General features: G+C 61.4%; 49 protein-coding genes and 2 pseudogenes (2 of these 51 cut by a window edge). 33 read left to right on the top strand and 18 right to left on the bottom strand.

What is annotated here, in order from left to right:
• The 6 genes from E4T66_RS14235 to E4T66_RS14210 all read left to right on the top strand — a co-directional run.
• Positions 1-1,671 carry the 3' portion of an efflux RND transporter permease subunit gene (locus E4T66_RS14235; RefSeq protein ID WP_136849708.1) on the top strand. The gene continues 774 nt to the left of window position 1, outside the view, so 1,671 of the gene's 2,445 nt are visible here — the last part of the coding sequence; the start codon falls outside the window, past its left edge; the stop codon is at positions 1,669-1,671.
• A 71-nt stretch (positions 1,672-1,742) separates the two neighbouring features.
• Complete coding sequence (locus E4T66_RS14230; RefSeq protein ID WP_136849707.1) at positions 1,743-3,137, top strand: DUF1329 domain-containing protein; 1,395 nt, start codon at positions 1,743-1,745, stop codon at positions 3,135-3,137.
• Between the two features lie 9 nt (positions 3,138-3,146).
• Positions 3,147-4,157: a WD40/YVTN/BNR-like repeat-containing protein gene (locus E4T66_RS14225; protein WP_169577633.1), complete on the top strand. Its 1,011-nt coding sequence runs from the start codon at positions 3,147-3,149 to the stop codon at positions 4,155-4,157.
• Positions 4,158-4,223: 66 nt separating this feature from the next.
• Complete coding sequence (locus E4T66_RS14220; RefSeq protein ID WP_136849705.1) at positions 4,224-4,682, top strand: hypothetical protein; 459 nt, start codon at positions 4,224-4,226, stop codon at positions 4,680-4,682.
• Positions 4,682-4,996, top strand: a complete 315-nt coding sequence (locus E4T66_RS14215) for a hypothetical protein (RefSeq protein WP_136849704.1) — start codon at positions 4,682-4,684, stop codon at positions 4,994-4,996. The genes E4T66_RS14220 and E4T66_RS14215 overlap by 1 nt, the downstream gene beginning before the upstream one ends.
• Positions 4,997-5,446: 450 nt before the next feature.
• Entirely contained in the window at positions 5,447-6,682 is a 1,236-nt protein-coding gene (locus tag E4T66_RS14210) for a hypothetical protein (protein ID WP_136849703.1), read from the top strand.
• 53 nt (positions 6,683-6,735) lie between these two features.
• On the opposite strand, the gene E4T66_RS14205 is transcribed toward E4T66_RS14210, so the two are convergent.
• A complete protein-coding gene (locus E4T66_RS14205; RefSeq protein WP_136849702.1) occupies positions 6,736-8,355 on the bottom strand; it encodes an AMP-binding protein in 1,620 nt (539 codons plus the stop codon).
• Positions 8,356-8,635: 280 nt separating this feature from the next.
• On the opposite strand from E4T66_RS14205, the gene E4T66_RS14200 reads away from it, so the two are divergent.
• The 12 genes from E4T66_RS14200 to E4T66_RS14145 all read left to right on the top strand — a co-directional run bounded on the left by E4T66_RS14200 (position 8,636) and on the right by E4T66_RS14145 (position 22,994).
• Positions 8,636-9,670, top strand: coding sequence for an alpha/beta fold hydrolase (locus E4T66_RS14200; protein WP_136849701.1), 1,035 nt, complete (start codon positions 8,636-8,638; stop codon positions 9,668-9,670).
• A gap of 5 nt (positions 9,671-9,675) precedes the next feature.
• On the top strand, positions 9,676-11,055 hold the full coding sequence (locus E4T66_RS14195) for a DUF1329 domain-containing protein (protein ID WP_136849700.1): 1,380 nt from the start codon (positions 9,676-9,678) through the stop codon (positions 11,053-11,055).
• An 8-nt stretch (positions 11,056-11,063) separates the two neighbouring features.
• Positions 11,064-13,466 (top strand): efflux RND transporter permease subunit, encoded by a 2,403-nt coding sequence (locus E4T66_RS14190; protein WP_248679709.1) that lies wholly within the window; start codon positions 11,064-11,066, stop codon positions 13,464-13,466.
• Between the two features lie 127 nt (positions 13,467-13,593).
• Positions 13,594-15,621: a DUF1302 family protein gene (locus E4T66_RS14185; protein WP_136849699.1), complete on the top strand. Its 2,028-nt coding sequence runs from the start codon at positions 13,594-13,596 to the stop codon at positions 15,619-15,621.
• Between the two features lie 14 nt (positions 15,622-15,635).
• Positions 15,636-17,441: a Vgb family protein gene (locus E4T66_RS14180; RefSeq protein ID WP_136849698.1), complete on the top strand. Its 1,806-nt coding sequence runs from the start codon at positions 15,636-15,638 to the stop codon at positions 17,439-17,441.
• A 61-nt stretch (positions 17,442-17,502) separates the two neighbouring features.
• On the top strand, positions 17,503-17,883 hold the full coding sequence (locus E4T66_RS14175) for a c-type cytochrome (protein WP_136849697.1): 381 nt from the start codon (positions 17,503-17,505) through the stop codon (positions 17,881-17,883).
• Positions 17,884-19,129: 1,246 nt separating this feature from the next.
• A complete protein-coding gene (locus E4T66_RS14170; protein ID WP_136849696.1) occupies positions 19,130-19,960 on the top strand; it encodes a crotonase/enoyl-CoA hydratase family protein in 831 nt (276 codons plus the stop codon).
• A gap of 197 nt (positions 19,961-20,157) precedes the next feature.
• Positions 20,158-20,802 (top strand): DUF4126 domain-containing protein, encoded by a 645-nt coding sequence (locus E4T66_RS14165; protein WP_136849695.1) that lies wholly within the window; start codon positions 20,158-20,160, stop codon positions 20,800-20,802.
• A 278-nt stretch (positions 20,803-21,080) separates the two neighbouring features.
• Positions 21,081-21,707 (top strand): TetR/AcrR family transcriptional regulator, encoded by a 627-nt coding sequence (locus tag E4T66_RS14160; protein WP_136849694.1) that lies wholly within the window; start codon positions 21,081-21,083, stop codon positions 21,705-21,707.
• 116 nt (positions 21,708-21,823) lie between these two features.
• Positions 21,824-22,003 (top strand): hypothetical protein, encoded by a 180-nt coding sequence (locus tag E4T66_RS14155; protein WP_136849693.1) that lies wholly within the window; start codon positions 21,824-21,826, stop codon positions 22,001-22,003.
• 31 nt (positions 22,004-22,034) lie between these two features.
• Entirely contained in the window at positions 22,035-22,208 is a 174-nt protein-coding gene (locus E4T66_RS14150; RefSeq protein ID WP_136849692.1) for a rubredoxin, read from the top strand.
• Positions 22,209-22,211: 3 nt separating this feature from the next.
• A complete protein-coding gene (locus tag E4T66_RS14145; RefSeq protein WP_136849691.1) occupies positions 22,212-22,994 on the top strand; it encodes an SDR family oxidoreductase in 783 nt (260 codons plus the stop codon).
• 149 nt (positions 22,995-23,143) lie between these two features.
• Here E4T66_RS14145 and E4T66_RS14140 read toward each other — a convergent pair whose 3' ends face one another.
• Together E4T66_RS14140 and E4T66_RS14135 are read right to left on the bottom strand one after the other, a co-directional pair.
• Positions 23,144-23,818: a nitroreductase gene (locus E4T66_RS14140; RefSeq protein ID WP_136849690.1), complete on the bottom strand. Its 675-nt coding sequence runs from the start codon at positions 23,816-23,818 to the stop codon at positions 23,144-23,146.
• Between the two features lie 79 nt (positions 23,819-23,897).
• Complete coding sequence (locus E4T66_RS14135) at positions 23,898-24,653, bottom strand: hypothetical protein (RefSeq protein ID WP_136849689.1); 756 nt, start codon at positions 24,651-24,653, stop codon at positions 23,898-23,900.
• Between the two features lie 131 nt (positions 24,654-24,784).
• Between E4T66_RS14135 and E4T66_RS14130 the strand changes: the two genes are divergently transcribed.
• From E4T66_RS14130 to E4T66_RS14115, 4 genes are read left to right on the top strand one after another with little or no spacing between them, the layout of a single operon-like run.
• On the top strand, positions 24,785-26,965 hold the full coding sequence (locus E4T66_RS14130; RefSeq protein WP_136849688.1) for a glycoside hydrolase family 31 protein: 2,181 nt from the start codon (positions 24,785-24,787) through the stop codon (positions 26,963-26,965).
• On the top strand, positions 26,965-28,308 hold the full coding sequence (locus E4T66_RS14125) for a hypothetical protein (protein WP_211242931.1): 1,344 nt from the start codon (positions 26,965-26,967) through the stop codon (positions 28,306-28,308). The genes E4T66_RS14130 and E4T66_RS14125 overlap by 1 nt, the downstream gene beginning before the upstream one ends.
• Before the next feature lie 56 nt (positions 28,309-28,364).
• Positions 28,365-29,351, top strand: a complete 987-nt coding sequence (locus tag E4T66_RS14120; protein ID WP_169577631.1) for a glycerophosphodiester phosphodiesterase — start codon at positions 28,365-28,367, stop codon at positions 29,349-29,351.
• A complete protein-coding gene (locus tag E4T66_RS14115; protein WP_136849685.1) occupies positions 29,342-30,292 on the top strand; it encodes a hypothetical protein in 951 nt (316 codons plus the stop codon). The genes E4T66_RS14120 and E4T66_RS14115 overlap by 10 nt, the downstream gene beginning before the upstream one ends.
• Positions 30,293-30,305: 13 nt before the next feature.
• Here the strand turns inward: E4T66_RS14115 and E4T66_RS14110 are convergent, their stop codons facing one another.
• Together E4T66_RS14110 and E4T66_RS14105 are read right to left on the bottom strand one after the other, a co-directional pair.
• Positions 30,306-30,956 carry a LysE family translocator gene (locus tag E4T66_RS14110; RefSeq protein WP_211242930.1) on the bottom strand — a complete coding sequence of 217 codons (651 nt, stop codon included), beginning with the start codon at positions 30,954-30,956 and terminating at the stop codon, positions 30,306-30,308.
• Positions 30,953-31,267: a hypothetical protein gene (locus tag E4T66_RS14105; RefSeq protein ID WP_136849683.1), complete on the bottom strand. Its 315-nt coding sequence runs from the start codon at positions 31,265-31,267 to the stop codon at positions 30,953-30,955. The genes E4T66_RS14110 and E4T66_RS14105 overlap by 4 nt, the downstream gene beginning before the upstream one ends.
• Positions 31,268-31,357: 90 nt before the next feature.
• On the opposite strand from E4T66_RS14105, the gene E4T66_RS14100 reads away from it, so the two are divergent.
• Positions 31,358-32,134: a ferredoxin--NADP reductase gene (locus E4T66_RS14100; RefSeq protein ID WP_136849682.1), complete on the top strand. Its 777-nt coding sequence runs from the start codon at positions 31,358-31,360 to the stop codon at positions 32,132-32,134.
• Positions 32,135-32,154: 20 nt separating this feature from the next.
• Here the strand turns inward: E4T66_RS14100 and E4T66_RS14095 are convergent, their stop codons facing one another.
• Positions 32,155-32,301, bottom strand: coding sequence for a DUF3096 domain-containing protein (locus E4T66_RS14095; RefSeq protein ID WP_136849681.1), 147 nt, complete (start codon positions 32,299-32,301; stop codon positions 32,155-32,157).
• Between the two features lie 138 nt (positions 32,302-32,439).
• On the opposite strand from E4T66_RS14095, the gene ypfJ reads away from it, so the two are divergent.
• A complete protein-coding gene (ypfJ, locus tag E4T66_RS14090) occupies positions 32,440-33,294 on the top strand; it encodes a KPN_02809 family neutral zinc metallopeptidase (RefSeq protein ID WP_136849680.1) in 855 nt (284 codons plus the stop codon).
• Positions 33,295-33,306: 12 nt separating this feature from the next.
• Here the strand turns inward: ypfJ and E4T66_RS14085 are convergent, their stop codons facing one another.
• The 7 genes from E4T66_RS14085 to cyoA are packed head-to-tail and all read right to left on the bottom strand — an operon-like array spanning position 33,307 to position 40,130.
• Positions 33,307-33,849, bottom strand: coding sequence for a response regulator transcription factor (locus E4T66_RS14085; protein WP_136849679.1), 543 nt, complete (start codon positions 33,847-33,849; stop codon positions 33,307-33,309).
• Positions 33,833-35,173: an ATP-binding protein gene (locus tag E4T66_RS14080; RefSeq protein WP_211242929.1), complete on the bottom strand. Its 1,341-nt coding sequence runs from the start codon at positions 35,171-35,173 to the stop codon at positions 33,833-33,835. The genes E4T66_RS14085 and E4T66_RS14080 overlap by 17 nt, the downstream gene beginning before the upstream one ends.
• A gap of 23 nt (positions 35,174-35,196) precedes the next feature.
• On the bottom strand, positions 35,197-35,937 hold the full coding sequence (locus tag E4T66_RS14075) for an SURF1 family protein (protein WP_136849678.1): 741 nt from the start codon (positions 35,935-35,937) through the stop codon (positions 35,197-35,199).
• A gap of 12 nt (positions 35,938-35,949) precedes the next feature.
• Entirely contained in the window at positions 35,950-36,372 is a 423-nt protein-coding gene (gene cyoD / locus E4T66_RS14070) for a cytochrome o ubiquinol oxidase subunit IV (RefSeq protein ID WP_136849677.1), read from the bottom strand.
• Entirely contained in the window at positions 36,369-36,992 is a 624-nt protein-coding gene (cyoC, locus tag E4T66_RS14065) for a cytochrome o ubiquinol oxidase subunit III (protein ID WP_136849737.1), read from the bottom strand. Before cyoC ends, cyoD begins: the two co-directional genes overlap by 4 nt.
• A 20-nt stretch (positions 36,993-37,012) precedes the next feature.
• Positions 37,013-39,019, bottom strand: a complete 2,007-nt coding sequence (gene cyoB / locus E4T66_RS14060) for a cytochrome o ubiquinol oxidase subunit I (protein ID WP_136849676.1) — start codon at positions 39,017-39,019, stop codon at positions 37,013-37,015.
• A 25-nt stretch (positions 39,020-39,044) separates the two neighbouring features.
• The gene (cyoA, locus tag E4T66_RS14055) at positions 39,045-40,130 is read right to left on the bottom strand and encodes a ubiquinol oxidase subunit II (protein WP_136849675.1); all 1,086 of its coding nucleotides are present in this window, start codon (positions 40,128-40,130) and stop codon (positions 39,045-39,047) included.
• A gap of 155 nt (positions 40,131-40,285) precedes the next feature.
• On the opposite strand from cyoA, the gene E4T66_RS14050 reads away from it, so the two are divergent.
• Complete coding sequence (locus E4T66_RS14050; RefSeq protein ID WP_136849674.1) at positions 40,286-41,617, top strand: MFS transporter; 1,332 nt, start codon at positions 40,286-40,288, stop codon at positions 41,615-41,617.
• Positions 41,618-41,644: 27 nt separating this feature from the next.
• On the opposite strand, the gene E4T66_RS14045 is transcribed toward E4T66_RS14050, so the two are convergent.
• From E4T66_RS14045 to E4T66_RS14035, 3 genes are all read right to left on the bottom strand, one after another.
• Entirely contained in the window at positions 41,645-43,519 is a 1,875-nt protein-coding gene (locus E4T66_RS14045; RefSeq protein ID WP_136849673.1) for an ABCB family ABC transporter ATP-binding protein/permease, read from the bottom strand.
• 239 nt (positions 43,520-43,758) lie between these two features.
• On the bottom strand, positions 43,759-44,736 hold the full coding sequence (locus E4T66_RS14040; RefSeq protein WP_136849736.1) for an NAD(P)H-quinone oxidoreductase: 978 nt from the start codon (positions 44,734-44,736) through the stop codon (positions 43,759-43,761).
• Between the two features lie 144 nt (positions 44,737-44,880).
• Complete coding sequence (locus tag E4T66_RS14035) at positions 44,881-46,545, bottom strand: Na+/H+ antiporter (RefSeq protein ID WP_136849672.1); 1,665 nt, start codon at positions 46,543-46,545, stop codon at positions 44,881-44,883.
• A 504-nt stretch (positions 46,546-47,049) separates the two neighbouring features.
• On the opposite strand from E4T66_RS14035, the gene E4T66_RS14030 reads away from it, so the two are divergent.
• Together E4T66_RS14030 and E4T66_RS14025 are read left to right on the top strand one after the other, a co-directional pair.
• A complete protein-coding gene (locus tag E4T66_RS14030) occupies positions 47,050-48,906 on the top strand; it encodes a Calx-beta domain-containing protein (RefSeq protein WP_169577630.1) in 1,857 nt (618 codons plus the stop codon).
• 302 nt (positions 48,907-49,208) lie between these two features.
• A pseudogene (locus tag E4T66_RS14025) lies at positions 49,209-50,156 on the top strand (ribonucleotide-diphosphate reductase subunit beta); the annotation flags it as partial.
• 201 nt (positions 50,157-50,357) lie between these two features.
• On the opposite strand, the gene E4T66_RS14020 reads toward E4T66_RS14025, so the two are convergent.
• Positions 50,358-51,056: a hypothetical protein gene (locus E4T66_RS14020; RefSeq protein WP_169577629.1), complete on the bottom strand. Its 699-nt coding sequence runs from the start codon at positions 51,054-51,056 to the stop codon at positions 50,358-50,360.
• Between the two features lie 416 nt (positions 51,057-51,472).
• Here E4T66_RS14020 and E4T66_RS21820 point away from each other — a divergent pair.
• From E4T66_RS21820 to E4T66_RS13995, 5 genes and pseudogenes are all read left to right on the top strand, one after another.
• Positions 51,473-51,789 (top strand): annotated as a pseudogene (locus E4T66_RS21820) (ribonucleotide-diphosphate reductase subunit beta); the annotation flags it as partial.
• 195 nt (positions 51,790-51,984) lie between these two features.
• Positions 51,985-52,452, top strand: a complete 468-nt coding sequence (locus E4T66_RS14010; protein WP_169577628.1) for an outer membrane lipoprotein — start codon at positions 51,985-51,987, stop codon at positions 52,450-52,452.
• Positions 52,453-52,595: 143 nt separating this feature from the next.
• A complete protein-coding gene (locus E4T66_RS14005) occupies positions 52,596-52,778 on the top strand; it encodes a CsbD family protein (RefSeq protein WP_136849667.1) in 183 nt (60 codons plus the stop codon).
• Positions 52,779-52,864: 86 nt separating this feature from the next.
• Positions 52,865-53,428, top strand: coding sequence for a lipid-binding SYLF domain-containing protein (locus E4T66_RS14000; RefSeq protein WP_136849666.1), 564 nt, complete (start codon positions 52,865-52,867; stop codon positions 53,426-53,428).
• A gap of 181 nt (positions 53,429-53,609) precedes the next feature.
• Positions 53,610-56,264, top strand: a complete 2,655-nt coding sequence (locus E4T66_RS13995) for a PAS domain S-box protein (RefSeq protein WP_136849665.1) — start codon at positions 53,610-53,612, stop codon at positions 56,262-56,264.
• A gap of 317 nt (positions 56,265-56,581) precedes the next feature.
• Here the strand turns inward: E4T66_RS13995 and E4T66_RS13990 are convergent, their stop codons facing one another.
• Positions 56,582-57,196, bottom strand: coding sequence for a TetR/AcrR family transcriptional regulator (locus E4T66_RS13990; RefSeq protein ID WP_211242925.1), 615 nt, complete (start codon positions 57,194-57,196; stop codon positions 56,582-56,584).
• A 420-nt stretch (positions 57,197-57,616) separates the two neighbouring features.
• Here E4T66_RS13990 and E4T66_RS13985 point away from each other — a divergent pair, with 420 nt between their 5' ends.
• Positions 57,617-57,671 carry the beginning of an alpha/beta fold hydrolase gene (locus E4T66_RS13985; protein WP_211242924.1) on the top strand. It continues 824 nt past the right edge of the window, so only the first 55 of its 879 coding nucleotides appear in the window; the start codon lies at positions 57,617-57,619; the stop codon falls past the right edge of the window.

Raw genomic sequence — 57,671 nt, 5'->3', positions numbered from 1 at the left:
TGGGGCTTTGGGCTGGTCGGTTGGCTCCGGCTGCCAGTCGAGCCGCTGCTGATGGTCGTGCCGCTGCTGCTTATTGCTCGGTCGTTTTCGCACAGCGTTCAGTTCATTGAGCGCTACTATGAGATCTACGCGCACGTTAAGGATCGCGTAACAGCGGCAAAGCTCACGATGGGTGTGATGTTTGCCCCCAGCGTTCTCGGCATCAGCACTGACGCGGTAGGCATTTTCCTGATTGCACTGGCGCCGATTCCGGCGATGGAACGGTTCGCGTTCTTTGCCGGAATGTGGGCGCTATGGCTGCTGCCGACTGGCGTGTTTCTGATTTCGTTGCTGCTGAGCTGGCTGCCGCCGCCGCGCAACGCGGAGAAACTGACCGCGACGGGGTCGCAAGCCGGCGTTCACGGCCTGATCCGCGGCGTGCTTGGCAGGCTTGCGCGCATCGTTCAGGGACGGCGCGCCTGGATCACTGCGTCGGTTGTTGTTGTTGGCAGTGTGGCCGCTTTCTATCAGGCGGAACAGATCAAGATCGGTAATCCGGTCGAAGGCAGCAACTTGCTGTGGCCGGACTCTGAATACAACACCGCGGTACGTCAGATTAATCAGCACTTTCCCGGAGTGAACACTCTGGAAATTGTGCTCGAATCACGCAATCCGGACGACAACGCCCACCGGACCGCTCAGCAGGCGCATGCAACTCAGACGATGGCCACTCTGCAGGCTCTCATGGAGAGCAGTGCTGCACCGCCAACCGCTACGCGTTCGTACAACGACTACATGATGGGCGCGAACCGCCTTTTCCAGGGCGGAAACACTAAGTGGCTGCCAATTGATCCAACCAATCGCCACTCTCAGGGCGCGTCACGAGCGGCTCTGACGGGCGGCAGCCCGAAAGACTACAGCCAGGTCATCGATTTCAACATTCAGCACAGCACGGTGTCGTTCTGGTATCCAAACAACAAGCAGGAGACAGTCGATGCCGCACTCGCAGCGGCGGAACAGGCTGTTGCCGTTGTCGGCGTCGAACATGACGACTTCGTCGTTCGCATGGGGACGGGGACGATTCCGCTGCAGCAGGCAATGAACCGCGTCGTTGAGCGGCATCATCACATAACGCTGATATGCCTCAACCTGGCGATGTTCCTGCTGTGCGCCTTTGCCTTCAGATCGATCACTGCCGGATTCCTGCTACTGGTACCAGTGAATCTTTCCAACACGATCATGGTCGCGATCATGCATGTGCTGGGTATCGGGCTGGACGTCAACTCCACGTTGGTGACCGTCGTCGGTGTTGGCATCGGTATCGACTACGGCATCTATTTGCTGTCACGAATCTGCGAGGAGTACGACGATGCCTACGGGTGGGGTGCGACTCTGACGAAGGCGCTGACGACGACGGGCAAGGCGATCATGTTCACCGCGTCGATCATGCTGCTCGCGATTCTGCCGTGGTACTTCCTGTCGGGGCTCAAGTTCACTGCCGACATGGGACTGCTTTTGGTCTTTGTCATGTTGATCAACATGGTACTTGCGCTGGTCGTGCTGCCATTGTTGGTCTGGATCGTAAAGCCGAGTTTTGTACGCCGTCGGGATCTGTTGGTCGGTGAAAGCCTCGACCTTTCTCAGTTCGCCCCCCCGCAGGCCGGCTCACGAATGGCACACGCGGCTTTCTGAATGCTGGAACCGCGGGTTTTTCAGAACGGAACACTGCGGTCTTAAAACCAAGATTTGAGAGGAGAGTAGACATGCGCATTCGTAAGTACGATTTCAATTATGGCCGGCGTGAACTGCTGAAGAAGGTCGGACAGGGCGCCGCGTCGGCGGGTGTGCTGTGCAGCATCTGGCCGCTTCTGGCACGCGGCGAGAGCCTCCTCAAGGCTTATCCTGACGAACTGGTCAGTATCGAGGCCAATACCAAGGGAAAGATCAAACCTGGCGACGTCATCAACGCCGACAACGTGGAACACGTCAAGCATCTTCTGACCGAGATTGACTACAAGCAGATCAAGGAAGACGGTCGCAAGATCATCATCAATGACGCGCCAGAGGCTAGGCCTGACTACCTGTTTCCACTTGACTATTATGAAGCCAGTGTTCGCAACGCAGGTCGCGCCGGCTTTGATTCAACTGGCAATCTGATCGATACGAAGACGGGAGGAAAGTGGGTCGGTGGGGCTCCGTTCATGGACCCCAAGGACGCATTGCAGGCATACGCCAACATGACATATAGCTGGGGCCGGCATGACTTTGCCCAGTACGCGATTCGGGACTGGGACATCAATCCCGATGGAAGCGAGGCGTATTCATACGAATTCCTGTGGGTTGAGCTGAACACCACCAATCGCATCAGCAACCCCAAGGTATTCAAGAATTTCGAGAACCTATTGCGCCTGAACACGGTGCTCTTTACGTCCCCTCAGGAACAAGCAGGCAGTTCATTTCTGTCGGAGTGGTACTACGACCAGAGCAAGTTCCCGGAACTGTACGGATACATGCCGCTTTTCCGGCGAGTGCGTCAGTTCCCCACAAATCAGCGGTTCGAACCGCTCGTTCCGGGCATCACGATGTTCCTGTCAGACGCCTGGGGCGCGGGCGATCCGATGTTGACCTGGGGCAACTACAAAATTGTTGATCGGCGTCCGATGCTTGTCGGCGGTAGCGGCAAGAACTTCTTTGAGGGCGTCCAGCCAGACGGAAAGCCGCCCGTGCACGGGGGTCCGAAGGGGCAGAGTTACTGGGATATGTACATGGAGCTGTGCCCAGAAGCGCTGGTGATCGACTCGGAGCCGACCGGGTATCCGCGCGCACCGGTGGGTCGCCGGAGGGTTTATGTCGACGCACGCAACAGCATGCTGATCAATCAGATCACGTATGACCGCCGGGGTGATCTTTGGAAAACGGTCATCGCGACTGCCGGTCCGAAGGACAACGGCACGAAGGCGCACAAAAATAGCCGCGGACAGGTCGAGTGGGGCGTGCAGACATTCATGATCCACGACATTCAGTCGAACCGTTTGAGCCGTTTCTATCTCGCCCCAGAGATCACCGGTGGACACAAGACAGCATTTGAGGCGGACGAAAATGCTGTTTATGACGGGTTCCTGACGAAGCAGGCTCTGACTCGCCTGGGTGCGGTCTGAGGCACGATGATGTTCACGCGTATGAGAAATGCGGAGAGCTTCCGTCCGGTACGTAGGTGCTGCACCGCCGTGGCCATTTTGGTCGCGGCGGTTCACGTCGGCTTTGCTGCAGCAAGTCAGGTCGAGGCTGTGCATACCGGTATTGAACATCAGGCGTACTTTGGAATTGACTTTCGTGGCGAGCGTGGCCTCGCTGTCGGCACCGGCGGGGCGTTGCTCGAGACGGACGACGGAGGTACGAGCTGGCGTTCATTGACGCAGGACGCGACCCGGTTGAGTCTGTTTGATGTGACGATCGGCCCCGAGCGAACCCTGGTTTCGGGGCAGATGGGGACAATACTGGTCGGGCACCTCGACGGGACGTGGCGTGCGGTCAAGGCACCCACCGACATGCGGCTGCTGGCAATAGACCAGAACAGCGGTGGACTGGCGGTTGCTGTTGGCCAGTTTGGTACGATCTTGAGATCCCGCGACGGCGGAGACACCTGGCAGTCGGTTGCGCCGCCGTGGGAGGGCTACACCGAGCACGACTTCGAACCGCAGCTCTACGACGTCGTTGTGGACGAACGTGGACGGGTGACGGTCGTCGGTGAATTCGGCCTCATCCTTCGCTCGGACAATCAGGGCGACGACTGGCGGTTGCTGTGGCGGGCGCAACCACCGGAAGGAGATGTGCCAGCACCTGCGCTGTGGGCATTGACACTCGGTGATGACGGAACGGGCTATGCGGTCGGCCAGGAAGGCGTGATCGTCAAGACCGACGACGATGGACGCACTTGGCGCAAACTGGAGTCAGGCACGGGCGCAAGTCTGCAGGGTGTGCACGTGGAATCTGATGGCCGTGTACTGGCTATCGGCATCCGCGAACTGATCGAGAGCCGCGACAGCGGCACAACGTGGCGGCATATCGACGGCGAAGATATTGCGACAGAGTGGTATCAGGGACTTGCTTCGCCTGCTTCCGGAAGCATGACCTTGGCCGTGGGACATTCCGGTCGCGTTCTGCGCATCCGGCGCTGACGGGAAGGGAGGCATGAAGTCCTGTCGCGGCGTGTTGATCGGACTGCGTGTGTCGGGCGTGTGCCCGTGATCGTCGCGGCGTTGATCGCGCATGGCCTGATCGCTGTAGCGCTACTGGGCGCCATCACGCATCAGGCGTTGGCGGTGTTGCGGCCTGAGCCGCTTTCAGCTCGTGGCACAGCCTTCATTTCGCGCTATGTTGCGGTCGACCCGCGGGTCTTCCGCAACGCCGTCATCGCGATGTATGTAGCCAGCTTTGTCCTTGGCTGTCTGCTCTATCCGGCCTATCGACTTGATGCGCGGATTCCTTTGGAGGAACTGCAATTGGGCTGGGCGGTCGGTCTGTTCGAGCTGAAGGAGCATTTCGGCGGAATCGGGCTTTCGGCGCTGCCGCTCTACCACTACTACTGGTCGACGGCGCGCGCGCCAGGATCGGGAAGGATTGCCATCACGCTGGTGCTGAGCTTCATCATCTGGTTCGACTTCATCTCCGGTCACATCGTCAACAACATTCGGGGCGTGTGATGCCACGCATGTCAGCGGCTTGGTTTACCGTGGTTTTCGGCCTGTCGTACATCGCGATCTTCGCGCTTGATCTGGCGCTATTCCTCTACTACCCGCTGGTTCGGCAATTCAGCTTTGTGCCACTGATCGATGCGTCATCCGGGCCAGCGATGCACTGGTACGGATTGATGGCAAGCGCGGGATGTGCCGGGCTGGCCGCGAGCGTTTGTTTGCGTGACCGCTGGATTCCTGAGGTGCTGCTTCAATGGCTCTGGATTGTGCCAGTGAGCGCGATGTTCGCCAGCGCCTTTCTGCTTCGGCAATTCTTCGCCTGAGCCTGGCATGGCACACCGAAAGTTGACACGCCACAAGTGTAATTGCGGTGCCGGGTGGCTGATCGCTGCAACAGCCTGGGTGGCTGTCGTCGTTACGCCGCAGAGCGCGTGGGCCAGCTGGTATGGATGGGATCCCTCGGTTCCGCGCGAGCATCGTCCCGGCAATATCTACTTCGGGTCAGCTCGCGACGTTGACGGCGGGTACGTGCCTGGAGTGACGATTGTGCTTGTCACACCGGAGGTGGACTTCGTCACTATCACTGGTCCGACTGGGCGGTTCCGGCTGGAGCTGCCACAAGACCTGCGCAGTGAGGAGGTTACCCCGAGGTGCTCGAGGAATGGCTATGCGGTTGGTCGCGTGGTCAAACGCCTGCCGCTGGGTGGCGCACAGACGCCGGTTCAGGTCGATTGCTTGCTGAGCCCGGTTCCTCCGCGTTGACGCACCGGCTCGTGCGCCTCAGTCTGCTTGTCGTTGCAGTCGTGGCCCTGTGCGGGTCTTTGGTGTACGCGGCGGGGTCGAGTCAGGAGCAGTTGCTGGGCGCGATTGCTCATTCGCCTCCGGAATCGCAGCAGCTGAGACGCCGCGGATGGTCACTGATTGCTCCCGTCGCCAAGCTCCCCGATACGGGCGCTGTTTCGGGTTGGTACAACGAGGCAGAGATTTTTGCGCGCGAAGCCGTAGCGGACAACGCCACACGACGGCCATTTCCAGGAAGACCGATCGGTGCGGCTGCCGGGCCGGGCCAGCGGCTGCAGCACATCGCGGATGCGCCCGTCATCACCTTCGTGCACTACAACGGCGACGCTTATGAGCACATCCGGAGGCATCGTCTGTATCGCGACGAACGCCTGGCCGAGCTGGCCCGATCAGGAAGGCCGGATCCGGTGTATGCGGGACTCCGCGAGATTCCGCCGCTGCCGTCTGGGGCCCGCGTGATGATGAGCGCGTGGTGGCCTGTGGCGGCTGGCGGTGGGACGCCGCTGCCGGTATGGGATCCGGAGGATGTGGCCCGGCCTGGCGGCAGCAACGACTACACGAGCTGGCGGCGTGTCGTCGTGGTGGATGGCGGCGATCCTGCGGAGGGAGCGCGCGCGGTGACGTTCGCGGGACGATACTTCGCGACTGCGCGCGGGATCAGTCTGGAGCGTTTTGTCCGTCTCCCCGTGGACAGGGGGCTGGCGGAGGACCTGATGGAGGACTCAGGCGCGCGCAAGGCGGCGTTCCTGGCCCTCGCGCGCCCACTGCAGGCGGGAGACGTCCTGGTTTTGGTCGCATTTCATCTGATGGCGCCGGACGCGGGAGCGGGAACCTGGACCACCGCATGGTGGCATGATCGTCCGGACGATGGGGTGTTCGGCGCGGATCGCCCGCTCGTGGTCTCGGGTGCCTGGCGAAACTACCTGATGGATGTCGCGGTCGATCCCGTCCGGCCGCTGGGGCGTGATGCATCGCCGCACATCTGCTTCAACCCCTGGTTCGAGGCAAAGTTTCCGGATGGCGGTCAGGGAAACGGATTACAGTCCAACTGCGTCAATTGCCACGAACGCGCGAGCTATCCGTTGACTGCCTTTCTGCCGGTGCGCCGCGGCGCAGCCGACCCGGTGAATGATCCCGCCTTCGCTCCCGGTCGGCTACGCACCGGGCGACTCTGGTCGCTGGCCAACCCTCCGGCCGAACTGCGTTGACGCCAAGGCAGCTTCACTCGAATCCGGAAATTTCGCGTGCGCCCAGCTTGTATTCAAGCGGTGGCTGACAGCTCCTCGCTGGCAAGCTCGCGCATGCGGAACTTCTGCACTTTGCCGGTAACGGTGACGGGAAATTCACCCACGAACTTCCAGTGTCGGGGCACCTTGTACCCTGCCAGCCGCTCGCGGCAGAATGCCTCGAGTTCGGCGCTTTCAAGTATCGCGCCGTCTTTCGGGCGCACCCAGGCCATTACTTCCTCGCCATAGCGCTCGGACGGGATGCCGATGACCTGCACGTCTGCGACTTGCGGGTGCTGATACAGACACTCTTCAATCTCTCGCGGGTAGATGTTCTCTCCCCCTCGAATGATCATGTCCTTGATCCTGCCGACGATGGTGACATAGCCGTCGCGATCCATGGTTGCCAAATCGCCGGTGTGCATCCAGCGGCCAGCATCGATCGATTCTGCCGTTGCCTTGGGATTGTTCCAGTATCCACGCATGACGGAGTAGCCGCGTGTGCAGAGCTCGCCAGCCTGACCAATCGGCACAATGCCCCCGTTCTCTGGAGAAATGATCTTGATCTCGAGATGTGGCAGAACCCGACCGACGCTGGCAACGCGCTTGTCGACGGGATCGTCGATCGCGGTCTGCGTCGATACTGGAGAGGTTTCGGTCATGCCGTAGCAGATCGTGACCTCGCTCATGTGCATGCGCTCACGAACCTGTTCCATTACACGTACAGGGCATGTCGCACCGGCCATGACTCCGGTGCGCAACGAACTCAGGTCCAGCTGATCCAGCGCAGGATGACGCAGCATGTCGATGAACATCGTCGGTACGCCGTATAGCGATGTGCAACGTTCTTCGGCGACGGTGCGCAACGTGGCCTCTGCATCGAACGCCTCGCCTGGAATCACCATGGTCGAACCGTGGCTGACACAGTTGAGGTTGCCGATCACCATGCCGAAGCAGTGATAGAAAGGTACCGGGATGCACACGCGGTCGTCGGGCGTGTAGCCCATCGTACGACCGATAAACCAGGCGTTATTGAGGATGTTGTGATGCGTCAGCGTCGCACCCTTTGGCGCGCCGGTTGTTCCGGAGGTGTACTGGATGTTGATGGGGTCGTCGAACTGCAGGGTTGATTCGCGTTCGTACAGCGCCTCAGGCTCGACCTCTGCGCTGCGCCCCAGCAGGCTGTTCCAGTCGTCATCGATCACTACCACGTGGCGCAACTGCGGCAACTCTGTACGGACCTGCGCAAGCGTCTGCCTGTAGTCCGTGGAGCGGAAGCCGTGCGCCATCATTAGAACGCTGACGCCGGACTGATTGAGTGCATAGCTCAACTCGCTGGCACGGTAGGCTGGATTGACATTGACCAGGATGGCGCCAATTCGAGCGGTGGCGAACTGGATCAATACCCACTCGTACCGGTTCGGAGACCACAGCCCGACACGGTCTCCCCGTGCTACGCCGAGTGCCATGAGGGCGCGTGCGAGATTCTCGGTCTGCTCCCAGAGTTCACGGTAGCTTGCCCGGTAGTTCTGCGACCGCACGACAAGTGCTTCGCGGTCAGGCTGTCGCTCGACCGTTCGGCGCAGGTTATCGCCGATGGTCTGGCCCAGCAGCGATTCGTTGCAGGGGCCGCTGGTATAGGACATTTCGGGCATTGTCGTGCTCCTCTCTAATTATCAGTCACGCCATTTCAATGGTGCAGTCATGGTCGCGCACGCAAACACGCAGCCTGTATGCCGTGCCCACCTAGGTTCTGCGCCTGTCGTCGCGGGGAACATCACACGGATCGGGGAATGACGCCACTCATTCAGGCCGGGTCACGGCACATGTGACCGGTGACCACAATGAGGTGGGCGGTTCACTCGACCGGGGGGTGCCTGCATCAGCGAGTTCGCTTCTAGCATGAACCAGCTGACAGACGAGGAGACCGTCCGCATGACACAACGCAAGCACAGACTGTTGCAGGTAAATGGTGCACGCATCCATGCGGTCGAACAGGGCGAGGGTCCTTTGATCGTTCTGGTTCACGGCTTTCCGGAGTCATGGTATTCCTGGCGTGAGCAGATCGACGTACTTGCTGCCGCCGGCTATCGCGTCGTTGCAATTGACCAGCGTGGTTACGGTCGCTCGTCGAAATTCCGCGAGAACAAGGCATACCGGATCAAGACTCTGGCGGCTGACGTGGTCGGAGTCGTGCGCGCACTGGGCGGTGCGCCAGCGGTGGTTATCGGGCATGACTGGGGCGCGCCGGTCGCGTGGACTGCCGCATGGATGTATCCGGAAGTGTTTCGCGGGGTCATGGGATTGAGCGTTCCATTTGCCGGACGCGCTCAGATCGCGCTGCCGGGCAACCCGTTTGGCGAGCAGCGCCCGGACGACTATCACCGAGTTATTGCGGGGCCAGGAAGAACCTTTTATCAGGACTACTTCGGCGCTCAGGACGCCATCATTGATGAAATCGAGAGCGATCTGCGCGGGTGGCTGACCGGACTACTTTTCAGCGTGTCAGGCGATGCGCTGTCGCAGGCCGAAATTCCGGCAGATGCCGATCCCATTTTGGTGCTGCGCAACAGTCCATTGTGCATCCCGGACGGTGCGCGCATGCGCGACGCGTTTGCGATGCCGGATCAGTTGCCAGCATGGCTGAGCGAAGAGGACCTCGATTTCTACGTGGGCGAGTTCGAGCGGTCCGGCTTCGGCGGGCCGCTGGCGTTCTATCACAACGTCGATGCCAATTGGGAAGACCTCGCCGAGCAGGACCGCCTGCCGTTGACGGTGCCGGCCTGCTTCGTCGGCGGCGAGTTCGACGTCGGGACGCAATGGGGGCTTGAGGCAATCGAGCGCGCGGGGGAACGGATGCCAAACCTGGTCAGCAGCCACATCGTCGCCGGGTCCGGACACTGGATTCAGCAGGAACGTCCGGGGGAAATCAATCGGCTGATTCTTGAATTCCTGCGCGCGCTGGGCTGATCGCCATGCACATCCGTCGGTTCGACCGCGGGTACACGCGGCGCAAGTTTCTTGCTGACGCGTCCCGCGGAGTCCTCGCAACTGGCGTACTCGCTCCGCTGTGGGACGTGCTTGCGGCTGAAGGGGAGATGACCTCGGCCTATCCGGATGAACTACTTTCGCTTGATGCGTATACGCAGGGTCGTATCAAGACGGGAGATGAGATCCATGCGGGCAACGTGGAGTTCGTCAAGGATCTGCTCGAACCGATCCGCTACGAGCAGATCCTCAATCAGGGCCGCAGGCTGAAGACGACGCGTACGACCACCGATCTCATGCGGCTTTCGCCGTGGGAATATATCGAGGCCACGCTGAGCAACCGCGGCAAGGCGCGCTTCGACGAGCGAGGAAACGTGGTCACGGCGGATGGTCAGCCCTGGATTGGCGGAAATCCGTTTCCGGATCCCAAGACCGGCTTGGAACTGTTTGCCGCGCAGACGCTGAGCTGGGGACGTCACGACTCATCCTTCTACGCGTTCGAAGTCCAAGATGTCGATGTGTCTGGCAAAGTCAACTTCGACTATGCCGGTGGCTGGGCGGAGCTGCATCCGGTTGCTCGCGTCAGCCTCAGTCCCAAGCCCTACTGGGAAAAGCATAAGGACAAACTCCGATTCCAGTCGGTGTTCTTCCTGGAGCCGCATCAGTATCGGGGCACGTCATTTCTGAATATCTGGCCCTACGATCACAAGACATTTCCGCAACTGTACGGATACATTCCTGAGTTCCGCCGCATACGACAGCATCCGACCGACCAGCGCTTCGAGCCACTGTTGCCGGGAACGACAATGTATCTTTCGGACGCGTGGGCTGCGGGCGATCCTCTGAACACGTGGGGCAACTACCGAATCGTAGGGCGCGGCCCGTTCCTTGCCGCGATCTCTGATGGATGGAACCCGGACGAAGCTGACTGGCGACACGGTACGCATGGCGGACCAAAGGGCGATTCGTTCTGGGATACAACCGTCGAACTCGTGCCGGAAGCCATAGTCGTCGAGGCGGAGCCGACGATGTTTCCTCGCGCGCCGATCTCGAAAAAACGGGTCTGGTTCGACGCCCGCAATCAGGTGGTCATTGGCATGGTGACGTATGACCGTCGGGGTCAGCCGTTTCGCTCGTTTGACGGCGCCTACAGTCTCTATGAGCGCGGCGACAAAAAGGTGATGGACGGCGCGCACCCCTACTGGAGCTGGACGCATGTCATCGCGTCGGACATCCAGAGCGGCGGTATCACGCGCCTGCAGCAGGTTCGGCAACTGGAGAATTCGCACTTCAGTGGCGCCAATCAGGACGATCTGTACGACCGCTATCTGACACAGAGCGCGTTGCTGCGATTGGGCGGCGCCTGAGCGCGGCGGTGAACGACGGCGATCGGGTGTCGCTGCGCGAGCGGATCGCTGTCTGGCTGATCGCGCACCGGTTATCGATCGGGATACTGTTCGCTGCTGCGACGGCCTTCTTTGCCGTTGGCATTCCGCACGTCGAACTTCGGACGGTTTTCTCCGATCTGCTGCCGAGGGACGATCCCTTTGTGCAGGTGTTCAAGGACCATCCGGACTTCGGCAATCCGCTGACCATGCTGGTCATGGTTCGATGCAAGGATGGCTCGATCTACAACCGTGAGACACTGGACAAGGTCTGGCGCCTTACGCGCGATATCGATCTCGCTCCTGCGGTCAATCACGACCAGATTGTGTCAATTGCCTCGTCAAAGGCGCGCTACGCAGAGGCCAAGCCATATGGCATCGATATGCGGCCGCTGATGGGAGACCATCCTCCGCAAACCGATGAGGAAATTGCGCTGTTGCGTGAGCGCACGCGCATGGCCCCCATGGTCGCCCGCTTTCTGGTTTCGGAAGACGAGCGGGCAACGATCCTATCCGCACAGTTCATCGAGCATCGTCTCGAGTATGGTGAGACATTCGAATACATGCAGGCTCTCATCGAGTCTGCGCGCGACGATCGTCACGAGATTCATCTGGCGGGCTATCCGGCGCTAACCGGTTGGGTGTACCGGTACGAAGCGCAAATGCTGGCGATTTTCGCCTTGACGATCGCAGCATTGATCACGGCGCTGGCTCTGCGGATGCGTCACGTCGCCGGCGTCATTGTTCCGATCGCCATCGCGGCGATGGCAGCAGTCTGGGCGGTTGGACTCGTCGGCTGGCTTGGCATCTCCATCGAGCCATTGTTAATGATCGTGCCGCTTCTGTTGATCGCGCGCTCCTTCTCCCATGGCGTCCAGCTAACCGAGCGCTATGTGGATATCTATGCGCAGGTCCGTGACAAGCGCCGCGCTGCAGAGCTCACGATGAGTGTGATGATGGTCCCAGGACTCACGAGCATCCTGACCGACGTCGTCGGCATCATTGTCGTTGCGGTGGCTCCGATCGACGCAATGGTTCGTCATGCAATTTTCTGCGGAATGTGGGCGCTGTGGTTGATTCCGGCGGGTGTTGTATGGGCGCCGATGCTTCTCAGCATATTGCCGACGCCGAAGGTGGCGGTGCACAGGGACATGACGAAAACCCTGCCCAGGTTGCTGCGAGGAGTCGGCGAGCTGGTCACCGGAAGGCGGGTGCGCTGGACAGGAATTGCGGTTGCGGCGGGTGCGGCGCTGGTTGTTCTTTTCGCGCAGAAGATAGAGATAGGAAATCCGGTCGAAGGCAGCAACCTGTTGCACGCCAACAGCGAGTTCAATGTGGCTGTGCGGAAAATCAACAACGACTTTCCGGGCGTCAACACCCTGGAACTGATCCTGGAGGCCAAGCGGCCGGAACTGGCCGACTGGACCGCTCAGCAGGTCGACACTGTCCTCACGATGACGGCGTTGCAGCAGAAGATGGAAGCGAGTGGCGCGCCGCCACGCGCAAGCCTGTCCTACGCGGACTACCTTGCTGAAACCAGTCGAATTTTCAATGGTGGTAATACCCGATGGCTGCCGCTGGATCCGGACCAGCGCGCTATCAGCGCAGCGGCCGTCGGGTCAATGATGGGTACCAGCGCGGCAAACTTCGGCCACGTCATCAGCGACGATTTGCAGCACGCAACCGTCTCACTGTGGTACGCGGACAATCGCCAGAGTACGGTTGATACCGCTCTAGCCGCTGCGCGTGACGCTGTCTTGGCCGTTGGAATCGACCATCCGGAATTCCGAGTTCGTCTGGGAAGCGGCGTCATCGCGTTGCAGGAAGCGGTCAACCGCGTCGTCCAGAGGTATCACTGGATCGTGCTGGCCCTACTGAACTTGGCCATGGTGCTGATGGGCAGTCTCGCGTACCGGTCCTGGGTGGCCGGCTTTCTGTTGCTTGTGCCGGTCAATCTATCGAACTGGGCGCTGCTGTCGACGATGTACGCACTTGGCATCGGCCTTGATGTGAACTCCACGATAGTTGCAGCCATTGGCATAGGCGTCGGCATCGACTACGGGATCTATCTGCTTTCGCGTATCTGCGAAGAGTACGGCGCGACAAACGGCGACTGGAAGGCGGCGATCTGCGCATCGCTGGCAACGACGGGAAGCGCGATTGCGTTTACGGCTACCGTCATGGCGCTGGGCATTCTGCCGTGGTACTTCCTGTCCGGTCTCAAGTTCGTTGCCGACATGGGTTTGCTGCTGGTCGTGATCATGGGCATCAACATGCTGTTGTCCCTAGTCGTGCTTCCACTGCTCGTCTTCCAGCTGAAACCCACTTTCGTGTCGCGCGCGACGGTCATCGACACACCTCGAATGGGCCAGCACGACCCCCGGATCGAGTGATGGGTTTTGCGGTCCGGTCCTGCGCACCATAGACGCACTGCGAGAAATCTGATCAACGGTATCCCGATCCAAAGCCCAAGGCCGGCCAGATCGAGGACACAGATCGGTAATAACTGGAGGATGAAAAATGCGTGCCAACATGCATCGTGCGTGTGTGTGTTTTTTTGGGGTGGCCACCGTGATGTCCGGTGCAGCATGGGGCCAGGCGAAAGGCTCGCTGTTCGGGATTGACTACGCGACCAGCGGATACCTTCGTACCGATATCGCAATCAACACGAATGACGATCCCAATCCCTACAACCAATTTGGCGATCCCTTCAACCAGGTAACGGTCACGCGCACGCCAGGGAATCCCGGTCTGCCGGTAGATGGTCTGCCCATCCTTGCGCCGATTCTTCGGGAGGGCTTGCCGTTCTCGGTTCCGTTGGGCGTGCTCACCGACGAGATCCAGCGACCGCAGAAAACAGTCACGAATCTGTTCAACTACAACGTTCTACGCTGGGAACAGCAGCTTGAATTGAGATTCAGCAGTGCGCTCCGCTTTGTCGGCCAATTGCGCGGCATTTACAACCTGCGTGAATACGACGACGACTTCGATGCGCGCGACTTCAGGAACGATCAGGGGATGATCGAAGGAGGCGTGCCGGAGCTCTATCACGGAAAGCCGAACCATTACGATTACCGCGTTGACGGCGACGATCATCCCCAGATGTTCGAGATCACGGGAAGAGACTACTTTGTCGATTTCCCGGCGCTGCTGCTCGAGTACTCCAAAGGGCCGGTCACCGTGCGTGCGGGCAATCAGCGTATCGCGTGGGGGCAAGCGCTATTCTTCCGTGTGATGGACAAGGTGGACGCACTGGATCTGCGTCGTCACCTGATTCTTGATCGAGCGCTTGAGGAGTATTCGGACGAACGTGTTCCGTCCCTGGGGCTGCGCGTAACCAGCCAGGTTGCCTCAACAGTTGTTGCGGATGCATTCGTAAAGAAGTTTCAGCCGTCGGTACTCCCGAACCCGAATACGCCCTACAACGTTATTCCGACCCAGTTCACCGTCCACGACATGTACGCAGAGGGTGGATATGACGACGAAGTCAACTACGGTCTTCGGTTGAAAGGGGACTACGGCTATTGGGGCTGGCAGGCAATGGCGATACGTCGTTTTAACGACGCCGGCGTCTTCCGCTGGACCGAGACCGGCGTTGACAAGGACCTGCCAAACGACAATCTGCTTGGCACCATTCTGAATACCTACTGCGCTACAGTTCTGAATGCCGGAACTGGCTGTGGGCCATTGCTGGCGCAGACGGCATTTGAGGTTGCACCCACTCCGGTCTCGGTAGTCAGTGCGGATGAGTGGTTCTGGTATGCCGCAGACGTTCGACTCGGGGGTATTTCCGCACTCAACGCGGCAATCGACGAGTTCCCTGCAGCGCAACAGATTCTTGCACGCTCGGTGGGCGATGATTTCGAGCGTGCGCACCGCGAGCTGAGTGCATTCTTTCAGGCATCTGGAGGTCTGCGTGGACATATCGCTCGCGACTACTACCAAGAAGATGTATTCGGGCTCGGAGCGAGCTACGTGACCGAGACGGATGAACCCGGATCGTTTTTCAATCAGATCATCTTCAACCTTGAAGTCGCCTACACGCCAGATCGCGCCTTTACGCCGCTGAATCTCTCTCAGAGGCCGTTGCGGAGTGACGAGACCGAGATCGCATTCGTTGCAGAGAAGTATCACCGCTTCACGTCCGGATTCCCTGCGACCTATCTGGTTTTTCAGGCGATGCACAAAACAGAGAGTGATCTGTTTGGGCGGCACCTGAGCGGTTACGGTGGCGAAGCGGTCAAGGGGCGCAACACGGAGAAGGCAATCGCATCGGGTGTCGATGGCGGTGCGACCTATGTGGCATTCGCCTTTCTGCAGCCATGGCCAGCATACATATGGGAACTCAGCGCAGCGGTACTTGCCGATGTCCGTGGCGGCGTGCTGGTGCAGCCCGGCCTGAAGTGGAAACCCAGTGGTGCGTTTACGGTTGAAGGTTTCTATAACTATATCGACGGCACGACCTGGAATGACAATCCGAACGACAGCACGCTGTCCACTGCGGATTTCATGAATGAATTCACGATGCGCTTCACATATCAGTTCTGAGGCGGAGTGAGCACATGAACAGATCTCGCGCCGCCCTGTCGTCGACATGGGCCCTGATGGTGCTAATGCTGTCAACAGCCGCTTACGGCGCCGGGGTGTCCGGGCGCGTGGTTTCGTCGGACGATGGCAGCGGTATCGAACAGGCGTCTGTCACGCTGGTGTTTCCAGAAGGGCATTCAGGTCCTGCAGCAATAACGGTGTTCACCGGCCCCGATGGGAAATTCACGTTTGCGGATGAGGTGCTTCCGAAGCGCGAAAAAGTTGTGTTGACAGCGCGCAAGCTTGGCTGGCGCCAGGTCGAACCAGTTGCGGCTGTTAAAGAGCATGAGGCTTCTACGATTTACTTGGCGCGCACCTCAAACATCGCCAAGGAAGCGCCCGCTTCCGCGTGGTTTGCGGACATGCCGGCAGGTGACGCGAGAAACATCACACTTGCCGGCTGTTCGAGTTGCCATCAGATGGCCAGTCCGCGTGTGCGCGAGTACGCAGAGAAGATCGAAGCGGTCAACAATGGTCCGGGTGGTGACCGCAAGGCTCTGGGTGAATGGCGCAAGCTCGTGCGGCATGAGTCATGGCGGGCGGTCGTCAAGTACATGCGTTCCAAGCACTACGCGGTGTTTCCTCAGGAAAGTCCGATGAATCTGGATGCCATCGACTGGCCGACTGCGCAAAATGCTGACTACAACTTCTTCGATGCACGGCAGGGAGAGATAATCGCAAGTTATCTGGCCGAAAATTTTCCGACGAACACGGCGAATTTGTCTGCAGACAATTATCAGTACGGAGCGCCGCTCGGGGTCTCCGCAAAAACGGTGATCCGTGAATATGCGTTTGACGCAGACGCACTGGTCCGCGAAATGGTGCCGACGCCAGACTCGCCATACCTTTGGGGAGCGGACGTGCGTCGCAACCTGATCGTTCGCTTGGACCCGAGGAGTGCTGAGACCAAATGGATCAAGGTTGATTTCAACGGATCTACAGGACCGCACACGATTGTCCCTGACGACGCGGGCATGCTCTGGGTTTCCATGATTGATCATGATCAGTTTGGTCGGTTCGATCCACATACCGGAAAGTGGACGCTGTGGACTTTGCGGCCGACGAATCTTCCAGATACGCAGGCTATCGGTGGTGGAGCAATCGTTCACGACATGTCGATCGACTCTCGCGGCCACCTTGCGCGCGACGCTTTTGGGAAAATCTGGGTCACCCTCGTGGGGTCAAATCAGATGGGGACCCTGGATCCGGACAGTGGTGAGGTCGCGTTTTACGACGTCAACACGCTTGATGGCTTGAGTCCGATCAACCATTTGATCTATTCGACGGTCGTGTCTGCCGACGGGAAGCAGGCATGGTATTCCCAGGTCAACGGGTATGTCGGATGCATCGACACCGCTACGCACAAAGTAGTGAAGGTCATCCCATTTGCAGAAGGCGAGGGGCCTCGCCGGATGGCGCGGGACAATGAGGGTCATTTGTGGGTTGCTCTCTTCGGTAGCGGACGCGTCGCGAAAATCGACATGGCTAAGGGCGAGATCGTCGGTACGTACGAAATGCCGGATACCGCAGCGTCTCCGTATGCGGTGACCTGGGACGAAAGACGCAAAGTCGTTTGGGTGGTCAACGCGAACAGTGACGTGATTTACCGGTTAGATCCCCTGACGGGGAAGAGCACTGTCTATCCGCTGCCGCGGCAGATGGCGTATCTGCGGCAGCTCGCCATCGATCCGCATAGCGGGAAACTGGTGGCTTCGTACGGAAACTATCCGGAAGGTTCCGGGCCATCGATGGGCCTGGTCATCGACGTTGGCGACGATTGAGCCCTTGGATCAGGTCGATTCTGATTCCCCTTTCATTCCGAGTACCGACAGGAGGTCACACATGGCGCGCAGCATTGTTGCTCTGTCGCTGTACGGATGCTTCGCCGCAGCAATGGCGGTTGCACCGCTGCCCGCGGTATCCGCCGAGTTTGATGATGCGTCGGCGAAGAAATTTTTCAACGACAGGGGCTGCAATGCCTGCCATGGCCCCGATGAGCAACGCATTGGCCCGCCGTACAAGGTTGTGTCGATCCGGTATGCGGCGGAGCCGCTAGCCGATCGCGTCGAAAGCCTGTCAATGAAGATCCGCCACGGAGGTTCCGGAGCGTGGGGCATTGTTCCGATGCCAAGCAATCCGAGGGTGACTCCGCAAGAGGCGGAAGCCATTGTTCGATGGATATTGAAGCTGCGCGAATCCAAGCCCGCTGCTACTAACGATTGAGTGTGGCTTGACTGATGCAAAGCCGGTTGATGGAGTCGATACCAACGAGTCCCCCAAGCATATAGCGCAGCTGGAGGCGCAGAGTCTGCGCCGGCCATTGAGGTGGCTTCGCCGGCGACCTCGGTTACACAGCATGACTTCTCCCCCGCGTCCCGGGCTTGCTGCGAGCTAGCTCAGGGACCGCCCCTTGCGAGGCGTTCCACCAGGTTCGCCTCGTTTTCTTGTGGTTGACCGCAGTTGCTTCGTCGGCCCGCTCATCGAGGTGGCCGGCGGCGCTTGCTTCAATCCGTGGAGCTCTACGCACGAGACTTGGTCACAACCGGCTGCGCGGGGGGCGAGGCCAATGGTCGAGCTTGGCAGATGGGATCTCAAGCCCAGCGCAGGGCGACTGACCAGAGGCCGTTATTGCTTTCGAGACAACTCCTGGCGGTAGTCGCATTATGGTCGAACAGTTCCGCGCACCGGGGTCGGAGCGTCGGATCTCAATCCACTATGTGGTGCTCATGACGCCGGTGGTGCACATTCAACGTGTTGCCGTGCAAGTGGCACGAGGGGGGCAGTTGGCCTGAGTCGCCTTGTGGCAACAAACCGCCTCTCCTTCACACGGCTTCAATCTCTGTACTGTCCACCAGAATTCAATCAAGACGCCCTCGGCACATCGCTGTGCCGAGGGCTTTTTGTTTCAGCAGAAGAACCTGACTTTAGCGTCCAATTCGATGTTGGATCGCGGGCCTCTGTCGCCTTTCTGGGAATCCAATCCAAAATCGTTGGTGCCCATTCGGTGCCTAAATTACGCTTGCCACGCTTATCTAGATCGGGTGCGAGTCAGGATGTCGATCGTTTGGGGTTCTATATCGGGGCGACTCTTGCCGCATTCGGAATGGATTGAGGTGGTAATCCCATACCGAAGTCGGGTGTCAGGCGAACGCCGAACCGTCAGGCTGACTCGGTAAGACGGGGTGCAAACCCGCATCCGAAAACGATAGCGAGGTAAATCACCGTCGCTGCCTGTTCGGGGCCATGAGGAGAGCGGTCATGGCTTCAAAGATGTATTCAGGTGCATTCCGCATGCTGTTCCTGTGGGCCTAGGGGTGCCGATGTGGATGCATTCGTGGAATTGAGCTACCTAGCTTTTCGTTCCCATTGGTTCAGACAGAGGCGTGGACGGATTCGTTGTTCGTGCTTCGGATGTGTGTTTCCAGACCCCAGGTCGCGCCCTGACTGAGCCCAAATTACGGTGCCACTCATGACGACAGTAGTTCCAGAGTTTGAGACCTTGAAGATTGAGTGGGTGCCGCCACTGGCGTGGTTGCACCTCAATCGCCCCAGTGCCGCCAATGCCATCGATTTCACGATGTGGGATGAGCTTCCGCGCGCCCTGGCATGGCTGAACTCAGAGTCCAGCGTGCGTGTGGTGATTCTTGGCGGCGCCGGCAAGCATTTCACGGCCGGCATCGACTTTTCGGTGCTCGAGGACTTGCAGCGGAAGGCCAGTGACCCTCAGAGGGAGACGCGCGGTCGCGAGGCCGTGCTTGATTTCATTGAGCGTGCTCAGTCGGCGTTCTCCGCTTTTGAGCGTCTGCGAGTTCCGGTCATTGCCGCAGTCAACGGTGCCTGCATTGGAGGTGGCGTTGATCTGATTGCCGCTTGCGATCTGCGCCTGTGTACGCGTGACGCGCGTTTCTGCGTGAAGGAAGTTGATCTTGCCATCGTCCCCGACGTCGGGACTCTGCAGCGGCTCGGTCACGTGATCGGATATTCGGCTGTGGCTGAGCTGGCCTATACCGGGGAAACTTTCGATGCTGCGCGCGCGCAGGCGCTGGGATTGGTATCGCGAATCTGTGACTCGAATGAAGCGCTGATCGAGGCTGCGACTTCACTTGCACGCAGCATTGCTGGAAAGTCGCCTGCTGCGGTACGCGGTATCAAACGAAATTTATTGTGGGCGCGAGATCACTCGGTGCAGGACGGGCTGGCGTATACCGCCGCGTGGAATGCCGCCATGCTCGTCGGCGAGGATTTGCGCGAGGCTGTCGACGCGTATCGCACAAAGCGCGCCCCAACTTTCAAGGACTAGTGACCCGACCATGTACTGTCGCGCCGAGTGATCGAGGCGCCTCGCGCAGGTCCGACTCCTTTTTTTGCCTGTAGCGATCAGCGCTGATTTCGCCGGGTGCGCCGCCTGTGGCCGCCATGGCGGAAGGCGAGCAATCTGCCGTTCAGCTTGGCGACGATAGATTCCGGGCTCGGGTCCATCGAGTCGGGGATATCGCAATGGAGCAGTACCAACACGTCAGCCAGCTGATCGCGCTGACTATGGGCGTGGCCTGGGCCAGCGGTATCAATCTTTATGCGGCAATGCTGATGCTCGGGTTGATGGGAGCGACCGGCAATATCGAACTGCCGTCGGGTCTGACGGTACTGAGCGATCCGATGGTCATCGGCGCTGCCGGCCTGATGTACTGCGTCGAATTCTTTGCCGACAAGACGCCCGGGGTGGATACGGCCTGGGACGCGTTGCATACCTTTATTCGCTTGCCTGCCGGTGCGGCGCTGGCCGCTGGTGCGGTGGCCGATGTCGGCCCTGCGGCGCAGCTTGCGGCTGCAGTGATCGGCGGGGGGCTGGCGGCTGCGAGTCATGCCACCAAGGCCGGGACCCGGGTTGCTATCAACACGTCGCCGGAGCCTTTTACCAACTGGGCGGCCTCGATCAGCGAGGACTTCATGGTGATTGCCGGTCTGTGGGCGGCCTTGAACCATCCCGTACTCTTTCTCGGTTTGCTGGTGCTGTTCATGTTCATGGTGGCGTGGCTGCTGCCCAGGCTGTGGCGCTTCGCCAAGCGGGTATTCGCTGCGATCGGTCGCTTTTTTGGTTCCAGAAAGCCCCAGAACGCGGACCTGGGCGGCGCGCCCGGGTGAGGGCATCGATCGGTTGATGATGTGTTGCAGGGCGGCGCTTGCGGAGACGCGTCAGCGGCGGTCGTGAGTGACGCAGGGGCCTCGGCCCGTTGACGTTGCGGTCCGGCGCGACACGATTCCAGATGCCACTGCCGCAGAACGTCTGGCCCCGTGGGTGTCGACGATATGCACCGGGATATCGCCACGCGCTTTTGTTCAAAAAACTGATAGCTGAGTGACGGCGCTCGCATTCCGGCCCAATATTTGACAACGTTAAATTAACGCTGTTAATTACGCCGATGACCCGACCCCAGCTGACTGCGGATGACCTTGAGGCAATGCGCCATCGGCTCACGGCCCTGGCTCTGGATATCACGATCCGGGAAGGGGCTGAAGCACTGACATTCCGGCGCCTGGCGGAACTCGCAGGCATCAGTCACACGCTGCCGTACCGCTACTTCGACAACAAGGAAGCCCTGGTGGTGGCGATCCGGGTCGAGTGCACCCAGCATTTTGAGCGTTTCGTCCGGGAGCGGGAGCAGCGCTGTACGCAGCCGCTTGAAAAGATCCGTGCGCTTGCCGAAGCGTACGTCGAGTACGTCAAGACCTTCCCTGGCGAATACCAGATGATCTTCGCAATGCATTCCCCCGCGCCGGACGCCTATACCGATCTGCTGGCGGCGCGGAGAAGTCTGTTCGATCACGCCGTCGACGTCGTGCAGGATGCGATCGACAGCGGTCACCTCCGTGGCGATGCTCGCGCCATTGCGCATCTGTTCTGGGTTTCCCTGCATGGATTGATGACGCTGCATGTGGCCGGCCAACTGGTGCACGGGATGGACCTGGACGCGCTGGCGCAGCCGCTGGTCGAGCAGATTCTGAGTGGGGCGCAAGCGTCGGACCTCAAGAAAAAGAAAATCCGATGAGGAGACTGCGTTGAACACACTGCCAGTTCTTCAAGTTGCCCCACGTGCCGCACGACGCGAAGCAGGAAGACAACTTCACGCGCGCGACTTCGGTGCGGATCGGTCTTGGATGATTGATGAGTCCGGTTCTGCAGTGCCAGAACGACCACTTGATTCATCACCTGTATCCGATGACGCCGTTTGATAACAACCGCAAGGTCTGGCAATTGATCGAACCCGATCTACGCAAGTGTGATCTTGTGGTTCAACACGGTTTTGATATCGAGCCGACGCTTTATCCGGCTTCTGGAAACTGATCGCTGATTGACTGATAACCGAGGAGAACCGATGACAACGCCTTATCAACGCTACCGCTGCCGCTACTGCTCACACGTTTATGACGAGGCGCTGGGTGATCCGGACAGCGGCATCGCGCCTGGGACCCGCTTTGCGGATATCCCGGGCGACTGGGCGTGTCCTGAATGCGGTGCCGGCAAAGATGACTACGATCTGGAGGACTAGAGCATGAACTATCGTGACAAAGTGGCTTTCATTGCAGGCGGCACGACTGGCATCAACTTCGGGATTGCCAATGCTTTTGCCGCGGCGGGAGCCAAGGTCGCCGTGCTGAGCCGCAAACAGGAGAACGTCGATACCGCGGTGGAAGCTCTGAAGGCGCACGGCGGTGAGGTGCTGGGTTTCGCCGCCGATGTCCGTGACGCCGACGCGGTGAGCGCAGCGCTGGCGCAGGCCGCCGAGACATTGGGTCCGATCGACGCGCTGGTGTCCGGTGCTGCGGGCAACTTTCTGGCACCCGCCGACAAGCTGTCTCCCAATGCGTTCAAGACCGTGGTCGATATCGATCTGCTCGGCACGTTCAATGTGCTGCGCAGTGCGCATCCCTATCTGCGCAAGCCGGGTGCGGCGGTGGTCAACATCACCGCCCCGCAGGCGTGGTTGCCGACGGTCTACCAGGTGCATGCTTGCGCGGCCAAGGCGGGCGTCGACCAGGTCACGCGAACCTGCGCACTGGAATGGGGGCCGGTCGGTATCCGGGTCAACGGTATTGCACCGGGTCCGATTGCCGATACCGAAGGCATGCGGCGGCTGGCGCCGACTCCCGAAGCCACGCAGGCACTGGTCGCCAGTGTGCCGGTTCGTCGCTACGGAACGATTCAGGAGATTGCCAAGGCGGCGTTGTGGTTGTGCAGCGAAGACGCCGGGTATGTCACCGGAGTCATTCTGCCGGTGGATGGAGGATGGTCACTGGCCGGATCGGGCGCGATGTCGGCGGCGATGTCCGGCTAGGCAATAGCGGCTCGATCCCGCCGAAGACGCTGAGCAATCTGCTGGCGCGGCGCAACAGGGATAGCGGCGAGACTGACATCCCAGGGCAGGGTCAGTCCGCCGCTTTCTTTTGCTGGGCCTGTGCCTCCTGGCCTGTTTGCGCGCAGTTTCTAATCGAAGCCCAAGAACTGCGCGAACTGATCCAGCGGTAGACGTTCAGATTGCAGGGTGTTGATCGGCGCGTCCGGATCGGCGTAGCCGATCGACATGCCGCAGAACAGCATCGATTCTTCCGGTGGCTGCAGGACTGAGGCAACGGTTCTTGGATAGACCGACCAGCATTCCTGCGGGCAGCTGTCGAGGCCGCGTTCACGCAACAGCAGCATCAGCGTCTGCAGATACATGCCCAGATCCGACCACTGCGGCGGCCCCATGCGGCGGTCGATGTAGCAGAACACCGCAGCGGGTGCGCCGAAGAAGGCAAAGTTGCGCGCGAACTGCTGCAGGCGCCCGATCTTGTCTTCGCGGCCCACGCCGAGCGTGGCGTACATCGCCTCTCCAAGCGCGTAGCGCTGGGTGCGATGGGGTTCCCACAGGTTCGACGGATAGATTTCGTATTCCGGGCGTTCGCTTGGATCGGCGCGCTGCAGACGCTCGGCAACGCGGTCTTTCAGTGTCTGCAGGGGCTCGCCAGCAATGGCGAAGATCTGCCACGGCTGCAGATTGCCGCCGGACGGTGCGCGCGCCGCCAGCTCTATCGCCTCGCGCAACAGCGTGGATGGAACCGGAGTATCCAGAAAGGCGCGCACGCTGCGGCGTGACTGCACGGCTTCGGTGACGTTCATGGGGGACTATCGCGAAAGGATGTTGTCGCGATGTTGTACACCATTCAGCGCCGCCGGAGTGGGCGCGCCTCGAGCCGGGTTACAGCGCGTGGACCAGCGAATAGTCCAGGTGCTGCGGGTCCGCGGCATGAACGACGAAGCGCGCCGCGCGATAACTGCATTCAGCTTCCAGCGCGCAGTGCAGCTCGACTTCGATGCCGGCCTCGGTATCGGGTGTGGTGCCCGGCGCCAGTTCACGATAGATGAACAGCAGGGTGTCGTCGCGCACGCCGGCGTAGCTCAGGGTTGCCGTGGCTTCGTCGCCAACGACGGTCGCCTGCTTGGCAATCGCGTCCGGCAGTTCGGGCGCGTACGCAATGCGGGCGACATACGCGAGCAGCGGATTGCGCACCTCCGACCACAACCAATAGGCCGCCAGCGGTTCCGGCCGGTCGGATGCGACCACAATCCCTCCGTACGCCGGCAGTGCCGCCCCGGCACGCGTGGCCGGAATCGATTCGGCGGCGGCGAAATAGCGGGCGCCATCGGCCTCGGAGACCAGTCGATAGGTGCCGGGTTGCAGACGGACGCTGACGGCGGTGCCGTTCTGTTCGGTGCTCGCGGTCAGTTCCTGCTGCAGCGTCAGGGTCGTATCGATCCGCAGCGGCTGGTCGGCGGTGACGATGTCGCCGGTGCGGATAGTGCGGCGGACGCCTTCGAGCGTGCTGGTTTCCTCCGCCAGCGTCCCGGTCAGCCAGGGCTTGGCGGTCTGCCATTGGCTGCAGCCGGCAACGGACAGGCCTAAGGCCGCGAGGCTCAAGCAGGACATCAGGGGGCGGATCAATGCCGGGGTCACGGACGGGCTCGGTGTTGTTGTCTTGGTGCATCAGCAAGCAGCATCCGTGCCGTTGTCTGGTGCAGCGGCGTCATCGGCGCGTCATCGGCCGGGCCTACGCTGCGCGCTGTTCCCTGTGAAGTCTTTCAGCCATGCCGTGTGTTTATCCGGCGGCGGCAGCCATTGCCGCCGTCTTTCTGTTGTCCGCCTGCGGTGCAACTTCGGTCCCGACCAACGGGACTGGCGCGGGCGAGACGTCATCCGGTCTCAGCCTGGACCAGAACGCCGAGCGATTCAGCATCGGCGACGGTCACTCGAGCGTTGAACTGAACCGCAACCCGCTGAGCCTGCGCTGGCTGACCGTGGATGGCACGGTGGTGCTGCAGTCCGCGGCGGCTGCGGCAGATCCGTCGTCGAATGACGACTACGACAGCAACAACGACAAGCAGGACGGTATCGACCAGGCGTATCCCGGGTTGCCGGATATCAGTTACGCCGCATTCGGCTATCGCACGGGGGACGGCTGGCAGCGTGCGACCACGGCAGAGTCGGTGCAGCTGTCCGGCGATACGGCGACGGTCGCGCTGCGCACCGGCGACGGTGCCGGCGCACAACTGGCACTGCGCTTTGCCGATGACGGCGCGCTGGAACTCCGCTTCACGCCGCAGGCCGCCGAGGTCCAGGCCACCGAGATCGCCTGGAGCAGTCCGGGAGATCAGCACTACTTTGGCGGCGGTCAACGTTTCTCCGGCATCGACATGCGCGGCACCAGTCTGCCGCTCTGGATCAGTCACGGACCGAAGTCGAACCGCGAGACCTCGACCAACGAGATCGCCGCGAGCTTCTTCTGGTGCCCCTGTGGCTGGGGTGCGTGGGGGCCGTCGGACGCGCGTGGTGAGATCAATTTTGCCAATCCGGACGAGCGCGACGATGCGGTCAACCTGATGCAGGAAGCCGCTTCGATGGAGGTGGTGCTGTATCGCGGTACGCCGCAGCAGATGGTCAGCACACACACCGCGCGTGCCGGCCGTCCGCAATGGACGCCGCCGGACTGGATGTTCCGGCCGATGGTCTGGCAGGACTCCGATACCAGCACCGAGACGGTGCGTGCGCTGCTGTACGGCATGCTCGATCGCGACATCCCGCTGGGCGCCGTATGGCTGGACAACCCCTGGGACGCCGGCAAGGGCAGCTTCGATTTCGATCCTGGCCGTTTCGAGGATGCCGACGCGCTGATCGACGAAGTGCATGCTCAGGGTGTGCGTCTGATGGTGTGGCTGTCGCCATTCATGAGTGGTGCGTACGAAAGCGATGCCGCCGAGCGCGGCTGGCTCGTCACCGGCACGCGCGCGGACGGCAATGATGCGACCTACTATCCGACGCGCGGCATCGATCCGCATCTGGACTTCACCAATCCCGACGCCTACGCCTGGTGGCGCGACGGATTGCGCGCGCTGATCCGTCGCGGCATCGACGGCGTCAAAGTCGACCGCGGGGAAGAGGATTTGTCGGATGACTCGGTGTGGAACAACGGACTGCACAACCGCCTCAATCACAACGCCTACGTCGGCCGCTATCACCGGGCAATCTACGAAGCCTTTCGCGCCGAGCGCGGCGACGACTTTGCGATCTTTGCGCGCGGTGGCTGGAATGGTTCTGCGCAGTGGTCCGGGCATTGGGCCGCAGACAACGGCAGCTTCTTTGGTGAACTGGGTTTGACCCAGGCGCTGCGCTCGCTGCTGTCGCTTTCGGTCAGCGGCTTCGTGTTCAACGGAGCCGACATCGGCGGCTATGCCGGTCTGCGTCAGGATGCCGGCGAATCGGTAGGCGGCATTCCGCTGCTGCCGCCGGGAACCAACCTGTTCATCCGCTGGACCCAGCTCGGCGCGCTGTCGCCGATCATGCAGACCGATGTGCCACCGTGGTGGGTCAGTGACCGTGCGGTGCGCGTCTACCGCACCTACGCCACCCTGCATGACCGGCTGGTACCGTACATCGCGCGTCATGCCCGGGCATCGATCGAAACCGGGGTGCCGATTGTGCGGCCGATGGCCTATGCATTCCCCGATGAGCCGATGGCCCTGAACGCCGAGAACCAGTATCTGTTCGGTCCGGATCTGCTGGTCGCGCCGCTGACCGATGCGCTGTCGGGTCTCGAAGTGTTCCCGCGCACGGTATTCATCCCACCGGGGCGCTGGACCTCGTTCTGGACCGGTCAGACTGTCGAGGGCCCGACCCGCATCGCCATCCTTGCGCCGCTGGAGCAGATTCCTCTGTACGTCCGCGAAGGCGCCGTACTCCCTGACGGCGTCAGCGCCGCCGCCCTGCCGTGATGAGTGCCGCCATGATGGATGTCCGATCTTTGCTGTCGTCCGGATTCACCTCACCACGGTCGCTGCGCGGCGCCGGCTGCCTGCTGGCGTTGGGCCTGTCGGCGTGCGGCTCCTCGGTGCCTGCCGATACAGATACACAGACGGCGCCAGTCGGAACCCCGGCGTCGTCCAAATGCGACGCCTATACCGGTACGCCGCTGGATGCACTGAAGCATTACGAAGGCACGATGCATGAGCACGGCGCGTATTCGGACGGGGACATCCACACGATTCCCGCCGACTACTACCGCACGATCCAGCAGGCCGGCTACGACTTCGCGGCCGGCAGCGAGCATTCCGATACGCTGGATACCGGCGTATTCATTTCGGTCGGCTCGGACTGCTTCACTACGCCAGACGGCCTGCTGACCTGCCTGACGCCGACCGCCGACGAACTGGTCAAATGGCAGAGCACGGCCGATCAGGCTGCCGCAGCGAGCACGGGCGACTTTCTTGCCGTGCGTGGCTTCGAGTGGACCTCGGACCGCTTCGGCCATATCAACGTCTACTTCTCGAAGAATTTTTCCAATGCCAAGACCGATCTCGGTTATCTGGTGACAATGGAAACGTTCTGGGACTGGTTCACGCGCGATCCGGACACGGTCGGCCTGGGCGGCAGCGTCACGGCGCCGGTGCCGTTCGGCGGCGGCGGTGATGGCCTGGGGCACTTCAATCATCCGTCGGACAAATGCCTGTTCGACAGCGTCGGCGATCCCGGCTGCAACTGGAACGACTACACGCTGATTCCCGAAGCGGTCGAGCGCATGTTCGGTCAGGAGGTCTACAACGACTCCAACGGCAACGATCGCTACATGGACGAGTACGTGCACGCGCTGGATATTGGCTGGATGCTGTCTCCGATCGGCTCGGAGGACGAGCATCAGCTCAAGTTCGGTTCCGAGGAGCGGCCCAAGACCGTGACCTTGGCGACCGGATTGAATGACGATGCCTTCAAGGAAGCCTGGCTCGCACGGCGCACCTATGCGCTGTCGCCGGGACAGCATCTGCGAGCACAAGTGGTGGTCGATCATCAGGCGCCGATGGGCGCGCGGCTGAGCTGCGACGCAGCCCATGGTCCGGTCGAGCTCAGCGCCAAGCTGACGCGGCGCGACGGCACGCCGTTCATGGGTGACTACCGTCTGTACGGCAGCGGCGGGGAGCTGCTGTCGGCGGTGTACGGCAGCCAGGCACAGTTCAAGCTGCCGGTTGAAGCCGGTGCCCGGCACTGGTACTTCGTACGCGTGCATGATGCCGACGGCACGTCGGTGGCGTACCTGGCACCGGTATGGATTACCGGACGCTGACAACGAATAACACACGGGGACCGGGGATGATCAAGCGGGGGATGATGAAGCGATGGATGCTGTGCACAGTGGCCGCGCTGCTGCTCGCAGGTTGCGGCAGTTCGCAGCCGGTGGGGGATGGATCGTCGGGCGGCACGCCGCCGCCCAGTCCCACGCCGACACCCACACCGCCGCCGGCGTCATTCGTGGCTGTGCCGTTCGTCTCGGCCCATCGCGGTGGCGCGGCCTATGCGCCGGAAAACACGATGATGGCCTACCGCAACGCCGCGCGCCTGGGTGTCGACGACTTCGAGACCGATATGGTGCTGACCAGCGACGGCATCGCCGTGCTGCTGCATGACACGACGCTGGATCGCACCACCGACTGTACCGGCACCGTCAGTGACAAGACCTATGCCGAGATCAGCGCATGCGACGCCGGCTATTGGTGGTCGCCGGGGCAGTCGACCACCTCACCGGACGAGGCGCGCGAGCATCCGCTGCGCGGCTACGGCGTGCGGATTCCGACCGCGGAGGAACTGTTCGCGTTCACGGCGGGCTTCACCGGAACCTACGCACCGACGGTGACGATCGAGATCAAGATCCAGCTCAACGACCCGCTCGGCGTCCAGGCCGCCGGCGTGCTGGTGCCGCTGATCCAGAACAGCGGCATTGCCGAACGCATCATCGTGCAGTCGTTCAATCCGTTCGCGGTGCAGACGATCAAGGCGATGGACCCGACGATCCAGACGCTGTTCCTCAGCTCGACCGGTGCGACGTATGCGCTGACGGTCGCGGTGGCCGGCGGACATGACTACGTCGCGCCAGTGTTCGATTCGCCGGATCTGAATGCGGAATTCGTCACCAGCGCGCACGCCGCGGGAAAACGCGTTGATCCGTGGACACCGGATGCGCAGGACGACATCCAGGCGATGATCGATCTTGGCGTCGACGGCATCATCACCAACTATCCGGGCTGCCTGATGACGCTGCAGGATCGCTTGTATACCGACCGGCTCTATCCGGCCGATGCGCCGGCCGTGGAGCTGTCGCTGTGCAAGTGAATGCGGACCTCGGCCGAGCCTTGCGTGCCCTGGTCGTTGCCACCGGTTGTGCGGTGTTTGCGTGGGCACTGAGCAGCTGTGGGGCAAGCAGTCCGGAGGCGTCCGGCAGCGGTACCGGTGATGCCGTTGCGCTGGAGGAGTATCGGATCGACACCGATCTGATCAACGAATCCTCCGGCCTTGCGCGCTCGCAGGTTGATCCCCAGCTGCTGTGGACGCACAACGACAGCGGCGGTGCCGCGACCGCCTATGCGGTCGATCACGCCGGGCATTACCAGGGCAGTCTCAAGCTCAATCTCGCGGCCAATCTGGACTGGGAGGACATGACCTCGTTCGTCGAGGACGGCCAACCCAGGCTGCTGCTGGCGGATATCGGCGACAACAGCGCGTTCCGGCCGGTCGTGACCCTGTACATCGTCGACGAGCCGGACACCACGCAGCTGTCGCGACCGTTCGAGCTGTCGGCGACGCCAGTGCGCACGATCACGCTGATCTACCCGGACGGTCCGCGCGACGCCGAGAGCATCGCCGTCGATGCCGCCGAAGGCAGCGTTTACCTGCTATCCAAGCGCGATGCGGTGCCGCAGCTGTACCGCGTGCCGCTGGCGCCTACGGTGCCGCTGGTCGTGGCCGAGGCGCTGGGCGAGATTGCAATCCCGCGCGCACCTGACGGCAGTGCCGATCCCGAGCAGATTAACTGGACCACGTCGATGGATATCAACGCCGCCGCCGATGCGCTGGTGGTCGTCAGCCTGAGCCAGGCCCACGTCTATCACCGGGTTGCGGACGAAAGCTGGTTGCAGTCCATGCAGCGCAGCCCGGTCAGTCTCGATTTGCCTGAGTACCCGCAGATCGAGGCGGTGGCCTGGGACGATGCCGGCGAGCTCTGGATCACGTCGGAAGGGGAGCCGGCGCCACTGGCACGGCTGCACCTGCATTGAACGCAATGACGCTTCAGCGTGACGGCGCGCGCTGCGCGCCAAATGCGGTCAGCAATCCAAGCCCGACGTAGACCAGGCAGACCGCATAGCGGCCAAGACTCTGCAGCGGGTTGCGCCGCAGCCAGCGAGCGCCGAGATGCCCGGCGCCGAGGGCGTAGAGGCTGTCGGATGTGGCGGCGATCCCCACGAACACCGCACCGAGCAACAGGCTCTGTGCAACCGGCTCGGCGTCGGTTGACATGAACTGCGGCAGGAATGCAGCAAAAAAGAGCGCGGTCTTCGGATTCAGCAGGGCCACCCAGAAGCCGTCGACAAAGATGCGCCGCAGTGACGTGGCGGGTGGCTGCCGTAGCTCGTTGCCAACGGTGGGTCGACGCAAGGCGCGCAACCCCAGCACGATCAGATACGCCGCCCCCAGCCATTTGATCGCAGTGAACAGTTCGGCCGAAAGCGCCAGCACGGTGGCCAGCCCCAGCGCTGCGAACGTGGCGTTGCCGAAATTGCCGAGAGCAACGCCGGCAACCGAGGCTAAGCCTGCGCTGCGGCCTTGCGTCAGGCTGCGGGTCACGATGTAAAGGACACCGGGGCCTGGCGTGACCGCCAGCACCACGCTGGCAGCGACGAAGGCGGCCCATTGCGTGGGTGCCGGCAGCCACGCGCTCACGGCGTCGGCTCGGGTGTTGGGCTGGGCACCGGTTCGTGCCGGTTGGTCTTGTATTCCGAATACGGCATCCTGGCCTGCTGCAGGCATTCCTCACGATCACGCGGTGCGTATCGATCGCACTGGGTGATGCGCCAGGCTTCGGTGCTGTCGTAGACCTCTTGATTGGTGCAGCCGGAGCCTGCGAGCGTGATCAGGCAAAGTCCGGACAGCAGCGGCAGCGCGCGCTGCCGTGCGTCGCTGCGGCGATGCCCGCGCGGTACCCACCGGATGCCGTCGAGCCCCGCGGAATCTTTCTGATCTCGTTTTGTCATAACGATATGCGCGCATTGCTGCCGTTGGCTGATTAGCATAGCCGGCCGGCGCAATACCGGCGCCGTCTCATTGGATTCGAGTGAACTCACATGGCCGCTATTGGTACCGAACAGATTCTGAGCGTGCAGCACTGGAACGATTCGCTGTTCAGCTTCCGCACCACCCGCGATCCGGCGTTGCGGTTCCGTAACGGCCAGTTCGTGATGATCGGTCTGGAAGTACAGGGACGACCGCTGATGCGCGCCTACAGCATCGCCAGCGCGAATCACGAAGACCACATGGAGTTCTTCAGCATCAAGGTGCCGGGCGGCCCGTTGACCTCGCTGTTGCAGAACGTGCGGCCGGGGCAGGAGATTCTGGTCAGCCGCAAGCCGACCGGGACGCTGCTGCTGGACGACCTGAAGCCCGGCAAGCATCTGTACCTGTTCAGTACCGGTACCGGGCTGGCGCCGTTCCTGAGCCTGGTCAAGGACCCGGACATGTACGAGCGCTTCGAGAAGGTCGTGCTGGTTCACGGCGTGCGCCGGGTCAGCGAGCTGGCCTATGAGGAATACCTGACGCAGACGTTGCCGAATGACGAGCTGTTCGGCGCGATGATGCGGGACAAGTTCATCTACTACCCGACGGTGACGCGCGAACCCTACCGCAACCGTGGGCGCCTGACCGATCTGATCGAGTCCGGCAAGCTGTTCGACGACATCGGGCTGCCGCCGCTGGACCCGGCGGTGGATCGCGCGATGATCTGCGGCAGCCCGACCATGCTCGCCGACACCCAGCGCATGCTCGACGCCCGCGGCTTCGTGATCTCGCCGCATATCGGCACGCCGGGCGACTACGTGATCGAACGCGCCTTCGTCGAGAAGTAGGCGACTTGCCTGATCGGCATTCAGTGAAGGTGCAGGATGCCGATCAGGCCCACCGCGATCAGGTAGATCGCAACGATATAGTTGAGCAATCGCGGCCGCAGCAGGATCGCGATGCCGCCGATCAGGGAAAGTACCGGGATTGGTTCGAATTGCAGCGTTAGGGTCATGGCGTAGGCCTGGATTCGTGAAGACGCGCTATTAGGCCAGTGCTGTATCGCGGCGTCACCCAGGATTCGCCGCACAAGGACCTGCTAGCCGTCGTTTTGCGACAGACTGCGCGGAATCATCGGCACCGGAAGTCAACGATGGACTGGAAGCAGGGGCGTCGCAGCAGCAATGTGCAGGACCGCCGCGGTCGCGGCGGCGGCGGTGTCGGGCGCCTGGGGCTGGGCGGCATCGGGGTGGTGATCGTACTGTCGCTGCTGCTGGGCAAGAATCCGATGGAAATGCTGGGCTTGATCGATCAGATCAGTCAGAGCGCTCCCGCAGCGACGTCCCCGTCCGCGCCGGTCAACGATGAAGCCGGCGACTTCGTCAGTGCGATCCTCGGCGAGACCGAGGACGTCTGGGGCGCGATCTTTCAGCAACGCGGCGAGCGCTACGAGCAACCGCGACTGATCCTGTTTTCCGGCAGCGTGCGGTCCGCATGCGGCGGCGCGACCAGCGCCAGCGGACCGTTCTACTGTCCAGGCGATCATCAGGTCTATCTCGATACCAGCTTCTTCGATGACATGACGCGCAAGCTCGGCGGCGGTGGCGATTTCGCCGACGCCTATGTGATTGCGCACGAAGTCGGTCACCACGTGCAGACCCTGCTCGGGGTTTCAGCCCGGGTCAATCAGGCGCGGCGCAGCGGGCAGACGGTGGAGGGTGACGGCGGTCTGCTGGTGCGCCAGGAACTGCAGGCCGATTGCCTGGCGGGTGTCTGGGCCTATCACGCCCAGCAGCGTCATCAGTGGCTGGAAGCCGGTGATGTCGAGGAAGCGCTGAATACCGCGACCGCGATTGGCGATGACCGCCTGCAGAAGCAGGCGCGCGGACAGGTGGTGCCGGACGCCTTTACGCATGGCACCTCCGCTCAGCGCGTGCGCTGGTTCCAGCGCGGCTTCGCCTCCGGCAGCCTGCAGCAATGCGACACCTTCGCGGCGCAGCCGCTGTAAGTCCGGGGGTGCCTAGGGCACCCAGCGTTTGGCCAGCTTGCGTGCCAGCGTGCGCCGATGCATGCCGAGGCGGCGTGCGGCTTCGGAGATGTTGAAGTCAGTCTCGGCCAGCATCGCGTGGATGCGCTCCATCTCCAGCGTCTTGATCGAGGTTGGACGCGTGCCGGCCTGCGGCAAGGCGGTATCAGCGGGCTCGTTGTTGAACGCGGCCTCGATATCGTCGGTGTTGGATGGCTTGACCAGGTAATTGCAGGCGCCCAGTTTGATCGCCTCGACCGCGGTCGCAATGCTGGCAAACCCCGTGAGCACGACGATCATCATCTCGGCGTCGTGTGCATTGAGCTGCTGCACCACCGACAGGCCGGACGCATTGCCGAGTTTGAGATCGACCACGGCGAATTGCGGCGATGCCTGTTCCAGCAACGACCGCACTTCGTCGGGGCCGTTGGCCAGCAGCACGCGGTAGTCGCGCCGTTCGAACGAGCGTTTCAGTGTGCGCGCAAAAGCTGCGTCGTCCTCGACGATCAACAGCAGGCGTTCAGCTTGCGGATTCATCGTCTCCCTCGATGGACAGTGCCGACACCGGCAGGAACAAGGATACGACGGCGCCGCCTTCAGGGCTGTTGCCTGCGCTGACCCGGCCGCCCAGCTTGCGCAAGACATTGACGACCAGGAACAGGCCGAGCCCGCCACCGGGACGGCCCTTGGTCGACTGGTACGGCTTGCCGATCTGGCCGAGCATTTCCGGCGCGAAGCCCGGACCGCGATCGCGCACGGTCAGTGACAGCGTGCCGTGATCGCAGAAGATCGCCAGGCCGACCCATTGCGGGGATGCTTCCAGCGCGTTGTCGAGCACGGTATGGATGACCTGCTTGAGCGCGGAGTCCGAGACGATCGGAGAGTCCAGACAGGCCTGCTCGTCGTTGGCTTCTTCGAGCGTGTAGTCCAGATCCTCGACGGGCCGCGAACTGCGCCATTCTTCGACCAGCTCATCGAGAAAGTGACGAAGCGTGGTCAGTTCGGTGGTTTCGCCACGCGCTTCGCCGGCCGACATCAGGATGCCGGTTACGATGCTCTTGCAGCGACGCACTTCGGCTTCCATGTCGGCGATTTCGTCAAGCAACTCGGGGTCCGCGCGGAAGACCGGCATGTGGCGCCAGTCGCCCAGGATGACCGACAAGGTCGACAGTGGCGTTCCGAGTTCGTGTGCGGCGCCGGACGCGAGCAGGCCCATGCGCACGATGTGGTCCTCCTCGGCCGCACGCTGGCGCAGGTTCGCCAGTCGCGCATCGCGCCGCCGCAGGTTGGCGTTGATGCGCGTCATGAAGGTCACCAGCAGCGTCACGTCCATGACGAAACAGATCAGCATGCCGATGATGTGCAGCTGGAACAGATCATCCGGCTGCGGATCGGGCAGCGCCAGCGGCACATAGAAGTGGGTGAGGCCGGCGAAGCAGAGACTGGTCACACCGACCAGCGTCCAGGTCGACCACGCTTCGAGCAGCACCGCGCCCAGCGTGACCTGGATCAGGTACAGGAACACGAAGGGATTGGTGGCGCCGCCGCTCAGATACAACAGGGCGGTCAGGGCGGCGACGTCGACCATCAGGCCGGCCATCAGGTCGCCGTTGCGCACCGGGTGGCGCCGCCGCGGGCGGAACAGGCTGAACAGATTCAGGGCGATCAACCCGCTGATCACCAGTGCCATGTCCAGCAGCGGCAGTGGGATCTGCAGCACCAGATCGACGAAGGTGATCGTGGTGATTTGCCCGAACACGGCAATCCAGCGCAGCTGGATCAGCTGCAGCATGTTCTGCGAGGCAGTTGCCTCGCCGCTGGCGCCCGTACGCAGGTGGGCCATGGAGTAAATGGAGGCCATCAGCGCATCGTAGCGGAAGGGCCTTATTGGTGCCGCAGACGCCACTCGCGCCGCGCGATAATCGCCGCGGCCAAGGCCACCATCGCAGCGAGCCCGTACCAGGTCAGCGCATAGCCGAGGTGGTGATTGCGGAAGTGGATCACGGTCAGCCCGCCAACCGGTCCGCCGGCAACGCTGGCCTCGGCATCGATGAAGTAGGGGGCCGCCTGAGCCGGATCGAGACCGCGCGCCGCTGCGATCTGCGCGACATCGCGTGAGTACCAGCGGTTTGCGACCGGATCGTTATCGCGCAGGAAGCCGCCTTTGGGTTCGCTCAGGCGCAGGCGGCCGACGACCGTCACCGGACCGTCGATCTGCCCGCCGGTGCGTGTTGCGGCTTCGCAGTGCTCTTGATCGACGAAGCCGCGATTGATCAGAACGCGCGTTCCGTCCGTCGTCTGTAGCGGGGTGAGAACCCAGTAGCCGGGGCCCTGCACGGTCACGGCCTGAACACAGGTCTCGCGTGCGTGCTCGAACACGCCGCCCAGAGTGATCCGGCGGTACTCGTCGGCCTTGCCGATCTTGGGCCACTGCGCGGGTGGTGGCGCGGCTTCGGGTTCGGCGGTCTGGTAACGCTCAACCTGCTCGATCAGTTCCAGCTTCCAGGCGCGACGCTGCACCTGCCAGTGACCCAGCGCCATGAAGAGCACGAACAACGCCAGCAGCACGCCGCCGAAAGCCAGCAGGCGTGGGATCGATGACGGTCGGGGCGTCGCCGTGCTCATGCACGCGCCTGCTTATGGCAGGTTCTTCGCCTCATGCACGCTGAGCGGCATCATGTTCTCGTTCATGTGATACATGACCCACAGCGAGCCGGCGAAGGTGATCACGACGAGGATCAGCGTGAAGATCAGCGCCAGCATGTTCCAGCCGCCCTCGGACTGCGTGTTCATGTGCAGGAAGTACACCATGTGCACCAGCACCTGCACCAGCGCGAACGCCAGGACGATGACGACGGTGAGCTGCTTGCTCGGCAGCACTTCTTCCATCACCAGCCAGAACGGGATCGCCGTCAGCACCACCGACAGCAGAAAGCCGGTGAGGTAACCCTTGAAGCTGCCGTGCGCTTCGCCGTGTCCGTCACCGTGACCGTCGTCATGACCATGAAAATTGCGCGTGTCTTCGCCATGCGCGTCGAGATGCGGATTGACGGTGCTCATCGCAGCACTCCCATCAGGTAAACGAAGGTGAAGACGCCGATCCAGATGACGTCGAGGAAATGCCAGAACAGGCTCAGGCAGCTCAGGCGACGGCGGTTCTCGGTGGTGAGGCCGTGCTTGCGCACCTGCGTCATCAGCGTGACCAGCCAGATCAGGCCGAAGCTCACATGCAGGCCGTGCGTGCCGACCAGCGTGAAGAACGCCGACAGGAATGCGCTGCGCTGCGGGCCGGCGCCGATGTGGATCAGGTGGTGGAACTCGTACAGTTCGATGCCGATGAAGCACAGGCCGAACACACCGGTGATCGCGAGCCAGATCAGTGTCATCTGGGTGCGCTTGCGCGCCATCTCCAGCATCGCGAAGCCGTAGGTGATCGACGACAGCAGCAGCATCGCGGTGTTGACCGCGACGATGTCGAGGTCGAACAGGTCCGCCGGTGACGGACCGGCGGCGTAGTTGCTGCCGACCACGCCGTAGATTGCGAACAGCACGGCGAAGATGAGGCAGTCGCTCATCAGGTACAGCCAGAAGCCGAGCATCGTCCCGTTTTCGGGATGATGATCCTCACGGACGATGAACTCGTCTGCGTGCGCGCCGGAGGTTGCGGCGTTAGCGGACATTGCGTGTGTGCTCATGGTCATCAAGCCTGCAGCGTGGCGAGCTGTTGCGTGCGCGCCTGTTCGACACGCGTTACTTCGTCCGCGGGGATGTGATAGTCACGGTTGTAGTTGAAGCTGTGCAGGATTGCTCCGAACACCAGCGACAGGAAGGCCAAGCCGGCCAGCCACCAGATGTGCCAGATCAATCCGAATCCGCAGATCATGCTGATGCCCGCGAGCACGATGCCGGCGGCGGTGTTCTTCGGCATGTGCACCGGCACGAAGTCGGTTTCCGGACGCCGGTAGCCGCGCTGCTTCATATCCCACCACGCATCCTGGTCGTGCACGCGCGGAGTGAAGGCGAAGTTGTAGGCCGGCGGCGGCGACGAGGTCGACCATTCCAGCGTGCGGCCGTTCCACGGATCGCCACTTTCGTCGCGCAGTTCATGACGCCGGCGGATGCTGACGACCAGCTGCACGATGAAGGCGAGGATGCCGAGTCCGACCAGGACACCGCCGACCGCGGCGATCTGGAACCAGATCTGCAGACTGGGATCGGTGAAGTGGCTCATGCGGCGGGTCACGCCCATCAGGCCGAGCACGTACAGCGGCATGAAGGCGAGGTAGAAGCCGACGATCCAGAACCAGAACGAGACCTTGCCCCAGAACTCGTCGAGACTGAAGCCGGTGACCTTCGGGAACCAGAAATTGATGCCGGCGAAGGTGCCGAACACGACGCCACCGATGATCACGTGATGGAAATGCGCGATCAGGAACAGGCTGTTGTGCAACACGAAATCCGCCGGCGGCACCGCCAGCAGCACACCGGTCATGCCGCCGCCGACGAAGGTCAGCATGAAGCCCATCGTCCACAGCATCGGCACGTCAAAGCGGATGCGGCCGCGGTACATCGTGAACAGCCAGTTGAACATCTTTGCCCCGGTCGGGATCGAGATGATCATCGTGGTGATGCCGAAGAACGAGTTCACGCTGGCGCCCGAGCCCATCGTGAAGAAGTGATGCAGCCACACCAGATACGACAGGATCGTGATGCAGACGGTGGCGTAGACCATCGAGCTGTAACCGAACAGGCGCTTGCCGCTGAAGGTCGACACGATCTCGGAGAACACGCCGAAGATCGGCAGGATCAGGATGTAGACCTCGGGGTGGCCCCAGATCCAGATCAGGTTCACGTACATCATGGCGTTGCCGCCGAAATCGTTGGTGAAGAAATTGGTGCCGACGTAACGGTCCATCGTCAGCAGGGCCAGCACCGCGGTCAGGATCGGGAACGCGGCGACGATCAGCACGTTGGTGCACAGCGCGGTCCAGGTGAACACCGGCATCTTCATCAGGCTCATGCCGGGCGCGCGCATCTTCACGATCGTCACGATCAGATTGACGCCGGACAGCAGCGTGCCGACACCGGCGATCTGCAGTCCCCAGATGTAGTAGTCAACGCCGACGCCCGGACTGTAGGCAGCGCCCGACAGCGGCGGGTACGCGAGCCATCCGGTCATTGCGAACTCGCCGATGAACAGCGACAGCATCACCAGCAGGGCGCCGGCGGTGGTCATCCAGAAGCTGAAGTTGTTCAGGAACGGGAACGCGACGTCGCGAGCGCCGATCTGCAGCGGCACCACGTAGTTCATCAGGCCGGTCACGAACGGCATCGCGACGAAGAAGATCATGATCACGCCGTGGGCGGTGAAGATCTGGTCGTAGTGATGCGGCGGCAGATAGCCCATCGAATCGCCGAAGGCGAATGCCTGCTGCGCGCGCATCATGATGGCGTCGGCAAAGCCGCGCAGCATCATGATCAGGCCCAGCACGATGTACATCACACCGATCTTCTTGTGATCGATGCTGCAGAACCAGTCGTTCCACAGCGTGCCCCAGGCGCGCTGCTTGGTGATCCAGGCCAGCACCGCCATGCCGAGCGCCGCGGTGCCGACGAAGGTCCAGACGATGATGGGTTCGTGGTAGGGAATCGAATTCCAGCTCAGGCGGCCGAACAGGAATTGCATGAGGTCGGAGCGGTCTTGCATCTGAGTCATCGGCATCAGAGTGGGATCAGGGTTCCAGGCGTGCGGAGCCGTAGCGGGGACCGCTGGCGGCCGGCGACATTGGCGCCTGCGGGTTCACGGCGCACATCGCCAGCACGTAAGAATCGGCGGGGTTCTCGACATCGCGTCGACGGTCGCGGTCGTAGGTCAGCTGTTTGACGTTGTAGATGCCGGCCAGACCCAGGCCGCCCTGCGCATCGATCGCCATCATGTCGTGCATGCACATCTTGTTGGGGTCGGCACAGAGGTTGACGATGGCATTGAACAGGTCCGGCGCGGCGCTGCCGTAGTGGCGCACGGGTTCACGCTCGCTGGGTTTCTCCAGGCGCAGGTATTCTTCGCGGCTCAGTGCCAGATCGCTGGCGCGGACCTGATCGACCCACTGGTCGAAGTCGTTACCGTTCATGCCCGCGAAGCGGAAGCGCATGTGCGAGAAGCCGTGGCCGCTGTAGTTGGCCGAAAAGCCTTCGTAGTCGCCGGGTGCGTTGATGATCGCGTGCAGCTGGGTCTGCATGCCGGGCATTGCGTAGATCTGGCCCGCCAGCGCCGGCACGAAGAACGAGTTCATCACCGTCGAAGCCGTGATTTCGAAATTGATCGGCACGTCCACCGGCGCCGCCATCTCGTTGACCGAGGCGATGCCGTAGTCCGGATAGAAGAACAGCCATTTCCAGTCCAGAGCCACGACCTGTACGCGCAGGGGCTTCACGTCCGCCGGCAGTTCGCGCTGGGCGTCGATGCGTGCCAGCGGGCGGTAGGGGTCGAGCAGATGCGTGCCGATCCAGGTCAGCGCGCCGAGCGCGATGATGATCAGCAGCGGCGCGGTCCAGATCACCAGCTCGAACGGCGTCGAGTGGTTCCATTCCGGGGTGTAAGTCGCTTCCTTGTTGGTGTGGCGGTAGCGCCAGGCGAACCACACCGTCATCACCATCACCGGGACGACGATCAGCAGCATCAGGATCGTTGAGATGACAATCAGATCGCGCTGCTGTGCGGCGACATCGCCGGACGGACTCATGACGACGGCCTTGCAGCCTGACAGAAGGAGCAGAAGCAGGAGCAACGGCGCTTGGCGTAGCGTTCTTACGGACATGACTCGACGCATATGGACAACCGGGGCGCCACTCTAAGCAGCCGGACCCGAGACCGCGATTGGACGTTTTGTCCTATGTCCGCCGCGCGCCGATCGTGCGATCTTTGCCGCCTGCATATCCTAGTATTCTTCTGCCCATCAGCACCGAGAGCGGAATGTCGACACTATCTTCCTCACCGGCCGCAGCGCCCAGCGGTCACGAACGCCAGACCACGTCCCACGGGCCGGTGGCGCCGGGCGAGATCGCCATCGGCGTGATCATCGGCCGTCTGTCGGAGTTTTTTGACTTCTTTGTTTTCGGCATCGCGTCGGCACTGGTGTTTCCACGGGTGTTCTTTCCGTTTGTCGATGAGCAGACCGCGACGATGTACTCGTTTGCGATCTTCTCGCTGGCGTTTATCGCGCGGCCCTTCGGCTCGCTGCTGTTCCGGGTCATCCACAAGCGCTATGGCCGTGGCACCAAGCTGACGGTGGCGCTGTTCATGCTCGGCACCGCGACCGCCGGCATCGCCTTTCTGCCGACTTACGAAACCATCGGCATGGCTGCCGTCGCGGCGCTGGCATTGCTGCGCGTGGCGCAGGGCCTGGGTATCGCGGGGAGCTGGGACGGTCTGCCGTCGCTGCTGGCGCTCAACGCGCCGGCCGGACGCCGCGGCTGGTACGCGATGATTCCGCAGCTCGGCGCACCGCTGGGCTTTCTGATCGCCGCCGCTCTGTTCGCATACCTGACGATGCAGCTGTCGGAGGCGGACTTCCTGTCGTGGGGCTGGCGCTATCCGTTCTACGTGGCGTTTGCGATCAACGTCGTCGCGCTGTTCGCACGTCTGCGGTTGGTCGCCACCCCCGAGTTCACTCATCTGCTGAAGTCGCTGGAACTGGTGCCGTCGCCGTTGGGCGAGCTGGTGCGCACACAGGGCCGGAACATCGTGCTGGGCTCGATCGCGCCGCTGGGCAGCTTTGCCCTGTTTCATCTGGTCACGGTCTTCCCGCTGTCCTGGGCGACGCTGTTCACCAAGGACAATGTCAGCGAATACCTGCTGGTGCAGGCCTGCGGCGCGGTCCTGGGCACGCTGACGATGCTGACCTCCGGCGTCGTCGCCGATCGTATCGGCCGCCGCGCGACGCTCGCGATCGGCGCCGCGCTGATTGCCGTGTTCAGCCTCGCCGGCATGCTGCCAATGTTCCTGCACGGATCCAAGGTCGGTGCCTATCTGTTCATCGTGTTCGGCTTCGCGCTGCTGGGTTTCACGCATGCGCAGGCTGCCGGCGCGATCAACTCCAGCTTTGCCAGCCGCTACCGCTACAGCGGCGCGGTGCTGACCTCCGACTTCGCCTGGTTGCTGGGTGCGGCGTTTGCCCCGTTGGTCGCCTTGAGCATCGCCGCGCATTTCGGCGTCGGCTACGTCGGTCTGTACCTGCTGTCCGGTGCCGTCGGCACGCTGGTGGCGCTGCTGCTCAGCCGCAATCTGGAAATGCGCGACGACTGAGTTGTCCGGCTGCCCCGATCAACGCGCTCAGGCGCTGGCCGGGGCGGCCGCGATTTCCACATCCTCGGTGCCTTCGTCCGCATCGGCGACCTGCTCGCGTTGCTGGATCGCCCACAACAGCGCGTACGCACCGCCTTTTTCCAGCAGCTCCTCATGGTGGCCGCGTTCGACGATGCGTCCGGCCTCCATCACCAGAATCTGGTCGGCGTCCATCACCGTCGACAGCCGGTGCGCGATGATCAAAGCGGTATGGCCGACCTGGATACGCCGCAGCTCGTCCTCGATGGCCTGCTCTGATTGGGAGTCCAGCGCCGAGGTGGCCTCGTCGAAGATCAGGATTGCCGGATTCTTCAGCAGCGCGCGGGCAATGGCGACACGCTGCTTCTCGCCGCCGGAGAGTTTCAGTCCGCGTTCGCCGACCATCGTCTGATAGCCATCCGGCTGACGTTCGATGAACTCGTGAATCTGCGCTGCGCGTGCGGCCGCTTCAACCTCCGCATCCGTCGCGTCGATGCGACCGTAGCGGATGTTGTACGCGATCGTGTCGTTGAACAGCACGGTGTCCTGCGGAACGATGCCGATTGCCTCGCGCAGCGAAGCCTGAGTGACTGAGCGGATGTCGTGCCCGTCGATCGTGATGCTGCCCTTGCTGACGTCATAGAAGCGATAGAGCAGGCGCGCCAGCGTCGACTTGCCGGAGCCGGACTGGCCGACCACCGCGACCTTGGCGCCCGGTTCGATTTCAAAGTCGATTCCGCGCAGGATCGGTCGCCGCGTGTCGTAGGCGAACTTGACGTTCTCGAAGTGGATCCGCGGCAGCCGGGTTTCCAGGGTCACGGCATCGGCAGCGTCGTGCACCTCGAGCGGCTGGTCGAGCAGGGCGAACAGGCGTTCCATGCTCGTCAACGATTGCTTGACCTCGCGGTACATCATCCCGAGCAGGTTCAGCGGCGCGGACAGCTGCAGCAGGAAGGCATTGATGAGGACCAGATCGCCCAGCGTCAGACTGCCGTCGACGACGCCTGCCGCGGCACGCCACATGATCGCGGTGATGCCGAGCGCGATGACCAGGGTTTGACCGAGGTTGAGCACCGCAAGACTCGCGGTTGACTTGACCCGCGCGTCTTCCAGGTGTCGCAGATGGCTGTCGAAGCGTCGCACCTCATGGGATTCGTTATTGAAATACTTGACCGTCTCAAAGTTCAGCAGCGAGTCGACTGCACGTTCGTTGGCGCGCGTATTGGCTTCAACCTCGGCGCGGAAAAATCGCGTACGCCATTCGGTCACTGCCACCGTCCACACGCCATAGGCCGCCAGAATCGCCAGCGTGATCAGCGCGTAGTCCCAGCCGTAGGCCCAGACCAAAGCCGCAGTGACGAGCAGGATCTCGACCGAGGTGGGGACGATCGAATAGAGCGCCCAGTCCAGCAGGTCGGATACGGCCGCGCCGCCGCGTTCGATGTCGCGCGCCACGCCGCCGGTTCTGCGCTGCAAGTGAAAGCGCATCGACAGCGATTGCAGGTGCCGGAACACCCGCAGGGTGATATCGCGCGAAGCCCGTGCCATGACCCGGGCGAAGATCACCTGGCGCAGTTCGGTGAACAGCGAGACACCCACGCGCGCCGCGCCGTATGCGAGCAGGATGGACACCGGTATCGCCAGCAAGCCGGATTCGACGTCGAGCCGGTCGACGATCTGTTTCAGCGCGACCGGAACGTACAGATTCGCGAGCTTGGCCAGCAGCACCATCGCCAGTGCGCCCGCGATTCTGCCGCCGTAGGGTTTAAGCCAAGGGATGAATTCGCGCAGGACCTGCCAGTCGCTGCGGGTCGTTGGGGAGTGTTCGGCCAGTACAGCGGGGTCTGGATGAAGGCTGCTCTCGACACTGGAAGTTTGTGTCATGGCTACCGGGCGGCTCGTTCCGCGATAAACCGGCCAAGGATGTTGCTGAGGCCGACGGAAGATTGTAAGGCCGGCACGCTCGGTGTGGGACGTCTGACATCGGGCGCCAGGGGCCGCCCATCGGGCAGGCAATGCCCGCTTCCAAGCGGGCGTCCAGTCCGGCTGGACGGCCATTGACGAGCCGGCCATCCGGTCGCCACGACAGCCCTGAATAGGGCTGACTCGGGTGTGGAGAGAGGCTAGAGCGTGAGCACGATTTTGCCGATATGCGTGCTGCTCTCCATCAGTCGGTGTGCGTCCGCGGCCTGCGCCAGCGGAAAGGTCTGGTGGATCACCGGTTTGATCTTGCCCGCGTCAATCAGCGGCCAGACGCGCTCACGCAACGCGTGGGCAATCTGCGCCTTGTAGGCATCGGATCGCGGGCGCAAGGTCGAGCCGGTCACCGTCAGACGCCGCATCAGGATTTGTGCCAGCGGAATTTGCGCCGTGGTACCGCCCAGCACGCCAATAAGCACGAGCCGGCCGTCGTCGGCCAGACAGGCAATCTCGCGCGCCACGTATTCGCCGCCGACGATGTCGAGGATGACATCCACCCCGCGACCGTCGGTGTATTCGCGCACGGCTTTGGAAAAGTCCGCCTCGCGATAGTTGATCGCGCGCTCGGCGCCGAGCGCTTCGCAGGCCCGCACCTTGTCGTCGCTGCCGGCGGTGGCGAACACGCAATGGCCCAGCGCATGCGCGATCTGGATCGCGGTCACGCCAATGCCACTGCTGCCGCCCTGAACCAGCAGCGTCTCGCCGGCACCCAGCTGTCCGCGTTCGAACACATTGCTCCACACGGTGAAACAGGTTTCCGGCAACGATGCGGCCTCCGCATCGGACCAGTCCTTGGGTGCGGGCAGACAGTTCGAGGCTGGCGCGCAGCAGTACTCGGCATAACCGCCGCCGTGCACCAGCGCACACACCCGCTCGCCGAGCTTGAAGCCGCTGTCGCCGACGTCGCCGCCGACGATCGTGCCTGCCACTTCCAGCCCGGGCAGGTCGGAGGCATCCGCCGGTGCGCGATACAGCCCCATGCGCTGCAGCACGTCCGGGCGATTGATGCCGGCGGCGTGAACCTGAATCAGCACTTCCCCCGGTCCCGGCACCGGCACTGCGCGTTCGCACAGACGCAAGACATCGGCGGCGCCGGGCTGAGAAATCTCAATCGCCTGCATCGTGCTCATTCCGAGGCTCCTGCTCGCAACAACATTAAAGGGGGCGACACGGTACGGTGCCGCATCGTTTTGCGTGAATTAGCGCGGTGGACCATAGCGGAAGCGGCAGCCTGCCGCGACCGCGACCGCGACCGCGACCGCGGCTTACGGCGCAGAGCCGTTGCCGCTCTGCAGTGCCAGCCGGAAGCGCTCGTCCAGCAGATCGATCTCGCGCACCAGCTTGCGCGAGACTTCATCGGAGAGCTGATTGCGGCGCGCCAGATCGAAGATGGTGTCGCGTTCCGCCGCCAGTGCGGCAAGCCGCAGTTCGCGCTCGGCCCGGTCGGCGCGGCGCAGGCGCGCAGCGTCGACACCGGTCGCCGGCTCGGTATCGATCAGCCGCTGATAGCTGGCGATGACCCGCGTCGCCGCGCTGGTGTACAGCTCGGCATCGGAGGCATCCAGTTCCAGCCGCTGGAGCGCGCGCTCCACGGCTTCGACCGCGGCATGCGCGGCGCGTCTGCGTGCATGTTCTTCGTCCGACTCCGCCTCATCGGCCGCCGGGACCGCCAGATGACGCAGCACGCGCGGCAGGCCGAATGCCGCCGTCAGCAGCGAAAACAGGATCACCGCCGCAGCCAGAAACACCGACAGCTCACGCGCCGGGAACGGACTGCCGTCGGGCAGCGCCAGCGGCAGCGTCAGCACACCGGCCAGGGTGAGTGCGCCACGCACGCCGGCCATCGAGATCGCCAGCACCATGCGCCACTGTGGCGCGCGCATGCGCTCACCGCGCAGGCTGGCGCGGAACAAGGTCCAGCGCAGCGACGTCCATACCCAGACGAAGCGCAGCACCGCCAGTCCCAGACTGAGCCCCAGCGCGTAGACCGCCAGCCACGCCGGGTGCGAGCCCATCTCGCGGACGGACGAGATCGCGTCCACCAGAATCCACGGCAGCTGCTCGCCGAGCAGCACGAACACGATGCCGTTCAAGGCGAACTGCGCCGTGTCCCATACGGCTGCGCGTTGCACGCGTGTGGTCGCCAGCGCGCGGCCGGTTAACTCCACATAGCTCATCGTGATGCCAGCGGCGACCGCGGCGAGAATGCCGGACGCACCCAGATGCTCTGCTGCCAGATAAGCGCCGAAAGGCGTCAGCAGATTCAACAGAATCGGCGAGCCGCTTTCCTCTCCGAAGCGTCGCGACAGCCAGCGCTGCGCCAGGCTGATGCCGAAGGTTACGCCGGAGCCGATGGCCAGCCCGCCGATCGCCAGCCACAGAAACGTCAGCGATGCCGCGCCCAGCGAGAAGCCGCCCGTTATCGCCGCCGCCACGGCGAAGCGGAACGCCACCAGGCCGGACGCATCGTTGAGCAGCGACTCGCCTTCGAGGATATGCATCATCCGCTTGGGGATCGGTGTGCGCGCCGCGATCGAACTCACCGCCACCGGATCGGTCGGCGAGACGATCGCTGCCAGCGCAAACGCCACCGGCAGCGGCATGCCCGGAATCAGCCAGTGAATCAGGAAGCCCGCACAGACCACCGTAAACAGCACCAGACCCAGTGCCAGTTCCAGGATCACCGTCCTGTCGCGGAACAACCCGGTCTTGGGAATGCGCCAGCCGTCGAGGAACAACAGCGGCGGCAGAAACAGCAGGAAGAACAGGCCGGGGTCCAGCGCAACGCCGCGTTTGAACCCGCCGGCAATGACTGCCCCGAGCCCGATCTGCACCAACGGTAGCGGAATCGACATCGGCAGGGTCCGCACCAGATAGCCGCTGACCACCACGGCGAGCAGCATCGCCAGAACGACTTCAATCGAGTGCATGCCGGGATGACGCGCGAGGGGAGATCAATAGGGCGGAGAGTGCAGCATCGGGGATTGCTGGGAGGGGCGTCAACATGTAACTGCCGGCCTCCTCAAGGAGTGGAAAGCGATGAGTCTGGAGCGATCAATCGGTTACGCCAAAATCGAAGCGTGCCACTTGGCTTCGTCGTTTAATTGGCGAGCGGCGTTACGAAAGAGCGCAAATTCTCTTCTGGAAGTCGAATGTCTAGAGAGCATTTTCTGCAGAAAAAGTCTTCGAGCTGAGGGGTGATGAACGAGTAGGAAAATGACGATATCGAGCCCTGATTAACATTCCTATAATTTCAACCGCAAATACATAAATACAAAGGGAGGGTCGAGATGCGATCCGGAATATTTGTCTTTGCAATAGTGGGATTGTTTCATCTCGGAACAGCAGTAGCTCTATCGCCGGGAAACTTTCTTGGACCGGCAAAGAGGTTTCATGCTGAAACGGAGTACGACGTTATAAGACCAAACGTCGCGATGTCCTCAACCGGAGATGCCGCGGTCGTTTGGTCCGAATTGCCCCGAAATGGGGCTTCGGGCTTGAGTGGTGCGTATATTCGTTTTTATGCGCCGGGAGGCTCCCCTCGAGGGGATCAGCAAGTGCTTTATTACCCAGCGGCCGGTGCGTACTACTCCGATGTCGATGTTGGCATCGATGACACAGGCACTTCGACTGCTGTGTGGATACAGGAGTCGGGAATCGACGTTTCCTTTACTAGGATTCAGTACCGTCGTTATTCGAAAGACGGGATGTCGCTCGGTCCGGAAATTAGCGTCGATCTTGGAAAATCATATGCCTCTGGCATCAAGATCGCGGTGTCTCCGAATGGGCAAGCGCTTGTTGTTTGGACGAACTCCGGAACGAGTGCGCATATCAGTGCCGTCAGGATACAGGCGGACGGTGCCGTTACGACCGCACCGTTTGACGTCGCCGTCCTCGCACCCGCCGACGGAATCTCTTATTCCTCAGTTGCGATGAACGCAGATGGCACTGCGATCGTTGCATGGGGTGTTGATGGCAATATTTTCTCCAGAACCATCAGCGCAAATGGCGCAATGGGTGCAATCGTTCAAGTCAATCAGACGGCTGCGGTCTATCGCCCCGATGTCGATATCGATGCTAGTGGCCGATACACCGTCACTTGGACCGGAGATTCGAGCAACCACATCATGCGCAGGCGCTACAGCCCAAACGGGACGCCGTTGGAGGATGAATTTGAGGTTTATGCGGGCAGTTCACGGAATCCTTCGATTGGGCTGGACAATGATGGTGATGCTGTGATCGCTTGGGAAGCCGGCAACTACGCAAGGTGTTTTGCACAGTACTTTGATCAAGACGGAGCACCGAGCGCAGCCGGAATTGTTGTTGCTGAGTCGAGCACGCAGGTTGTTGACTCGCCAGAGGTTGCAGTGGACTCTGACGGCGATCCGGTTTTCGTGTGGCAATACACGCTGCTTGACGGCGGCAGCGGTCAGCGTGAGGGATATTTTCGACGGGCTGTCGGCCCTGAGAGCGTCGATCTCCGAATGACCGTTTCAGATGACCTCGTTGAATCGTTGGGTGGCAATAGTTCGTCTTATCTGGTTTCTGTAAGAAACGCACATCCGGTGAGCAGTAGCGGAGTAGGTCAAGCCGCTGGTGTTGTTGCGAACGTGATGCTTCCTGATGGGCACTCCCTTTTCAGCTCGCAAACTACAGGTTGGCAATGTTCGGGGACGCAGGAAATCACATGTAGTCTGAGTGAGCCTCTCTCCGCTGGCGCCTCACAGCAGCTGACTTTTGATGTCATCAGGCCCGATCTCGCTTGCGACAACGTCGAAATGAGTGCCGTGGTTGATAGTGATCAATACGAAACAGACACGGCGAATAACGGCGCTGCTGATTCAACGTTGGTCGCCAAACCGGGCTTGGTAGAATTCGCGCGCCCGACGCAGACGGCTTCGGAAGCAACCTCGCCGTTGATGATCGACCTTGTTCGTTCAAATGGTTGCCTGGGTGGAGTGAGTGTCACGTACAGCTCAAAAGGTATTGATGCCACGCCAGGCATTGATTTTTCTGGGAGTGGGACGGTGACGTTTGCGAGCGGCGTCATGCAGCTCGCTATTCCCGTTCAAATCATCAATGACTCGGAAACCGAGCAGCCGGAAACTTTCTCGGTTGCCCTTGAGTCAACTTCAAACGGAGCTGAAATCGGGAGCCAAGATGGCATCAATGTGCAAATTGCTGACGATGATGGAGGTAGTTCCGGGGGCGGTGCATTCCCTATCGGTTCATTACTGATGCTACTCGCCGCGGCGTTAAGACCCAAACACAGAAAAGGTCCACTGAATTAAATGGCGTTACCGGCTTGTGCAAGAACAACGGGATGAACAGGTGTGGTGCCGGAGGCGGCGTCTCCAGCTCTCCAGAAGGGCAATGACAGTTGATGCATTGACCTGCATCAGTCGGTGTTGTGGGGTGGATTGACTAAGGTCTTCAGGATTCACCGCTGCGGCGGTCAGTTCTCCGTATTCCATTCGAGCCTTGTTCAATGCCCCTGACTGAAGCTGCGCTGTCGTTTTCCGATGTTCCCTTGGGCGTCATCAATGCGCCGGAGCCGACGACCAATGCCGAGGCGGGGCTCGGCAGTCTGGGGCGACACCAGTGGGCGTGGCAGAAGTATCAGGACGGTTGCGCGAATCACTGGATGCCGCAGGAGATCAACATGGCGGCGGACATCGCGCTGTGGAACGATCCCAAGGGTCTGACTGAGGACGAGCGTCGCATCGTCAAGCGCAATCTGGGTTTCTTCTCGACGGCGGATTCGCTGGCGGCGAACAACATCGTGCTCGGCACCTACCGCCACATCACCAGTCCGGAATGCCGGCGCTATCTGTTGCGGCAGGCGTTTGAAGAAGCGCTGCACACGCACGCCTACCAGTACATCATCGAAAGTCTCAGCCTCGACGAGGGTGAGATCTTCAACATGTACAACGAGATTCCGAGCATTCACGACAAGGCGGCGTTCCTGCTGCCGTTCATCCAGACGCTGACGGACCCGACCTTCAAGACCGGAACGCCAGAGAACGACCAGCGGTTGCTGCGTTCGCTGATCGCGTTCGCCTGCATCATGGAAGGCCTGTTCTTCTACGTGGGTTTCGTGCAGATCCTGGCGCTGGGGCGGCGCAACAAGATGGTCGGTGCTGCCGAGCAGTACCAGTACATCCTGCGTGACGAGTCGATGCATCTGAACTTCGGCGTCGATCTGATCAACCAGATCAAGCAGGAGAACCCGCATCTGTGGACGCCGGAATTCCGCGCGGAGATTCGCAGCCTGATGGAACAGGCGGTGGAGCTGGAATACCGCTACGCGATCGACACGATGCCGCGTGGCGTGTTGGGGCTAAATGCGGAGATGTTCTCCGAATATCTGCGCTACATCGCGAACCGCCGCTGCGCGCAGATCGGTCTGGACGAGCCATATCCCGGCGCGGGCAATCCGTTCCCGTGGATGAGCGAGCTGATCGATCTGAAGAAGGAAAAGAACTTCTTCGAAACCCGCGTCACGGAATACCAGACCGGCGGGGCGCTCAGCTGGGACTAGCGCTTCGACATTGGATCGCGGGAAAACGCTCAGCCTTGAGTGCGGCTGAGTCTTCAACGGATCTCAATGTGCCCGCCCCGGTGGTTCCGGAGGATTTGGCTGCGATGACGAGTGCATAAGGTGCGCCGTTTGCAGACGCTCCAGGGCACTCACTTTGAACAACTGGATCGCGTCACGCCGGTGTCCAGTGCCGAGGTTCAATCAAAGCAATCCGCCATTCTCGCAAAGCGCAAATACCTCAACGACGGCAGGATCGGTTCGCAGCCCTGGGGCAGCGAACTCGATCTCCACGTTGTCAAACGGTTGCGTCGCTTCAAAGTAAACGTACGTTTGGGGCAGCGACGAATCGTCGCTGGGCGGCATGTCGGCACGTTTGAGGTCGCCCTCGATCAGCCCAAGTGCCGAGCCAATCTGCGCGCGTTCATCGCCCACCAGGGCGAATGAGCTGTAGGTGCGAATACGCACTGTTGTCCAACTCACGATGCCGCTCGGATCCTGGGGAAGGCGAATAAAGGCCCCAGGTTTGCTGCCGGGCCCGCCACCATAGAAGAACACCGTTGATGAGCGGATCGTCGCTCCGCCCTCATCAGGCGATGCCAGGACCGTTACCGTCGCGGCGCTATGGAAATCACCATCGGCTGCTGCTTCGACATTGTCGATCTTGCAGCCGAAGCAGCTGATGGCGATTTGCGCCGACGCATCGCCCAGAGGATCGCAGTAGACAGGTAATCCGCTCACCTTTCCTCGCTGCGTATCGTCTTCGCAGGCGGCGAGTCCAATCACGGCGCACAGCAGAAACACACGCGTCCATCGCTTCGAATCACATTCAGTGAAGCGCCCGTACCCGAGGCTGGAGTCACCATCTGTTCTTTGCAGTCTCATGATTCGCAACACCCGCATAGCGGGCTCCTCCCTTATTGTCCGTATAAGTCTGTGCCAATTCTGGGGAGCTGCGCAATGGCCGGATCAGGAGTGCAGAGCGATCATCGAGCACCTGGCGATGCTCCGATTTATCGAGCGATGGCTTGTGTCGAGTCGAGGGAGCGGTTGGCCCTCGATTCAAGCTGATGGCGGCGCAGCGGGATGGGTTCGGTCTGATGCGATGCCCAAGCGTGCGAAGGACAAGTGCCGCTAGGCGCCGGCGTGCGCGTCGGCCAGTGCGGGTAGTTCACGTGTGGCGATCTGGCGCGCGTCGTCGGCCGCGACGCCCAGTGCGCGCAGGGTCAGTTCGGCGGCATCCGCGCCGGCATCGCGCCAGGTCCGGACAGCAGCTGGTCGGACTGAATCGTGAATCGGCCGGACTCAACGCCCTGCATCAGAACCCGCATCTGTGGACAGCGGAGTTCCGGGCCGAGATTCGCAGCCTGATGGAACAGGCGGTGGAGCTGGAATACCGCTACGCGATCGACACGATGCCGCGGGCGTGCTGGGCCTGAACGCCGAGATGTTCTCAGAGTACCTGCGCTACATCGCGAACCGCCGCTGTGCGCAGATCGGTTTGGATGAGCCGTATCCCGGTGCGGGCAAGCCGTTCCCGTGGATGAGCGAGCTGATCGATCTGAAGAAGGAAAGGAACTTTTTCGAACCCCGCGTCACGGAATATCAGACCGGCGGTGCGTCGACCTGGGATTGATCTTGCTGATGTCGGTCGTCGTAGGAAAAGAAGACCCAGATTCTTCTGGGTCTTCTTTTTTGAAGGCCAACTCAATGCTGATTTTCACGCTTTGCTGCGACAAGGTTGATGTTCGTCGATTTGAAATGTGTGATAGCGAACAGACGGTCTGCCGCAGCTAGAGGACTCTACTGTGAGGTTGACAGTGGAGTGGTCATGAAAAAAATCAAACTGATGATGGTGGCCACGGCCATCGCATGTCTCGGTGGCTGCGCCGGATATCCTGCTTCGACGAGCAATTCGCAAAGCGGCCCCTATGTGGTCAATCAGCAGCCGGCGTATCGCAGTAACACCTGCGCGGACTGCGGCACGGTCAATTCGGTGACGGCACGCGAGGTCGCAGGCCAGCCGAATATCGCTGGCGCAGTGATAGGCGCGATCATTGGCGGTGTTGCGGGTAACCAGTTCGGCAAGGGCCGCGGCAACACCGCTGCAACGGCAGGCGGTGCAGTTGTTGGTGGCGTTGTCGGCAGCCAGGTTTCCAAGACTGACAGTTCAACCGTCTACGACATCGTCATCCGCATGGACAACGGCACCCTGCAGACGCAGACGGTGGCGGCTACAGGCGGATTGCGTTCGGGAAGCCGCGTGCGTGTCTCGGGTGATCAAATCACCCCGATGTAATCCTTTGGCGGCCAGTAGGAAGGGCCCAAGGGAGCGACCAAAAATCGTGCTCTTGAGGCGTTCCAACCATTCGGCCCTCAATATCCAACGAAGTAGAACGGTTTCCTTTTGCACTGCATTCAATCGAGACGGAGCATTCACTCATGAACAAAGACAAGGTCAAAGGTCAGATCAAGCAAGCGAAAGGCAAGATCAAGGAAGCTGCCGGAAAGATCGTCGGCGACAAGACGATGGAAACCAAGGGCAGGATTCAGAACGCCACCGGCAATATCCAGGAAGGTTACGGCGATCTCAAAGCAGGCATGAAGAAAGATCTCGAGACATAAAAACAGAACCCATCCAGACAGGCTATTCCTCAAGTGCACGCGCACAACCGATTGGCCCGTCTTCAAGTCATCTTACGGAGTACGTAATGAACAAGTTCAAAAATAGCGTTGGCGGAGCAGTCTTTGTGACCGCTGCCACCCTGTGCATAGCCCTGTTCACCGGCGCCGTCAATGCTGCCACGGCGGAAGACCTGAACAAGGATGCCCAGCATTCGCTGGAAGTCCTGTATTCGGGGAGTCCGATCGCGAAGGACATTTCAAAGAGTGCCAAGGCTGTGCTGGTGTTCCCCAATATCGTCAAGGCCGGACTGATTTTCGGTGGCGCTTATGGCGAGGGTGTCTTGCTGAAAGGCTCGACCGCCGTTAACTACTACAACTCGGTATCGGCGTCCTGGGGCCTTCAGGCTGGCGCACAGTCCTATGGCTACGCGGTATTCCTCATGAGTGCGAAGGCTCTCGAGTTTCTCGACAGGTCGGATGGCTGGGAGCTGGGCGTCGGACCCACGGTCGTCGTGGTCAATGAGGGTATGGCCAAGAATCTTTCGACCTCTACGCTAAAAGATGATGCTTACGCGTTCATCTTCGATCAACAAGGTCTGATGGCGAGCCTGAGCATTGAAGGCACGAAAGTATCCCGTATCAAGCGGTGATCTGAAGCCATTCTCGAAACAGCCGCAATGATCGACGCGATCCATGACATTCATCGGTTTGGCCCAATGAATAGAAAAAGCCGCCGGTGACTGTTTGGCTGCCGAACTGTCGTCGTTTGGCCTGCGCGAGCAGGTTATCCAGTGGTGATGTGTCCAATGGATCGAAGTGCCAGATAGCGCAATGAATCAAACCTCTATAGAGGCTTCAGAGCTACGCTACCGGCGGCTGTTCGAGTCGGCGCAGGACGGCATTCTGATTCTGGACGGCAAGACCGGCGCGATTGTCGATGCCAATCCGTTTTTGACTGAAAAAATCGGTTACAGCCGCGAGGAATTGCTCGGAAAGATGCTGTGGCAGATCGGCGCCTTTGTGGATATCGAGGCGGCCAAGAAAGCGTTCGTCGAATTGGAGCATCAGGGTTACATCCGCTACGAGGATCTGCAGCTGCGCAGGAAGGACGGCAGCTTGATGGACGTCGAGTTCGTCAGCAATGCCTACGATGTTGGCGGCGACCGCGTCTACCAGTGCAACATCCGCGATATCACTGAGCAATACATGCTCAGAGAGGCTCTGGCTTCGCAGGAGCTGCGCTACCGCCGGTTGTTTGAGGCGGCTCAGGACGGCATCCTGATTCTGGATGGCAAGACCGGTGCGATTGTCGATGCCAATCCGTTTTTGACTGACAGCATCGGCTATGGCCGCGAGGAATTGATCGGAAAAATGCTGTGGCAGATTGGCGCCTTCGTGGATATCGGAGCCGCCAAGAACGCGTTCTCAGAGCTGGAACGTAAGGGCTACATTCGCTACGAAGATCTACAGCTGCGCAGGAAGGACGGCAGCTTGATGGACGTCGAGTTCATCAGCAATGCCTACGATGTTGGCGGGGTCCGCGTTTATCAGTGCAACATCCGCGATATCACTGCGCGTTGTCAGCTTGAAGGTGCGACCCGAGCGGCAGAGGCACGTTTTCGTGCGCTGATCGAGAATGTGGCGGATCTCATTGCCGTGCTGGCGCCTGACGGCGCGATCCGCTTTATCAGTCCGTCGGTCCGCCAGATTGCTGGCTTCGAGCCGTCGGAATGCATCGGGCGCGGCTTTGCTGATTTTATTGAAGCCAGTGATCTGCCCGCGGCCAAAAGTCTGGTGGACAGGCTGCTGAAAAGCACCGGTGAGCCTGTGCAATATGCGTTGCGCCACCGGCACAAGAGCGGTGTCACCATCGATATGGAAGGTTTGGCGCGCTATCTGCCGAATGAGCCGGGCATCAACGGTATCGTCGTCACGCTCCGTGACGTGACGCTGCGCAACCAGTGGGAAGATGAGCTGCGCGATTCGAAGCGGCTCATCGAAGGGATATTGAACGCCATTCCAGTGAGAGTGTTCTGGAAAGACAGCAATCTTGTATACCTCGGCTGCAACGCGCCGTTTGCACAAGATGCTGTATTTGCCGATCCGCAACAGCTCATTGGCAGGGACGACTACCAGATGGGGTGGCACGAACAGGCAGAGCTGTACCGCAATGATGACCGGGCGGTCATTGAAAGTGGCCTTGCCAAGAATCTCATCGAGGAGCCGCAAACGACGCCGGGCGGTGAGGTCATCACGCTGCTCACAAGCAAGTTACCGCTCCGCGACGAGCAGGGGCGGGTTGTTGGCGTTCTCGGTACCTATATGGACATCACTGAGAGCAAACAGCAGGGCATTGCATTGGCGCGCAAGGTTCGTGCGCTCAAGGCATTGAGTGCAGGCAACAGCGCTCTGGTGCATGCGGAGAATGAAGAGCAGCTTTATGCGGACATGGTACGCGCGGTGGTGGAGAGCGGAGGCTACCGCATGGCCTGGGTTGGCCTGTTGGAGCCGGGCGAGGGTTCTCCAATCCGACCGGTTGGAGTGTTCGGCGACGATACGGGCTACGTGCCCACGATGCAGATCAGCTGGAGCGATTCCTTACTCGGCGGAGGTCCGATGGGGCAGTGCGCGCGCTCAGGTCAGCCGATTGTGAGCCGGGATATCGACTCTGATCCTGCCATGGCGCCGTGGCGAGACAAAGCGCTGGCGGCAGGGTTTGCCGCAGCCGCGGCGTTTCCATTGAAGGACGGCGATCGGGTCTTTGGCGCGCTGGCCATATATGCCACCGACACGTTGGCATTTGATGACGATGAACTCGCGTTGTTGAACGAGATGACGGACGATCTGGCCTATGGCGCGCTGAACCTGAGGGCTGGGGTGCTGCACGCAGAGAATCTACGGCAGCTTGGACGCAGCATGGAGTCGACGGTGGCGGCACTCGCCAGCACGGTCGAGATTCGCGATCCGTATACCGCCGGACATCAACGCCGGGTGGCTGAGATTGCAGTCAGTATTGGAGCGCTGCTTGGACTGCCGGAACATCAGCTGCAGGGGCTCGATTTCGCGGCGACGATCCATGACATTGGCAAACTCAGCATTCCCGCCGAGATATTGTCCAAGCCCAGCAGGCTCACTGCCATTGAATATGCCCTGGTCCAGGGGCACGCAGAAGCTGGCTTCGAGATCGTGAAGGACATCGACTTTCCGTGGCCGGTCGCGGAGATGATCCGCCAGCACCACGAGCGCGAGGACGGCAGCGGCTATCCGCGGGGCCTCAAAGGCGAGCAGATATTGCTCGAAGCAAAGATTCTCGCCGTCGCTGATGTGGTTGAGTCGATCAATTCACACCGACCGTATCGCCCAGCCAGGGGCATCGATGTGGCACTGGATGAAATTTACAGAGGTCGGGGCACACTGTATGACGCTGAGGTCGCGGATGTGTGCCTCAAGCTTTTCAGGGAGCGCGGCTACAAGATCCCGGATTGAGCACTCACACCACCGTCGAGGTGAGCCCTGCATCGGGGGTTTACGGAATGTGGCGTCGGCGACCTTAAGCGGCGGCGGTATGAAGCTCGGGACGTTATCCGCGTTACTGCCGCAAGTCTCGCCATAGTGACTGCCGGCTGTTTCGCATAGGGACGCGATCTGACTGAAACCGGGTGGTTGCGCGTGTGCCCATCCTGACCGCGTGCGCCGGATGGGGGCAATCTTTCCGTTTGATTACGGCGCGACGGGTAGACCGTTCCTATGCCTGCCTCGATGGATCTGTGGCTTAACAAACACGGCTGAGTCAGGGGGCGTCGTTATGTGCCGGCGTGCGCGTCGGCCAGCGCGGGCAGTTCACGTGTGGCGATCTGGCGCGCGTCATCGGCCGCGACGCCCAGTGCGCGCAGGGTCAGTTCGGCGGCATCCGCGCCGGCATCGCGCCAGGTCCGCAGGCCGTCGACAACGCCCATGATTGCGGACAGCGTCATGCCGGTGATCGCGCCCAGTCCGGACAGCAGCTGGTCGGACTGAATCGTGAATCGGCCGGACTCAACGCCCTGCATCAGATCCCGCATCGGCGGGCCGCCCCAGAGTTTGCGCAGGGCATCGTTGGTGTAGCTGAAGTTCAACAGAAAGCGGGCCCAGTGCGGCTCCTCATGCGCGCGACGGATATACAGCCGCATACCGATCGCGATCCGTTCTGCGGGATCGTCAATGCCGACATAGCTGGCGGCGACGCGCTCATCCATGTCCTCCGCCAATTGCGCCGCCACTTGCCGGAACAGGCGCTCCGGTGACTCCAGATTGTTGTAGATCGTGCCGCGCGCAACGCCTGCGGCTGCGGCCAGTTCGCTGACGCTGATGTCCGTTGAGCCTTTGGCTGCGAACAGTCGCAGCGCGGCGTCGTGAATGCGCCGCTGTGCAGCGCTCAAGCGCTTCGGGTTCGTCTTGGCTTTGATCATATTTGGACATATTTGTCCAAATTGAGACGAAATATCAAGGACTTCCGTTTGAAATGCGGGTCGGGAGGCGGCCGAAGGAGATCACTTGGGCGCCGGACTAGAACAGAACGAAAGTTGACATATTTGAACAATAATGTTCAATTAATGTCATTGACGTTCTATTTGGTTGTGTCCATGGACGCGATCGATCTGACCGAGGTTTCGAGTGTCACGCCGGTTTCCCACGCGGTGAGGCGGGCATTCGTGCGTGCGGCTGATGCCGCGCGTGCACAGATCACGCGTCTGCGATCCGATCGCGAACCAGACCGCACTTAGGACGGAAATCTGCTGTGGCGCCGCGGGGCGCCGGGCTGCGCGTAACTGCTGTTCAAACGAATTCGAGGAGAAACCATGAAGCCATCCGTTCCCGAAGGGATGACGTCGCGTCATGTCACCGTCGGCCGCC

The organism is Sinimarinibacterium arenosum, from assembly GCF_005047655.1.
Lineage (GTDB): Bacteria > Pseudomonadota > Gammaproteobacteria > Nevskiales > Nevskiaceae > Solimonas.
The sequence above is the reverse complement of the archived record's forward strand: the minus strand, read 5'-3'. Positions and strand labels throughout refer to the sequence as shown.

Excerpts from the sequence above, each read along its gene's own strand:
- E4T66_RS14230 (WP_136849707.1), top strand. The coding sequence starts at position 1,743 with ATGCGCATTCGTAAGTACGATTTCAATTATGGCCGGCGTGAACTGCTG.
- E4T66_RS14225 (WP_169577633.1), top strand. The coding sequence starts at position 3,147 with ATGTTCACGCGTATGAGAAATGCGGAGAGCTTCCGTCCGGTACGTAGG.
- E4T66_RS14215 (WP_136849704.1), top strand. The coding sequence starts at position 4,682 with ATGCCACGCATGTCAGCGGCTTGGTTTACCGTGGTTTTCGGCCTGTCG.
- E4T66_RS14205 (WP_136849702.1), bottom strand. The coding sequence starts at position 8,355 with ATGCCCGAAATGTCCTATACCAGCGGCCCCTGCAACGAATCGCTGCTG.
- E4T66_RS14200 (WP_136849701.1), top strand. The coding sequence starts at position 8,636 with ATGACACAACGCAAGCACAGACTGTTGCAGGTAAATGGTGCACGCATC.
- E4T66_RS14195 (WP_136849700.1), top strand. The coding sequence starts at position 9,676 with ATGCACATCCGTCGGTTCGACCGCGGGTACACGCGGCGCAAGTTTCTT.
- E4T66_RS14185 (WP_136849699.1), top strand. The coding sequence starts at position 13,594 with ATGCGTGCCAACATGCATCGTGCGTGTGTGTGTTTTTTTGGGGTGGCC.
- E4T66_RS14180 (WP_136849698.1), top strand. The coding sequence starts at position 15,636 with ATGAACAGATCTCGCGCCGCCCTGTCGTCGACATGGGCCCTGATGGTG.
- E4T66_RS14175 (WP_136849697.1), top strand. The coding sequence starts at position 17,503 with ATGGCGCGCAGCATTGTTGCTCTGTCGCTGTACGGATGCTTCGCCGCA.
- E4T66_RS14170 (WP_136849696.1), top strand. The coding sequence starts at position 19,130 with ATGACGACAGTAGTTCCAGAGTTTGAGACCTTGAAGATTGAGTGGGTG.
- E4T66_RS14165 (WP_136849695.1), top strand. The coding sequence starts at position 20,158 with ATGGAGCAGTACCAACACGTCAGCCAGCTGATCGCGCTGACTATGGGC.
- E4T66_RS14160 (WP_136849694.1), top strand. The coding sequence starts at position 21,081 with ATGACCCGACCCCAGCTGACTGCGGATGACCTTGAGGCAATGCGCCAT.
- E4T66_RS14155 (WP_136849693.1), top strand. The coding sequence starts at position 21,824 with ATGAGTCCGGTTCTGCAGTGCCAGAACGACCACTTGATTCATCACCTG.
- E4T66_RS14150 (WP_136849692.1), top strand. The coding sequence starts at position 22,035 with ATGACAACGCCTTATCAACGCTACCGCTGCCGCTACTGCTCACACGTT.
- E4T66_RS14145 (WP_136849691.1), top strand. The coding sequence starts at position 22,212 with ATGAACTATCGTGACAAAGTGGCTTTCATTGCAGGCGGCACGACTGGC.
- E4T66_RS14140 (WP_136849690.1), bottom strand. The coding sequence starts at position 23,818 with ATGAACGTCACCGAAGCCGTGCAGTCACGCCGCAGCGTGCGCGCCTTT.
- E4T66_RS14130 (WP_136849688.1), top strand. The coding sequence starts at position 24,785 with ATGCCGTGTGTTTATCCGGCGGCGGCAGCCATTGCCGCCGTCTTTCTG.
- E4T66_RS14125 (WP_211242931.1), top strand. The coding sequence starts at position 26,965 with ATGAGTGCCGCCATGATGGATGTCCGATCTTTGCTGTCGTCCGGATTC.
- E4T66_RS14120 (WP_169577631.1), top strand. The coding sequence starts at position 28,365 with ATGCTGTGCACAGTGGCCGCGCTGCTGCTCGCAGGTTGCGGCAGTTCG.
- E4T66_RS14105 (WP_136849683.1), bottom strand. The coding sequence starts at position 31,267 with ATGACAAAACGAGATCAGAAAGATTCCGCGGGGCTCGACGGCATCCGG.
- E4T66_RS14100 (WP_136849682.1), top strand. The coding sequence starts at position 31,358 with ATGGCCGCTATTGGTACCGAACAGATTCTGAGCGTGCAGCACTGGAAC.
- E4T66_RS14095 (WP_136849681.1), bottom strand. The coding sequence starts at position 32,301 with ATGACCCTAACGCTGCAATTCGAACCAATCCCGGTACTTTCCCTGATC.
- ypfJ (WP_136849680.1), top strand. The coding sequence starts at position 32,440 with ATGGACTGGAAGCAGGGGCGTCGCAGCAGCAATGTGCAGGACCGCCGC.
- E4T66_RS14085 (WP_136849679.1), bottom strand. The coding sequence starts at position 33,849 with ATGAATCCGCAAGCTGAACGCCTGCTGTTGATCGTCGAGGACGACGCA.
- E4T66_RS14080 (WP_211242929.1), bottom strand. The coding sequence starts at position 35,173 with ATGGCCTCCATTTACTCCATGGCCCACCTGCGTACGGGCGCCAGCGGC.
- E4T66_RS14075 (WP_136849678.1), bottom strand. The coding sequence starts at position 35,937 with ATGAGCACGGCGACGCCCCGACCGTCATCGATCCCACGCCTGCTGGCT.
- cyoD (WP_136849677.1), bottom strand. The coding sequence starts at position 36,372 with ATGAGCACCGTCAATCCGCATCTCGACGCGCATGGCGAAGACACGCGC.
- cyoC (WP_136849737.1), bottom strand. The coding sequence starts at position 36,992 with ATGTCCGCTAACGCCGCAACCTCCGGCGCGCACGCAGACGAGTTCATC.
- cyoB (WP_136849676.1), bottom strand. The coding sequence starts at position 39,019 with ATGCAAGACCGCTCCGACCTCATGCAATTCCTGTTCGGCCGCCTGAGC.
- cyoA (WP_136849675.1), bottom strand. The coding sequence starts at position 40,130 with ATGTCCGTAAGAACGCTACGCCAAGCGCCGTTGCTCCTGCTTCTGCTC.
- E4T66_RS14050 (WP_136849674.1), top strand. The coding sequence starts at position 40,286 with ATGTCGACACTATCTTCCTCACCGGCCGCAGCGCCCAGCGGTCACGAA.
- E4T66_RS14045 (WP_136849673.1), bottom strand. The coding sequence starts at position 43,519 with ATGACACAAACTTCCAGTGTCGAGAGCAGCCTTCATCCAGACCCCGCT.
- E4T66_RS14040 (WP_136849736.1), bottom strand. The coding sequence starts at position 44,736 with ATGCAGGCGATTGAGATTTCTCAGCCCGGCGCCGCCGATGTCTTGCGT.
- E4T66_RS14035 (WP_136849672.1), bottom strand. The coding sequence starts at position 46,545 with ATGCACTCGATTGAAGTCGTTCTGGCGATGCTGCTCGCCGTGGTGGTC.
- E4T66_RS14030 (WP_169577630.1), top strand. The coding sequence starts at position 47,050 with ATGTCCTCAACCGGAGATGCCGCGGTCGTTTGGTCCGAATTGCCCCGA.
- E4T66_RS14020 (WP_169577629.1), bottom strand. The coding sequence starts at position 51,056 with ATGCGGGTGTTGCGAATCATGAGACTGCAAAGAACAGATGGTGACTCC.
- E4T66_RS14010 (WP_169577628.1), top strand. The coding sequence starts at position 51,985 with ATGAAAAAAATCAAACTGATGATGGTGGCCACGGCCATCGCATGTCTC.
- E4T66_RS14005 (WP_136849667.1), top strand. The coding sequence starts at position 52,596 with ATGAACAAAGACAAGGTCAAAGGTCAGATCAAGCAAGCGAAAGGCAAG.
- E4T66_RS14000 (WP_136849666.1), top strand. The coding sequence starts at position 52,865 with ATGAACAAGTTCAAAAATAGCGTTGGCGGAGCAGTCTTTGTGACCGCT.
- E4T66_RS13995 (WP_136849665.1), top strand. The coding sequence starts at position 53,610 with ATGAATCAAACCTCTATAGAGGCTTCAGAGCTACGCTACCGGCGGCTG.